10 protein-coding genes and 1 pseudogene (2 of these 11 running past the window's edge) are annotated in these 57,671 nt (G+C 75.6%); 3 read left to right on the top strand and 8 right to left on the bottom strand.

All coding sequences use genetic code 11. The features are described from left to right. Positions 1-1,235, bottom strand: the 5' end (the start) of a protein-coding gene (locus AB0L89_RS16220) for an FtsX-like permease family protein (RefSeq protein ID WP_365140734.1). It extends 1,279 nt beyond the left edge of the window; the window shows 1,235 of its 2,514 coding nt (coding positions 1-1,235); its start codon is at positions 1,233-1,235; its stop codon lies off the left edge, out of view. After that, positions 1,235-2,035, bottom strand: coding sequence for an ABC transporter ATP-binding protein (locus tag AB0L89_RS16215; RefSeq protein ID WP_365140731.1), 801 nt, complete (start codon positions 2,033-2,035; stop codon positions 1,235-1,237). The genes AB0L89_RS16220 and AB0L89_RS16215 overlap by 1 nt, the downstream gene beginning before the upstream one ends. A gap of 461 nt (positions 2,036-2,496) precedes the next feature. Here AB0L89_RS16215 and AB0L89_RS16210 point away from each other — a divergent pair, with 461 nt between their 5' ends. Next, entirely contained in the window at positions 2,497-2,745 is a 249-nt protein-coding gene (locus tag AB0L89_RS16210; protein WP_365140728.1) for a hypothetical protein, read from the top strand. Between the two features lie 68 nt (positions 2,746-2,813). Here the strand turns inward: AB0L89_RS16210 and AB0L89_RS16205 are convergent, their stop codons facing one another. The 4 genes from AB0L89_RS16205 to AB0L89_RS16190 form a co-directional block, all read right to left on the bottom strand. After that, the gene (locus tag AB0L89_RS16205; protein ID WP_365141077.1) at positions 2,814-6,782 is read right to left on the bottom strand and encodes a beta-ketoacyl synthase N-terminal-like domain-containing protein; all 3,969 of its coding nucleotides are present in this window, start codon (positions 6,780-6,782) and stop codon (positions 2,814-2,816) included. Positions 6,783-6,850: 68 nt separating this feature from the next. Continuing rightward, complete coding sequence (locus AB0L89_RS16200) at positions 6,851-22,384, bottom strand: type I polyketide synthase (RefSeq protein WP_365140725.1); 15,534 nt, start codon at positions 22,382-22,384, stop codon at positions 6,851-6,853. A gap of 67 nt (positions 22,385-22,451) precedes the next feature. Then, positions 22,452-27,194 (bottom strand): type I polyketide synthase, encoded by a 4,743-nt coding sequence (locus AB0L89_RS16195; protein ID WP_365140722.1) that lies wholly within the window; start codon positions 27,192-27,194, stop codon positions 22,452-22,454. Beyond that, positions 27,194-32,617 carry an SDR family NAD(P)-dependent oxidoreductase gene (locus tag AB0L89_RS16190; protein WP_365140719.1) on the bottom strand — a complete coding sequence of 1,808 codons (5,424 nt, stop codon included), beginning with the start codon at positions 32,615-32,617 and terminating at the stop codon, positions 27,194-27,196. The genes AB0L89_RS16195 and AB0L89_RS16190 overlap by 1 nt, the downstream gene beginning before the upstream one ends. Positions 32,618-33,531: 914 nt before the next feature. On the opposite strand from AB0L89_RS16190, the pseudogene AB0L89_RS16185 reads away from it, so the two are divergent. Next, a pseudogene (locus AB0L89_RS16185) lies at positions 33,532-34,020 on the top strand (ATP-binding protein); the annotation flags it as partial. 198 nt (positions 34,021-34,218) lie between these two features. After that, on the top strand, positions 34,219-36,321 hold the full coding sequence (locus AB0L89_RS16180; protein ID WP_365141074.1) for a LuxR C-terminal-related transcriptional regulator: 2,103 nt from the start codon (positions 34,219-34,221) through the stop codon (positions 36,319-36,321). A 114-nt stretch (positions 36,322-36,435) separates the two neighbouring features. Here the strand turns inward: AB0L89_RS16180 and AB0L89_RS16175 are convergent, their stop codons facing one another. Continuing rightward, positions 36,436-46,956, bottom strand: coding sequence for an SDR family NAD(P)-dependent oxidoreductase (locus tag AB0L89_RS16175; RefSeq protein ID WP_365140716.1), 10,521 nt, complete (start codon positions 46,954-46,956; stop codon positions 36,436-36,438). 53 nt (positions 46,957-47,009) lie between these two features. Further along, positions 47,010-57,671, bottom strand: the 3' portion of a protein-coding gene (locus AB0L89_RS16170; protein ID WP_365140714.1) for a type I polyketide synthase. Its footprint extends 102 nt past the window's final position; the window shows 10,662 of its 10,764 coding nt (coding positions 103-10,764); the start codon falls outside the window, past its right edge — the gene reads right to left on this strand; its stop codon occupies positions 47,010-47,012.

Here is a 57,671-nt window from a genome sequence, read left to right as displayed (position 1 = left end):
CCGTTGGCGATGAAGAACAGGGCGAGCAGCAGCCTCGGGACGCTGAACCAGGTGGTGCCCACGGTGGATTCGGCGAGGGCGGCGACCGGCTCGGTGCGGGCGGCGCGGCGGCCCGCGAACCGGGTGGCGAGGGCCGCGGCGACGACGGTGGTGACGGCTCCGACGGCCATGGGCAGCCAGCCCGCGCGGTAGACGATCGCGTCGGACACCACGCCGCTGTCGCTGAGGACGCCGAACAGCAGCTTGCCGACGGCGTATCCGGGCGCGAGGGCGAGGGCCACCGAGGCGACCGACAGGACGGCGGTCTCGCACAGGATCATGCGGCGCAGCTGCCGGGAGGTGGCGCCGACCGCGCGCAGCAGCGCCATCTCCCGGGCCCGCTGCTGGAGCGAGAGGCCGAGCGTGGAGGCGACGCCGAACATCACGATGAGGACGACGGAGCTGCCGAAGATGGCCGCGAGGATGACGATGGTGCGCTGGCTGGAGAGGGTGCCGGGCAGTTCGGCCAGGCCGCGCCGCTCGCCGCTGAGGACGTCGACGCGGTCGCCGACCGCGGACCTCACCGCGGCGGCGAGGGCGGCCTCGTCCGTGCCGGGGGCGGCGATGACGCCGATGTTGTCGATCCGGCCGCCGGCGCCGGCCAGCGTGCGGGCCTCCTCGTCGGTGAAGAACACGGCCGCGTCGGGGTTGTGGTCGCCGCGCTGGGCGGCGACGCCGCTGACGCGGAACTTCTGGGTCGTGCCCCGTACCGCGACCTCGACCTCGGCGCCCGGCTTCGCGCCGAGGCGGTCGGCGAGCCGCTGGTCGAGGACGATCTCGCCGCCGGCGGCGGGGGACTCACCGGCGGCGAGGGTGTAGGGGGTGAGCTGGGCCCCGGACCAGCCGTGGCCGTAGGACTCCGACTCACCGGTGACGGGCTTGCCGTCCTTGAGGACCGCGGCGGGGAAGGAGACGTCGCCGACGGCCTTGCGTACGCCGTCGACGGCGGCGACCTTCGTCACCAGGCCCTGGTCGATGTGGTGACGTTCCGTCAGGGCGGTGCCGTCATAGGACTGCTGCCCGGTGACGACGACCGCGGCGCGGTCGAAGCGCTGCGGGTCGGCCTCCATGCGGGCGCCGGTCTCCATGAGGCCGCCGCAGCCGATGACGATCGCGGCGCCGAGGAACATGGCGAGGAACGTGGCGATGAAGCTGGTCCTGCGGAACTTCAGGGTGCGAAAGGCGAGGGACCACATCAGTACTGTCCCCCGGCCGCGGTCGGGGCGGGCTGCTGGGACTCGTCCTCCCAGGCGCCGAGCCGCGTCATGCGGGCGGCGACGGCGTCGGCGGTCGGCCGGTGCAGCTCGCCGACGAACGTGCCGTCGGCGAGGAAGACGACGCGGTCGGCGTAGGAGGCGGCGACCGGGTCGTGCGTGACCATCACCAGGGTCTGGCCCGCGTGGGTGACCGACTCGCGCAGCAGGGCGAGGACGGCCGCGGCGGTGCGGGTGTCCAGGGCGCCGGTGGGCTCGTCGGCGAAGACGACGGCGGGGCGGGTGACCAGGGCGCGGGCGATGGCGACGCGCTGCTGCTGGCCGCCGGAGAGCTGGCTCGGCAGGTGGTCGAGGCGTTCGGCGAGGCCCACGCGCCGCACCACGTTCTGGACGAGGGCCTTGTCGGGTCGGGCGCCGGCCAGCTGCAGCGGCAGCAGGATGTTCTGCCGCACGGTCAGCGAGGGCAGCAGGTTGAACGACTGGAAGATGAAGCCGATGCGGTCGCGCCGCATCCTGGTCAGCCGGACGTCGTCCAGACCCGCGAGGTCGGTGCCGCCGACGGTGACGGTGCCGGAGGTGGGCTGGACCAGACCCGCGGCGCAGTGCAGGAAGGTGCTCTTGCCCGAACCTGACGGGCCCATCACGGCAGTGAAGGTGCCGGAGGCGAAGCTCATGGTGAAGTCCCTGAGCGCAGCCACCTCGTTGTCCCCACGGCCGTAGATCTTCGAGACGGCGTCCAGCCGTACGGCCTGTGCCTGTCGGGTGTTGTCTGTTGTGTGCACTCGGGCTCCCCGGAAATGAGTCGCGCTGCGGCGCGGTGTCGAGATCAACGTTAGAAGTGGACGGTGCGTCGGCACATTGGCCTTAGCAGGTGGATCCGAGGTAGAACTTTCTCTACCCAGCCGCCGGAGGAAGGTGCCGAGTCGCCGCCGAAGGGGCTGTCAAGGGGGAGAAAACTTCCGCCGCATACGACGGCTGGCACCACCCCAAGAAGTATTGTCAGGGCCATTTTCGAACGCCTTTCCGGCGGGTAGCGTCGGGCCATCGAGCACGACGCGGAGGGGAACGCACAATATGAGGCCTGAAGAGGTCGCCCACATGGCCGCAGCAATTGACCGGGGGCACGGCGGACGCGGGATCAGACCACTCGCGGAGCAGCGAAGTTCCTGCGCGCCACTTACAAGTCGGGCCATACGCAGGGGAGTTGAGGGCGCACGGGGCAGGTGGGAAGGGTCGCGTCACCATGGGGAATGAGCCGAACGCGGTTCCCCGGGTGCTGCCCGACGGATTCCTCGAACTCATCTCGCCGCACACCGGAAAGAGACACCGGTGCGGCCCGACGGGCACGATGATGTGGCTTGCCCTGCGGCGCGTGAATTGGGATCCGGAGCAGGCATCGCTGGAAATCGCCGGTCAATTGGAGGTCGATCCGGCCGGAATTCGCTGTGACGTCGACGCATGGCTGGCGCATTTTCGTTCCGCCACCGGATGAATGTCCCGTGGGGCGCCTGTGCCATTGTGCGGCGCCCCACGGGACATTCTCCTCACCCTGCGGTCCGCTCAGCCGGCGCCGCCGCCGACGAGCCATTCCTCCACCGCGCCCGCGGTGGTGTCGGCGGCGTCCTCCAGGATCGTGAAGTGGGTGCCCGGCACCTCGGCGAGGACGTGGTCCCCGGCCCAGGCGGCACGCCAGTCCCCCGTTCCGGCCCCCGAGGCGAACGACTCCTCGGGCCGCACGAACAGCACCGGGGCGCTGAGCACGCCGGGCATGCAGTCGCCGATGAGGTCGCTGTAGCGGCTCATCGCGGCGAGACGGGCCGTGGAGAATCCGCCCAGGGACGACTCACGGGCCAGCATGCCGTCGAACATCTGCCGCCACAGCTCGTCCTTGCCGTCGTCGCCGGGCAAGTAGGTGTCCAGCAGGGCGAGTCCGGCGGCCGGGGTGCCGGCCTTCTCCAGGACCTCGGCCGCGGCGTGGGCGAACTGGCCCCCGGAGGAGTAGCCGAGGAGGACGAAGGGCCGCCCGTCGGCCGAGGCCGCTCGGATGCCCTCGACGACCACGTCGACCGCCGCCTCCACCGTGCGGGGCAGCGGCTCGCCCGGCAGGAAGCCGGGGACGGCGGGCACGAGGACGTCGCGGCGGCCCCGGAAGCGGGCGGCGAACCGCGCGTACTGGTGGGCACCGCCCAGCGCCATCGGCGAGGGCAGACAGATCAGCCGGGGCGAGGCGTCGCCGGTGGCGAGGCGGACCGGCGCGGGCACCTCGCCCAGTTCCTCCAGGGTGGCGAAGCCCGGCAGGATGTCGGCCACGGTCTTCAGCAGTTCGATGCCCTTGGCCATCCTCCCCTCGCCCGCCGCGCGGCGCAGCAGCCCGCCGATCGACTCGGGGTCGGGACCTCCGTCCGGCGCCCCGGCCCGGCCGCCGTGCGCCAGCTCCTCGCGCACATGCGCGGCGAGGGCGAGCGGCGTGCGGTGGTCGAAGACGGCGGCGGCTCCCAGGCGCAGGCCGAGGGCGCCTTCCAGGGCGGCGCGCAGTTCGGCCGCGGACACCGAGTCCATGCCGACCTCCAGGAAGGCGGCGTCGGGCTCGACGGCCTCGGGCCCCTCGTGGCCGAGGACGGCGGCGGCCTGGGCCCGCACCACGTCGGTGAGCAGGGCTTCCTGCTCCGTGGCCGAGAGGCCGGCGAGGCGGGCGGCGAGCGGCTCCGCTGCCGCGCCGGACGGCTCGTCGACGACGGGCTCCGGCGCGGGCGCCGATGCCGTGACGGCCTGGCCCGGGGTGAGGGCGACGTCGGCGTTCAGCCAGTGACGGCGGCGCTGGAACGCGTACGTGGGCAGCTCCGTGCGGTCCGTGCCGGGGAAGAGCTCGCGCCAGTCCGGCGACAGCCCGTCGGTGTGGAGCCGGGCGAGGCCGGTCAGCAGGGTGGCGGTCTCGGCGCCCTGCCGCCGCCCGAGGGCGGTGAACGTCGCCGTGCCCCCGTCCGCGTCGACACAGTCGCGGGCCATGCCGGTCAGTACGGCATCGGGGCCGAGCTCCACGAAGCGGCCGACGCCGGCTCCGGTGAGGGTGCGGACGGCGTCGGCGAAGCGGACGGTGCCGCGCACGTGACGTACCCAGTACGCGGGATCGCGTACGAGAGCGGACTCCGCCACCGCCCCCGTGAGCGTGGACACCAGCGGAATGACCGGCTCGTGGAACGTCAGGCCCTCGGCGACGGCACGGAACTCGTCGAGCATGGGGTCCATCAACGGCGAGTGGAACGCGTGCGAGACCGACAGCCGCTTGCTCTTCTCGAACCGCGCCGCCACCTCCTCGACCGCATCCGCCTCGCCCGACACCACCACCGAACGCGGCCCGTTCACCGCGGCGAGACCGACACGATCGCCCAGGAACGGACGTACGTCCTCCTCGCTCGCCTGCAGTGCCACCATCGCCCCGCCCTGCGGCAACGCCTGCATGAGACGGCCGCGGGCGGCGACCAGCGCGCAGGCGTCCGGCAGATCGAGCACGCCCGCGACATGTGCCGCCGCGAGTTCGCCGACGGAGTGTCCCGCGAGCTGGTCGGGACGTATGCCCCACGACTCCAGGAGCCGGAACAGCGCCACCTCGAAGGCGAACAGGCCGGTCTGGGCGTACTGCGTCCGATGCACCGCGTCCGGGTCGTCCCCGGACAGCAACGCCGTCAGGTTCAGGCCGAGTTCGGCGTCGATCGCGTCAAAGGCCTCAGCGAAGACCGGGTGGTGCGCGCGCAGTTCGAGACCCATGCCGAGCCGTTGGGCGCCCTGTCCGGTGAAGAGGAACGCGGTACGGGTCCCGGTGCGGGCCCGGCCGGTGACGACGGCCGGTGAGGCGTCCCCGGCGGCGAGCGCGCGCAGGCCGTCCAGGAGTTGTGCGCGGTCGGCACCGGTGACGGCGGCGCGGTGCCCGAAGGCCGCGCGACGCACTCCCAACTCCCGTGCCACGACGGCGGGATCGAGACCGGGCCTCGCCTCGACGAAGGCGCGCAACCGCTCGGCCTGCGCGGGCAGCGCCTGCGGGGAGCGGGCGGACAGGGGCCAGAGCAGGACGGGCACGGCCTTCCGTGGCTCGATCGTCCGGTCCGCCGCCTCCTCGGGCCGCTCCGGCGCGTCCTCGGGCGACTCCGACGCGTCCGCGGGGGCCTCCTCCACGATCACGTGGGCGTTCGTGCCGCTGATGCCGAACGAGGAGATGCCCGCGCGGCGCGGGTGGTCCGCGCTCGGCCAGGGGCGGGAGTCGGTCAGGAGGCGTACGGTTCCGGACGACCAGTCGACCTTCGTGGACGGTTCGCCCGCGTGCAGGGTCGCGGGCAGCACTCCGTGGCGCATCGCCATGACCGTCTTGATGACGCCCGCGACACCGGCGGCGGCCTGCGTGTGCCCGATGTTGGACTTGACGGAGCCGAGCCAGAGCGGGGCGTCCGCCGGGCGCTCGCTGCCGTAGGTGGCGAGCAGCGCCTGGGCCTCGATGGGGTCGCCGAGGGTGGTGCCGGTGCCGTGCGCCTCGACCAGGTCCACGTCCGCGCCCGAGAGCCGCGCGGCGGTCAACGCCGCCCGGATGACGCGCTGTTGGGACGGGCCGTTGGGCGCGGTCAGCCCGTTGGAGGCGCCGTCGGAGTTGACGGCCGAGCCGCGGATCACGGCGAGCACCTCGTGGCCGTTGCGCCGCGCGTCCGAGAGGCGCTCCAGGACGAGGACGCCGAGACCTTCGGCGAACCCCGTGCCGTTCGCGTCCTCGGCGAAGGCCCGGCACCGGCCGTCCGGCGAGAGGGCGCCCTGCCTGCTGAACTCCACGTAGGTGCCGGGCGAGGCCATCACCGTCACTCCCCCGGCCAGGGCGAGCGTCGACTCGCCCTGGCGCAGCGACTGGGCCGCGAGGTGCAGGGTGACCAGCGACGAGGAGCAGGCGGTGTCGACGGTGAGGGTCGGGCCCTCCAGGCCGAGGGTGTAGGCGACGCGGCCCGAGACGATGCTCCCGGAGCCGAAGCTGCCGAAGTAGTCGTGGTACATCAGCCCCGCGAACACACCGGTGCGGCTGCCGCGCAGGGACTCCGGGTCGATGCCCGCGCTCTCCAGCGCCTCCCAGGACCCTTCGAGCAGCAGCCGCTGCTGAGGGTCCATCAGGGGCGCCTCGCGCGGGCTGATGCCGAAGAAGGCGGCGTCGAAGTCGCCCGCGTCGTGCAGGAATCCGCCCTCGCGGGTGTAGGAGCGGCCCGCCTTGCCGGGCTCCGGGTCGTAGAGGTCCGGGTCCCAGCCGCGGTCGTCGGGGAACGCGCCGACGCCGTCCCCGCCGCGCGCGACCAGCTCCCACAGTTCCTGCGGCGAGCGGACGCCGCCCGGATAGCGGCACGCCATGCCGACGATCGCGATCGGTTCGCGCGCCGTCGCGGTCAGGGCGCGGGTGCGCTCCCGCAGCCGGTCGATCTCCTTGAGCGAGGCGCGCAGCGCCTCGACCATTCGGGCGTCCTGGCCCCCGGACGCGGCACTTCGGTCCGCGGTGCTTCCTGACACGGCGCTGTCCGCCATGCTCCCCCTCCTCGTCACAGGGTTATTCGTCGCAGAGGTCGTCACGGGGCCCGTCACAGGGCGTCGTCCTCGCCGACGAGGTCGTCGAGCGCCATGCTGATCAGGCTCTCCGCGTCCATCGCGTCGATCGACGCGCGGCTCTCCGTGCCGTCGGCGGCCGGCTCGTCCGCGGCGCGCAGTCCGGCCAGTTCCAGCAGCCCGTCCAGCAGGCCCGCCTCGCGCAGCCGCGCCATCGGAATGGCCGTCAGGGCGCGCCGGACGGCGGCCTCCTCGGTGTCCGCCGCACCACGCCCGCGCGGGGTCAGCTCCGTTGCGAGATGACCGGCGAGCGCGGCCGGGTTGGGGTGGTCGAAGATGAGCGTGGCGGGCAGGCGCAGCCCGGTCAGTTCGTTGAGCCGGTTGCGGAACTCGACGGCGGTCAGCGAGTCGAAGCCCAACTCGCTGAAGGCCGGGCCCGGTTCGACGTCCTCGATGCCGAGCACCCGGCCCGCCTCGCCGCGCACCAGGTCCAGCAGCCGCTGGGTGCGCTCCGCCTCGTCGAGCGGGGACAGCTCGCGCCGCAGCGCCGTCGACGCGGCGGCCGGGGCCGTCCCGGTGGCCCGGCGCGGGGACCGGACCAGGCCGCGCAGCAGCGGCGGGACCCGGCCGGACGCGCCGAGGGCCGCGAGGTCGAGGCGGACCGGCATGAGGACCGCCTCCGGGCGCCCCACGGCGGTGTCGAACAGGCCGAGCGCGGTCTCCTCGTCGAGGGCGAGCACCCCGCCGGACGCCATCCGGCGGCCGTCGGCGTCGTCGAGCCGGTCGGCCATGCCGCCGCTGCCCGCCCAGGCGCCCCAGGACAGCGACACGGCGGGCAGGCCGAGGGACCTGCGGTGGGCGGCGAGGCCGTCGAGGAAGGCGTTGGCGGCGGCGTACGAGGACTGGCCGGGACTGCCGAGCAGGCCGGCGGCCGACGAGAACAGGACGAACGCCGACAGGTCCAGGTCCGCGGTCAGTTCGTGCAGGTTCCAGGCGGCGTCCAGCTTCGGCCGCAGCACGCCGTCGAGCCGCTCGGGCGTCAGCGAGGTGAGCATACCGTCGTCGAGGACGCCCGCGGTGTGCACCACCGCCGAGACCGGGTGCGCGGCCAGGACGTCCGCCAGTCGGCGGCGGTCGGCGGCGTCGCAGGCGACCACGGTCACCTCGGCGCCGAGCGCGGTCAGTTCGGCGCGCAGGTCCGCCGCGCCGGGCGCGTCGGGCCCGCTGCGGCTGAGCAGCACCAGACGCGGCGCGCCGTGCGCCGTGACGAGGTGGCGGGCGACGGCGCGGCCGAGGGCGCCGGTGCCGCCGGTGACGAGGACGCCGCCGCTCCAGTCGGCCGGTGCGTGGTCGGCCGAGCGGGGCGCGCGCACCAGTTTCGGCGCGCTCGACGTGCCGTCGCGGAGCACCAGTTGGTGGGCGCCGGAGGCGACGGCGGAGGGCAGCGCCCTGCGGGACGCCTCGGAGGTGTCGAGGTCGGCCAGCACGATACGGTCCGGGTGTTCGGACTGCGCGGCGCGGAGCAGGCCCCAGGCGGTGGCGCCGCCGAGGTCGGTGACGTCCTGGTGGGCGGGTCCGGCCGCGCCGCGGGTCGCCACGACGAGCGTGCTGTCGGCGAACCGCTCGTCGGCCAGCCAGGCCTGGGTCCGGTCCAGCAGGGTGTGCGTGGCCGTACGGACCCCGTCGGGGGTGTTGTCGCCGGTGTGGACGAGGACGACGGTGTCCGGGGCGGTGTCGGCGGCCGACGTGAGGTCGGCGGCGACGGTCACCTCCGCGACCTCGTCGGCCAGCGCGTCGGCCAGCGCGTCGGCGTCGGGGCCCAGCACGGTCCAGCGGCCGGCCTGCGGGGCGCCGTCGCCGGTGAGCGGCGCCCAGTCGAGGGCGTACAGGGAGTCGACGCCTCCGGACGCGGCGGCGGCGATGCGTTCGGGGCTGACCTCGCGCAGGGCGAGCGAGGCCACCCGCACCACGGGCTCGCCCGCGTCGTCGGCGGCGTCGAGGGTGATGCCCTCGGTGCCGTGCGGGGCGATGCGGACGCGCAGCGCGGTCGCGCCCGCGGCGTGCAGGGCGACGCCGCTCCAGGCGAACGGCAGCGCCATGCGCTCCTCGGCGCCCGCGCGCAGCCCCACGGCGTGCAGGGCGGCGTCGAACAGCGCCGGGTGCAGGCCGAGGCGGCCGGTGGTGTCGCCGGTGTCCACGGTGACCTCGGCGTACACCTCGTCGCCCAGGCGCCAGGCGGCCCGCAGCCCTTGGAAGCGGGGGCCGTACTGGGCGCCGAGTTCCGCGAGGCGTGCGTAGTGGCCCTCGACGTCGACGGGTTCGGCGCCGGCCGGCGGCCAGGCGGTCAGGTCGTGCCCGCCGTCCTCGGCGCCGGGGCGCAGGACGCCGGTGGCGTGCGTGGTCCACGGGTCGCCGTCGGCCGCGGCGGAGTACACGCCGTCGGCCGCGGCGGAGTACACGTGGAAGTCGCGCGCGCCCGACGCGTCGGGTTCGCCGACGGTGCACTGGAGGCGTACGGCGCCCTCCTCGGGCAGCACCAGCGGTTCGGCGATGGTCAGTTCGTCGACGGTGCCGCAGTCGAGACGGGCTCCGGCGGCCAGGGCCATCTCGACGAACGCGGTGCCCGGCAGCAGCGGCACCCCGCCGACGGCGTGATCGGCGAGCCAGGGGTGGTCGGCGAGCGAGAGGTGGCCGGTGTACAGGGTGCCGTCGGCCCCGGCGAGTTCCACGGCGGTGCCGAGCAGCGGGTGGTCGAGGGCGGCGCGGGCGCCGGTGACGTCGGCGTTCACCCAGTGGCGGGTGCGCTGGAAGGCGTACGTCGGCAGGTCGGAGCCGTCGCGGTGGGGCAGCAGCGCCGTCCAGTCGACGGCGCCGCCGTGGACGTGCAGGGCGGCGAGGCCGCCGAGCAGCGCGGCGGTCTCCTCGCGGTCCTTGCGCAGCAGCGCGACGGCGGCGGCGTCGCCGCGCAGGGTCTCGGCGGTCGCGGCGGTCAGCGCGCTGCCGGGACCGGCCTCGGCGAACCGGCGTACGCCCAGGTCCTCCAGGGCGGCGACGGCGTCGGCGAACCGGACGGCCTCGCGGGCGTGCCGTACCCAGTACTCGGCCGTGGACAGCTCCCGCGCGGCGGCCTGGGCGCCGGTGAGGGTGGAGACGAGCGGGATGCGCAGCGGTCCGTACGTCAGGGACTCGGCGATCTCGCGGAACTCCTGGAGCATCGGCTCCATCAGGGCCGAGTGGAAGGCGTGGCTGACGGCGAGTTCCTTGGTGCGCGCGAAGCGGGCCGCGAGGGCGCGGGCGGGCTCGGCGCGGCCGGAGACGACCACGGCGTCGGGGCCGTTGACGGCGGCGATGCCGACGCCGTCGGTGAGCAGCGACGCGACCTCGTCCTCGCCCGCCTTGACGGCGATCATCACGCCGCCCTCGGGCAGCGCCTGCATGAGCCGGCCGCGCGCGGCGATCAGCGTGCAGGCGTCCGCCAGGGTGAGGACGCCCGCGACGTGGGCGGCGGCGAACTCGCCGACGGAGTGGCCCGCCAGCACGTCGGGCCGTACGCCGAGGGATTCCAGGAGCCGGTACAGCGCCACCTCGACGGCGAACAGCGCGGGCTGGGTGTACTCGGTGCGCTCCAACAGCGCAGCGTCACCGAGGACTTCGGCGAGCGGGCGGTCCAGGAGCGGGTCAAGGTGGGTGCGTACGTCGTCCAGGGCCTCGGCGAAGACCGGGAACGCCTCGGCGAGCCGCGTGCCCATGCCCGGCAGCTGCGAGCCCTGCCCGGAGAAGAGGAAGGCGAGCTTCCCGTCGGTGGCGGTGCCGGTGGTGCCGTCGGGCGGCGTGGTGCCGTCGGCGACCGCCCGTACGCCCTCGATCAGCGCGTCCAGGTCTTCGCCGAGCACGGCGGCGCGGTGCGGGAGCGCGGTGCGGGCCGTGGCCAGGGCGCCGGCGACGCGGTGCGGGTCGGTGTCCCCTGCGGTGGCCAGATGGTCGAGGAGCCGGGCGGCCTGGGCGCGCAGCGCCTGCGGGGTGTGGCCGGACAGCAGCCAGGGCACGGGCGTCGACTCCGGTGCTACGGGGGCCTCTTCCGGCAGCTCCGCCGGAGCCGCCTCGATGACCACGTGCGCGTTGGTGCCGGAGATGCCGAAGGAGGAGACGCCCGCGCGGCGCGGGTGGCCGGGGTCGGGCCAGGCGCGGGACTCGGTGAGGAGGCGTACGTTGCCGCCCTCCCACGCCACGTGCCGCGACGGCGCGTCGACGCCGAGGGTGGCGGGCAGGGTCTCGTTCCGGATGGCCTGCACCATCTTGATGACGCCCGCGACACCGGCGGCGGCCTGGGTGTGGCCGAGGTTGGACTTGACCGAGCCGAGCCACAGCGGGCGCTCCTCGGTGTGGTCGGCGCCGTAGGTGGCGATGAGCGCCTGGGCCTCGATGGGGTCGCCGAGGGTGGTGCCGGTGCCGTGTGCCTCGACCACGTCGACCTCGGCCGCTGACACGGCGGCCGACTCCAGGGCGCGGCGGATGACGCGCTGCTGGGCGGGGCCGTTGGGGGCGGTGATGCCGTTGGACGCGCCGTCCTGGTTGACGGCGGTGCCGCGCAGCACGGCCAGGATGTGGTGGCCGTTGCGCCGGGCGTCCGAGAGCCGCTCCAGCAGGAGGACTCCCGCGCCCTCGCCGAAGCCGGTGCCGTCGGCGCCGTCGGCGAAGGGGCGGCAGCGGCCGTCGCGGGACAGACCGCGGTGGCGGCTGAACTCCACGAAGGTGCCCGGCGTCGCCATGACGGTGACGCCGCCGGCGAGCGCCAGGGAGCAGTCGCCCTGGCGCAGCGACTGGGCGGCCAGGTGCAGCGCGACCAGCGAGGAGGAGCAGGCGGTGTCCACGGACAGGGTGGGGCCCTCCAGGCCCAGCGTGTAGGCGACGCGTCCGGAGACCACGCTGCCGGAGCCGAAGCTGCCGAAGTAGTCGTGGTACATCACTCCGGCGAAGACCCCGGTGTCGGAGCCGCGCAGGGTGGCCGGGTCGATGGAGGCGCGCTCCAGGGCCTCCCAGGAGGTCTCCAGGAGGAGCCGCTGCTGGGGGTCGGTGACCTCGGCCTCCTCGCCGTCCATGCCGAAGAAGGCGGGGTCGAAGTCGGCGGCGTCGTGGAGGAAGGCGCCGTGGCGGGTGTAGCTGGTGCCGGGCCGGTCCAGGGTCGGGTCGTAGAGCGTCTCGACGTCCCAGCCGCGGTCGGCGGGGAAGTCGCCGATGGCGTCGCGGCCTTCGGCGACGAGCCGCCACAGGTCCTCGGGCGAGGCGATGTCGCCGGGGAAGCGGCAGCCCATGCCGATGATGGCGATGGGCTCGTCGTCGGCGGCGGCGCGGCGGGTCGTGGTGCGGGCCGTGGCCGCGGGGGCGCCGAGGCCGTCGGAGAGCTCGCCGTGCAGGAAGCGGGCGAGCGCGGCGGGCGTGGGGTGGTCGAAGACCAGGGTCGCGGGCAGCCGCAGACCGGTGGCGGCGCTGAGGCCGTTGCGGAGCTCGACGGCGGCCAGCGAGTCGAATCCCAGCTCGCGGAACGGCAGCGAACTCCCCACGTCCTGAGCCGACTTGTAGCCGAGGAGCGCGGCGACCCGGCTCTGCACCAGTTCGGTGAGGAACGGCTCCCGCTCGATCTCCAGGAGGGCGGCGAGCCGGTCGCGCAGCGCGTCGGCGCCGCCGGCCGCGGCGCCCTGCGCGGCCGCGCTGCCGCGCTGGACGGGGACAAGGGAGCGGAACAGGGGGGCGAGCGCGGGCCCTTGGGCGCGCAGCCCGGCGGGGTCCAGCCGCACCGGCAGGACCGCCGGGTCGCCGCCGCGCAGGGCCGCGTCGAAGAGGGCGAGGCCCTCCTCGGTCTCCAGCGGTGCGACACCGCCGCGCGCGATGCGGGACCTGTCGGTCTCGTCGAGGGTGCCGGTCATGCCGCTCGCCTGCGCCCACAGGCCCCATGCCAGGGAGTGCGCGGGCAGCCCGGCCGTCCGCCGGTGGGCGGCGAGGGCGTCGAGGTAGGCGTTGGCGGCGGCGTAGTTGCCCTGGCCCGGGGAGCCGAGGGTGGCGGCGGCCGAGGAGAACAGGACGAACGCCGACAGGTCCAGGTCCGCGGTCAGTTCGTGCAGATGCCAGGCGGCGTCGACCTTGGGCCGGAACACCGTGTCGATCCGCTCGGGCGTGAGCGAGGACAGCACGCCGTCGGCGAGGACGCCGGCCGCGTGGACCACTGCGGTCAGCGGCCGGTCGGCCGGGACGGCGTCCAGGACGGCGGCGAGCGCGGCACGGTCGGCGACGTCGCAGGCGACGCCGGTGACCTCGGCACCCGACGCGCGCAGTTCCGAGACGAGTTCGTCGCTGATGCCGGAGCGGCTGACGAGCAGCAGGTGCCGGGCGTGTCCCTCGGTGGCGAGGTGGCGGGCGATGACACCGCCGAGCGCGCCGCTCGCGCCGGTGAGCAGGACGGTGCCGTCGCCGAGGACGGGGGCTTCTTCAGAGGCCGCTGTGGCGTCGGCCGCCTCCGTCCGCGCCAGGCGCGGCACGCGCCACGCGCCCTCGCGGTACGCCACGTGCGGTTCACCGATCGCGACGGCCTCGGCGAGCAGGTCCTCGCCGAGGTCGCCCTCGGCCTCGACCAGGACGACGCGCCCCGGGTTCTCCGTCTGGGCCGAGCGCACCAGACCGCCCGCCGCCGCGCCCGCCGGATCGGTGCCGGTGACCACGACGAGGGTGATGTCGGCGAGCCGGTCGTCGGCCAGGTGGGTACGGAGGGCGTCGAGTACGCCGGTGACGGCGGCGCGCACCTCGGCGGCGCTCGCCCCGCCGGACGCGTGGAGCACCTCCAGGGGCGGTACGGCGGCCTCGGCCGGGGCGGGCGCGGGCGCCCAGTCGACGCGGTACAGCGCCCCGGCGCGGGCCGAACGCGCGGCGGCGGCCAGCGCCTCGGCGCGCAGGGGCCGCAGGACGAGGGAGTCGACGGCGGCGACGGGGGCGCCGGCCGGGTCGGCGAGCGTCAGGGACACGGTGCCCTCGCCGGTGGGCCGCACGCGGACGCGCAGCGCGGTCGCGCCGGTGGCGTGCAGCCGCACCCCGGACCAGGCGAACGGCAGCAGCGCCTCGTCGGCGGCCGCCTCGGTGAGGCCGACGGTGTGCAGGGCCGCGTCGGACAGGGCGGGGTGCAGGGCGAAGCCCTCGGGCGCCGCGTCCGTGGCGATCTCGGCGTACACCTCGTCGCCGTCGCGCCAGGCGGCCCGCAGCCCCTGGAACAGCGGGCCGTAGCCGAGGCCGAGGTCGGCCAGCTCGTCGTACAGGCCGTCCAGCCCCACCGGTTCGGCGCCGGGCGGCGGCCAGGCCGTGAGGGAGTCCGCGGCGGCCGGGAGCGTGCCCGTCGGGGCGAGCAGTCCGTCGGCGTGCCGGGTCCAGGGGAGGTCCTGGTCGGGTTCCTCCGGCCGCGACCACACGCTGACCGGCCTGGTCTCCGGCCCGGACGCGGCTTCGGGCGCGCCGACGACGACCTGGAGCTGTACGGCGCCGTGCTCGGGCAGGACGAGCGGTGCCTGGAGCGTGAGCTCCACGACGTCGCCGCAGCCGACCTGGTCGCCCGCGCGCAGGGCGAGTTCGAGGTGCCCGGTGCCGGGGAAGAGCAGCTGTCCGCCGACCCGGTGGTCGTTCAGCCACGGGTGGGTGCCCGCGGCGAGCCGGCCGGTGAGGGCCACTCCCCCGCCGTCGGCGCGCGCCATCGCGGCGCCCAGCAGGGCGTGTTCGGTGGGGGCGAGTCCCGCGCCGGTGACGTCGGCGCCGCCCCCGGTGCTGTCAAGCCAGTACCGCTCGTGCTGGAAGGCGTACGGGGGCAGCGGGACGCGGCGCGGGCCGCGGCCCTCGCACACGGCGTCCCAGTCGACGTGCACGCCGTGCGTGAACGCCTCGCCGAGCGCGGTGAGGAACCGCTCGCGCCCGCCGTCGTCGCGGCGCAGCGAGCCGATGGCGGCCACCCGGTCGTCGGTCTCCTGGATGCCGACGGTCAGCACGGGGTGCGGGCTGGACTCGACGAACAGGTTGTGCCCGTCGCCGACGGCGGCCCGCACGGCCTCCTCGAAGAGGACGGTGCCGCGCAGATTGGTGTACCAGTACTGGGCGCCCAGTTCGGCGGTGTCGACGAGGCCGCCGGTGACGGTGGAGTAGAACGGCACGTCGGCGGTGCGCGGCCGGATCCCGTCGAGTACGTCGAGGAGCTGCTCGCGGATGGACTCCACGTGCGCGCTGTGCGAGGCGTAGTCGACGGGCAGCAGCTTGGCGCGGACCTCCCCGGCGCGCAGCTGCGCGTGGAACTCCTTGAGGGCGTCGGCGTCACCGGAGACCACCGTGGAGGCGGCGCCGTTGACGGCGGCGACGGACAGCCGCCCGTCCCACGCGGCGAGGCGTTCGCGTACGGCGTCGGCGCCCTCGCCCACCGACATCATGCCGCCCCCGCCGGACAGGTCACGGGCGATGGCCTGCGAGCGCAGGGTGACGATGCGGGCGCCGTCGGCCAGGGAGAGCGCGCCGGCCGCGCAGGCCGCGGCGATCTCGCCCTGGGAGTGGCCGATGACGGCGGACGGGGTGACCCCGGCGGCGGTCCAGGCGTGCGCCAGGGAGACCATGACGGCCCACAGCAGCGGCTGGACGACGTCGACGCGGTCGAGGGAGCCGCGCAGCTCGGTCTGGAAGTCCCAGTCGGTGTACGGCGCGACGGCCTCGGCGCACTCGGCCATGCGGGCGGCGAACGCCGGTGAGGAGTCGAGGAGTTCGGTGGCCATGCCGGACCACTGGGAGCCCTGGCCGGGGAAGACGAAGACCGGTCGGGCGCGGCCCGCGGCGGTGCCCTCGACGAGTCCGGCGGCGGTGGTGCCCGCGGCAAGGGCGGCGAGGGCGCCGCGCAGGTCCGCGGTGTCGGCGCCGGTGAGCGCGGCGCGCTGGGCGAAGCGGGCGCGGCCGGTGGCGAGCGACCAGCCGACGTCGGACGGGTCGAGGTGGGGGTGGGCGTCGAGGTGGGCGAGAAGCGCCTCGGCCTGACCGGCAAGCGCGGCCGGTGTCTTGGCGGTGAGCAGCCAGGGGACGGCGAGTCCGCCCTCGGCGGCGGACGCCGGCGCGGGGCTCTCGGCGGACGCCGTTGCCGGGCGTCCGGCGGGGGCCTGTTCGATGATGGCGTGGGCGTTGGTGCCGCTGATCCCGAACGAGGAGACACCGGCCCGGCGCGGACGCCCCGCCTCGGGCCAGGGCCTTTCCTCGGTCAGCACGCGCACCTCGCCCGCCGACCAGTCCACCTTCGTCGACGGCTCGTCCACGTGCAGCGTGCGCGGCAGCACACCCTCACGCATCGCCATCACCATCTTGATGACACCCGCCACACCGGCGGCGGCCTGCGTATGACCGATGTTCGACTTGATCGAACCCAGCCACAGCGGCGAACCCCCCGACCGCTCCTGCCCATACGTGTTCAACAGCGCCTGCGCCTCGATCGGATCACCGAGCGTCGTACCCGTACCGTGCGCCTCCACCACATCCACATCAGCCGCCGACAACCGCGCAGCCGCCAACGCCTGCTCGATCACCCGCTCCTGCGACGGACCGTTCGGCGCCGTCAGACCATTCGACGCACCGTCCTGATTCACGGCGGTACCCCGCACCACCGCCAACACCTCATGCCCGTTGCGCCGCGCGTCCGACAACCGCTCCACGACCAGGACGCCGACGCCCTCGCCCCACACCGTGCCGCCCGCCGCGTCGGCGAAGGCCCGGGTGCGGGCGTCGGGGGCCAGCGCGCCCTGGCGGCTGAACTCGATGAACGTCTCCGGGGTCGCCATCACCGCGACGCCGCCGACCAGGGCGAGCGTGGACTCGCCCTGTCGCAGCGACTGACCGGCCAGGTGCAGCGCGACCAGCGAGGAGGAGCAGGCGGTGTCGACGGACAGCGAGGGGCCCTCCAGGCCCAGCGTGTAGGCGACGCGGCCGGAGATGATGCTGCCGGAGCCGAAGCTGCCGAAGTAGTCGTGGTACTGCACGCCCGTGAACACGCCGGTGCGGCTGCCCTTGAGCGTGCCGGGGTCGATGCCCGCGCTCTCCAGCGCCTCCCAGGAGGCCTCCAGCACGAGCCGCTGCTGCGGGTCGGTGACGAGGGCTTCCTTGGGGCTGATGCCGAAGAACGCGGCGTCGAAGTCCCCTGCCCCGCGCAGGAATCCGCCCTCGCCGACGTACGACGTGTCGGGGCGCTGCCGGGTGGGGTCGACGACGCGGTCGACGTCCCAGCCGCGGTCGTCGGGGAACGGTCCGATGGCGTCGGTGCCGTCGGCGACGAGCCGCCACAGGTCCTGCGGGGTGCGTACGCCGCCCGGGTAGCGGCAGGCCATGCCGACGATCGCGAGGGGCTCGTCGGCCGGGGCGGTCCGCACGGCGCGGCGGGTGCGCCGGGCGCCCGTGCCCGCGGCGTCGACCCGGTCCGCGAGGAACGCCGCGAGGGCGCCCGGCGAGGGATGGTCGAAGATCAGCGTGGCGGGCAGTCGCAGGCCCGTCTCGGCGGTCAGGGCGTTGCGCAGCTCGATCGCGGCGAGCGAGTCGAAGCCGAGGTCCTTGAAGGCGCGGTCGGCCTCGATCGCCTCCGGGTCGGGGTAGGCGAGGACGGCCGCGATCTGGACGCGGACGGTGCCCAGCAGCGCCTCGGCGCGCTCCTGTGCGCCGAGGGACGCCATGCGTTCGGCGAAGCCGGGCCCCGCGCCCTCGCCGGCGGCCTCGCGGCGCACGGTGCGCCCGACCAGGGCGCGGAAGATCGGGGCGAGCGCGGCGCCCTGGGCGCGCAGCGCGGGCAGGCCGAGGCGGACGGGCGCGACGACGGGGCGGCCGGTGCGGGCCGCCGCGTCGAACAGGGCGGTGCCTTCCGCGGCGGTCAGGTCGGTCATGCCGCCGCGGGACATGCGGGCGCGGTCGCCGTCGTCGAGGGTGGCGACCATGCCGCCGTCGAGCGCGGCCCAGGGCCCCCAGGCCAGGGACAGGGCGGGGGCGCCCTGGGCGTGGCGGTGGGCCGCGAGGGCGTCCAGGACGGCGTTGGCGGCGGCGTAGTTGCCCTGGCCGGGCGCGCCGACGGTGCCGGCGACGGAGGAGAAGAGGACGAACGCCTTCAGGCCCGGGTGCGCGGCCAGTTCATGGAGGTTGAGGGCGCCTTCGGCCTTGGGCCGCAGGACCGCGTCGAGGCGTTCGGGCGTCAGCGAGGAGACCACGCCGTCGTCGAGGACGCCCGCCGCGTGGACGACGGCGGTCAGCGGGTGTGCGGCGGGGATCGCGGCCAGGACGGCGGCCAGCGCGTCGCGGTCGGCGACGTCGCAGGCGTACGCGGTGGCGCTCGCGCCCAGCTCCGCGAGCTCGGCGATCAGCGCGTCGGCGGCGCCGCTCCGGCTGAGCAGGGCGAGGTGGCGTACGCCGTGGGTGCTCACCAGGTGGCGGGCGAGGACGGGGCCGAGGCCTCCGGTGGCGCCGGTCAGCAGGACGGTGCCGTCGGGGTCGAGGTCCAGCGCGGGGGCGTCGGGGGCGGCCTCGGCGCGCACCAGGCGGGCGGCGTGGGCGGCGCCGTCGCGCACGGCGACCTGCGGCTCGCCGGTGGCGAGGACGGCGAGGGCCGACGCGTCGGCGTCCGCACCGGGTTCGAGGTCGAGGAGCACGAAACGGTCGGGGTTCTCCGACTGCGCCGAGCGGACCAGGCCCCATACGGCGGCGCCCGCGAGGTCGGGCACGTCCTCGCCGGTGACGCTCGTCGCGCCGCGGGTGACGACGACCAAGGGGCGCGGGTCGTCCTCCTGGAGGGCGGCCAGCGCGGTGTGTGTGGCGGCGCGCACGGCGTCGGGGGTGGTGCCGGGCGCGCTCTCCAGGAGGCGGTGGTCGGTGTCGGGCGCGGTGTCGTCCAGCGGCAGCGGGTGCCAGCCGACGGTGTAGAGCGCGTCGGCGCTCTCGTCGCGCCCGGCCCGCAGGTTGGTCAGCGGCCGGGAGGCCAGCGAGGCGACGGTGGCGACGGGCGCGCCGGTGGCGTCGGCGAGGTCGACGGCGAACACGTCGGGGGCCACCGGCACCAGGCGCACGCGGAGCACGGCGGCGCCCACCGCGTGCAGGGTGACTCCTTCGAAGAGGAACGGCAGGCGCGCGGTGTCGTCGGCGGAGCCGTCGCCGAGCAGGGCCAGGGCGTGCAGCGCGGCGTCGAACGCGGCGGGGTGCAGACCGAAGCGGGCCGCGTCGGCGGCGGGCCGCTCGGGCAGGCGGACCTCGGCGAACAGTTCGTCGCCGCGCCGCCAGGCGGCGTGCAGGCCCTGGAAGACGGGGCCGTAGTCGAGGCCGCCCGCGGCGTGGCGCGCGTAGAGCCCCGCCGTGTCGAGCTCCTCGGCGTCCTGCGGCGGCCAGGCGGTGAGGTGGGTGCCGACGGCGGCCGGGGGCGGCGCGAGCAGACCGGAGGCGTGCAGGGTCCAGGGCTCGTCGGCGGGCAGGTTCTCGGCGCGGGCGTACACGTGGACGGTGCGGGCGCCGGAGGTGTCGGGGGCGCCGACGGCGACCTGGACGCGCACGCCCTCGCCGTCGGGCAGCACCAGGGGCACTTCCAGGGCGAGTTCCTCGATGTGGCCGCAGCCGACCTGGTCCCCGGCCCGGACGGCGAGCTCGACCATGGCGGTGCCGGGCACCACGACGGCCCCGCCGACGACGTGGTCGGCGAGCCAGGGGTGGGTGCGGGTGGAGAGGCGGCCGGTGAGCACGGCGCCGTCGGTGTCGGCGAGGACGGTGGCCGCGCCGAGCAGCGGGTGGTCGGCGGAGTCGAGGCCCGCGGCGCCGACGTCGCCGGCGGCGGTGGACTGCTCGGGCCAGAAGCGTTCGCGGCGGAACGCGGTGGTGGGCAGGTCGACCGTGCGGGCGCCGGTGAACAGCGCCGTCCAGTCGAGCGGGGCGCCCGCGACGTACAGCTGCGCGAGCGCGGTCAGGAGGGTCTCGGTCTCGGGGCGTTCGCGGCGCGTGGCGGCGGCGAGGACGGCGTCGGTGCCGTCGCCCTCGACGCACTCGCGGGCCATCGCGGTCAGCACGGCGTCCGGGCCGATCTCCAGGAAGCGGGTGACGCCCTCGGCCCGCAGGGTACGGACGCCGTCGTGGAAGCGGACGGCGTCGCGGACGTGCCGTACCCAGTACTCGGGGGTGGCGAGGTCCGTCCCGGCGAGGGCGCCGGTGACGTTCGAGACGACGGGCAGGGTCGCCCGGTGGTAGGTCAGGCCCTCGGCCACGCGTCGGAACTCGTCGAGCATCGGCTCCATGAGCGGCGAGTGGAAGGCGTGCGAGACGGTGAGGCGGCGGGTCTTGCCGAAGTGGGCGGCGAGCGCCTCGGCCTCGGCGGCGTCGCCGGAGACGACGACGGAGTGCGGGCCGTTGACGGCGGCGATGCCGATGCCCTCGGTGAGCAGGGGCAGCACCTCGTCCTCGGCGGCGCGCACGGAGATCATGGCGCCGCCCTCGGGCAGCGCCTGCATGAGCCGGCCGCGCGCGGCGACCAGCGCGGTGGCGTCGGCGAGGTCGAGGACGCCGGCGACGTGCGCGGCGGCGATCTCGCCGATGGAGTGGCCCGCGAGGTGGTCGGGGGTCAGGCCCCAGGACTCCACCAGGCGGTAGAGGGCGACCTCGAAGGCGAACAGCGCGGTCTGGGTGTGCTCGGTGCGGGCCAGCGGCGCGGGGTCCGTGCCGAACACGGTCGCGCGCAGGCCCTCGCCGAAGTGGCCGCAGACCTCGTCGAAGGCGCGGGCGAAGACAGGGAACGTCTCGTACAACTCCGCGCCCATGCCGGGGCGTTGGGAGCCCTGGCCGGTGAAGAGGAAGGCGGTCAGGCCCTTGACGGTGCGACCCCGTACGACGCCGGGCGCGCCGTCGGCGACCTGCGCGAGGCCCGCGAGCAGTGCCTCGCGGTCGGCGCCGAGGACGACGGAGCGGTACTGGTGGGCGGTCCTGGTCGCCGCGAGCGAGTGGGCCACGTCGGCCGGGTCCAGGTCGCCGACGGCGTCCGCGAGGCGCGCGGCCTGCTCGCGCAGCGCCTGTTCGGTGCGGCCCGAGACCGGCCAGGGCAGCAGCGGGGGCGCCGTGCGGGGCTCGGGGACGGCGGGGGCGGGGGCGGCGCCGTCCTCGGCGGGCTCCTCGGCGCTCTCCTCGGCCGGGGCCTGCTCGACGATGGTGTGCGCGTTGGTGCCGCTGGCACCGAAGGAGGACACGGCGGCGCGGCGCGGTCTGCCCGGCTCGGACCAGGGCCGGTTCTCCGTCAGGAGGCGTACGTTGCCCGCGGTCCAGTCGACCTTGGTGGAGGGCTCGTCGACGTGCAGGGTCCGCGGCAGGACGCCGTGGCGCAGGGCCATGACGACCTTGATGATCCCGGCGACGCCGGCGGCGGCCTGGGTGTGCCCGATGTTGGACTTGACCGAGCCGAGCCACAGCGGGGCGTCCTCGGGCCGGTCCTGGCCGTAGGTCGCGAGCAGGGCCTGCGCCTCGATGGGGTCGCCGAGGGTGGTGCCGGTGCCGTGCGCCTCGACGAGGTCGACGTCGGCGGAGGTCAGTCCGGCGCCGGTCAACGCTGCCCGGATGACCCGCTGTTGGGAGGGTCCGTTCGGCGCGGTGAGGCCGTTGGAGGCGCCGTCCTGGTTGACGGCGGAGCCGCGGACGACGGCGAGGACCTCGTGGCCGTTGCGGCGGGCGTCCGAGAGGCGCTCCAGGAGCAGCATGCCCGCGCCCTCGCCCCACCCGGTGCCGTCGGCGGCGTCGGCGAAGGACTTGCAGCGCCCGTCCAGGGCCAGACCGCGCTGGCGGCTGAACGCGACGAACGAGCCGGGCGTCGACATCACCGTCGCGCCGCCCGCGAGCGCGAGCGTGCACTCCTTGGCCCGCAGCGCCTGCACGGCCAGGTGGACCGCGACCAGCGCCGAGGAGCACGCGGTGTCGATGGTGACCGCGGGCCCCTCGATGCCCAGGGTGTAGGAGATGCGGCCGGAGATCACCGCGGCGAGCGCGCCGGTGCCGAGCGCCGCCTCGGTGTCCTGGTCCATCCGGGCCAGCAGGTCCCGGTAGTCCTGTCCGTTGGTGCCCGCGAACACCCCGACCCGGCCGCCGTGCACCGAGTCAGGGGCGATCCGGGCGCGTTCCAGGGCCTCCCACGACACTTCGAGCAGCAGCCGCTGCTGCGGGTCCATCGCGACCGCCTCGCGCGGGCTGACGCCGAAGAACTCCGGCTCGAAGTCGCCCGCTTCGTACAGGAATCCCCCGCGCTTGACGTACGTCTTGCCGGCGGCGTCCGGGTCCGGGTCGTAGAGCCCGTCGACGTCCCAGCCGCGGTCGTCGGGGAAGTCACCGATGGCGTCGGTGCCGTCGTGGACGAGCCGCCAGAGCTCCTCGGGGGTGCTCACGCCGCCGGGGAAGCGGCAGCTCATCCCGACGATCGCGATCGGTTCCCGGTCCTGGGTCTCGACCTCGCGCAGCCGCTGCCGGGTCTGGTGCAGATCGGCGGAGACCCGCTTGAGGTAGGAGAGGAGCTTTTCGTCGTTCGTCATCGCGTGTCGCCACTTCTGTGCGAAAGGGTGAGCTGCGGGTGGGCGGTCGTGCCGTGGGGGCCTGGTGTCACGCCGAGCCGAGTTCGTTGTCGATGAACGCGAACACGTCGTCGGCGGAGGCCTCTTCGAGGCGGCCCGCGACCGCCGCGCCGTCCCCGGCGAGGGTCTGGTTGAGGCCGTTCAGGACGGTCTGCAGGCGTGCGGTGATGCGGCCCTGCTCGATGTCCTCGGCGGTGAGGTCGCCGAGCCGGGCGGCCACGCGCTCCAGTTCGGCGACGACGGAGTCCACGGACGTGTCGGCGCCCGCGAGTTCGGCGCCCAGGTGCTTGGCGAGGGCGGCGGGCGTGGCGTAGTCGAAGATGAGCGTGGCCGGCAGGGGCACCCCGGCGGCGGTGCTGATGCGGTTGCGCAGGTCGACGGAGGTCAGCGAGTCGAAGCCCAGGTCGCGGAAGGCGGTGGTGGACTCGACGCCGTCGGATCCCGCGTAGCCGAGGACGGCCGCGGCCTGTCCGCACACGAGGTCCATCAGGGCGCGTTCGCGCTCGCCGCCGGTCAGCGCGGCGAGCCGCTCGGCGAACCCGTCGGGCACGGCGCTTTCGCCGTCCGCGCCGCCCGTCCGCTGCGCCTCGGGCAGCGTCGAGAGCAGCGGGCTCGGCCGGGTCGAGGTGAACGCGGGCGCGAACTTCGTCCAGTCGACGTCGGCGACGGTCACCGTGGTGTCGCCGCCGTCCAGGGCCCGGCGCAGCGCCGTCAGGGCGCGGCCGGGGTCGAGGGCGGACATGCCCATGGCCCGGCTCGCCGCGCGGACCGTGCCGTGCGCGGCCATGCCGTCGCCGCCCCAGGGGCCCCACGCGATGGCGGTGCCGGGCAGTCCGGCGGCGCGGCGGTGCGCGGCGAGGGCGTCCAGGTGGGCGTTGGCGGCGGCGTAGTTGGCCTGGCCCGCGCCGCCGACGGTGGCGGTCAGCGAGGAGAACAGCACGAACGCGCTGAGGTCCAGGTCGCGGGTGAGCTCGTGCAGATGGTCGGCGGCCGTGGCCTTCGGGGCGAGGACGCCGTCGAACTGCTCGGGGGCGAGCCCGTCCAGGACGCCGTCGTCGAGGACTCCGGCGAGGTGCAGCACGGCCGTCAGGGGGTGCTCGGCGGGCACCGTCTCCAGGAGCCCGGCGAGCGCGGCGCGGTCGGTGACGTCGCAGGCGGCGACGGTGACCCGGGCGCCGGTGTCGGCGAGCTCGCGCGCCAACTCGGCCATGCCGGGCGCCTGTTCGCCGCGCCGCGAGGTCAGCAGCAGGTGGTCGGCGCCCTCGGCGGCGAGCCAGCGGGCGACGGCGGCGCCGACCCCGCCGGTGGCGCCGGTGACCAGGACGGTGCCGGTGGGCCGCCAGGGCGCGCCCGCCTTGGCGGGCGCGTGCTCCAGGCGCCTGCCGTACGCGCCGGACTCGCGGACGACGATCTGGTCCTCGCCGCCCGCGTCCGCGAGGAGCGCGGCGAGGGACGCCAGGCTCTGCGGTCCCGGTCCTGCGGGCAGGTCGATCAGGCCGCCCCAGCGGTCGGGGTGCTCCAGGGCGGCCACCCGGCCGAGGCCCCACACCTGGGCCTGCGCGAATCCGGTGACGGCCGCGGCGGGTTCGTGGGCCATGGCGTCGCGGGTGGCGCACCACAGGGGTGCCGTGGCCCCGGCGTCGCCGAGGGCCTGGACGAGGGCGGCCGTGGCGGTCAGCGGGGCGCCGTGGCTCAGCAGGGACAGCACGCCGTCGACGTCGGTGCGGTCGGCCAGGAGCGCGGCGAGGGCGGCGCGGCCGATGTCCGCGGGCACCGGCAGGGTGTCGACGGCGAGGCCGTGGGCGCCGAGGCCGGCGAGGACGGAAGCCGTCCAGGGGTCGTCGGTGCGGGAGTCGGGCACGACCGCGAGCCACCGGCCGCCCGCCGCGGGCGCCGAGGGGCGGGCCAGCGGGTGCCAGGCGGCGCGGTAGCGCCAGCCGTCGGCGGCGGCCGTGTCCTGGCGCTGCGCGTGCCAGGCGGCGAGCGCCGGGACGACGGCCTCGACGGACGCCTGGTCGGCGACGCCGAGGGTGGCGGCGACGGCGGCGACGTCCTGCTCGTGGACCAGGTCCCAGAACGGGTCGTCGGCGTCGGACGCGGCGCCGCCCGCGGAGCGCTCGGCCTGGAGGATCGGGGCGTCCTCCCAGTGCCGGTCGCGCCGGAACGGGTAGGTGGGCAGGGTGACCTTACGGCCCCCGGCGAACAGCACCGGCCAGTCGGGGCCCGCGCCGGTGACGTGCAGTCGGCACAGGGCGTCGACGAGCGCGAGGTCCTCGGCGCGGTCGCGCCGCTGGGTGGCGACGGCGTGCGCCACGGCGTCCTGCGCCATGTTGCTCAGCACCGCGTCGGGGCCGACCTCCAGGAAGCGGGTGGCGCCCTCGGCGGCCAGGGTGGTGACGCCGTCGTGGAAGCGGACGGCGTCACGGACGTGGCGTACCCAGTAGTCGGGCGAGGTGAGGTCGTCGGCGAGGGCGCCGGTGACGTTCGAGACGACCGGCAGGGCGGGCTCGTGGAAGGTCAGGGTGGCGAGGACCTCGCGGAAGGCGTCCAGCATGGGGTCCATGCGGTGCGAGTGGAAGGCGTGCGAGACCTTGAGCCGGGTGGTCTTCTCGAACTGCGCGGCGACGGCGAGCACGGCGTCCTCGTCGCCGGATATCACCACGGAGCGGGGCCCGTTGACGGCGGCGATGTCGACGCCGTCGGTGAGCAGCGGGGTGACGTCGGCCTCGGCGGCGAGCAGCGAGACCATCGCGCCGCCGGCGGGGAGCTCCTGCATGAGGCGGCCACGGGCGGCGACCAGGGCGACGGCGTCGTCGAGCGAGAGGACGCCCGCGACGTGCGCGGCGACGATCTCGCCGATGGAGTGCCCGGCGAGCAGGTCGGGGCGGATGCCCCAGTGCTCCAGGAGCCGGTACAGCGCGGTCTCGAAGGCGAACAGCGCGGACTGCGTGTACGCGGTCTGGTTCAGCTGTTCGGCGTCGTCGGCGTCGATCACCTCGCGCAGCGGGCGCTCCAGGTGTCCGTCGAAGGCCGCGCAGATCTCGTCGAACGCGGCGGCGAACACCGGGAAGTGCGCGGAGAGCGTGCGGCCCATCCCGGCGCGCTGCGAGCCCTGGCCGGAGAACAGGACGGCCAGGCGGCCCGGTTCGGGCGCGACGACGGACCGCTCGCGCCCTTCGGCGAGGGCGCGCAGGCCGTCGAGCAGTTCGGCGCGGTCGCGGCCGGTGACGGCGGCGCGGTGCGCGAAGAGCGAGCGGGTGGTGGCCAGGGAGTGGCCCACGTCGTACGCGTCGAGGTCACCGGCGACGGCGAGCAGCCGGTCGGCCTGCAGGCGCACCGCCTCGGCGGTCTTGGCGGACAGCACCCAGGGGATGACGGGGAGTTCGGCGCGCGCCGGGTTCTCCTCGGGGGCCTCGACGGGCGGGGCCTCCTCCAGGATGGTGTGGGCGTTGGTGCCGGAGATGCCGAAGGAGGAGACGCCCGCGCGGCGCGGGCGTCCGTCGGCCTCCCACGGCCGTGCCTCGTTCAGGAGCCGTACGTCGCCCGCGCTCCAGTCGACGGCGGTGGTGGGCCGCTCGGCGTGCAGCGTCTTGGGCAGCACGCCGTGGCGCAGGGCCATGACCATCTTGATGATGGCGCCGACGCCGGCGGCGGCCTGCGGGTGGCCCATGTTGGACTTGATGGAGCCCAGCCACATCGGCCGGCCCTCCGGCCGGTCCTGGCCGTAGGCGGCGATGACGGACTGCGCCTCGATGGGGTCGCCGAGGGTGGTGCCGGTGCCGTGCGCCTCGACCACGTCGATGTGCTGTGGGGCGAGCTGGGCGTCGGCGAGGGCCTGGCGGATCACGCGGATCTGGGCGGGGCCGCTGGGCGCGGTCATGCCGTTGGAGGCGCCGTCCTGGTTGACGGCGCTGCCGCGGATGACGGCGAGGACCTCGTGGCCGTTGCGCACGGCGTCGGAGAGGCGCTCGACCAGGAGCATCCCCGCGCCCTCGGCCCAGGCGGCGCCCGCGGCCTCCTCGGAGAAGGAGTGGCAGCGGCCGTCGGGCGACAGCGCCCGGCGCTCGCTGAACTCGACGAACATCTCGGGGCTCGCCATCAGGGCCGCGCCGCCCGCGAGCGCCAGGGAGCACTCGCCCTTGCGCAGCGCCTGGATCGCGGAGTGCAGCGCCACCAGGGAGGAGGAGCACGCGGTGTCCATGGTCACCGCGGGACCTTCGAGGCCCAGGGTGTAGGCGATGCGGCCGGAGACGATGCTGCCGGAGATGGTGCCGCCGACGTAGTCGTGGTGCATCAGGCCGACGAACACGCCGGTCGGGGTGCCCTTGGCCTGCTGGGGGTCGATGCCGGCCCGCTCGAACGCCTCCCAGGTGGTCTCCAGGAGCATCCGCTGCTGCGGGTCGGTGCCCGGCGCGTCCTTGGGGCTGATGCCGAAGAACGCGGGGTCGCACTCGGCGGCGTCGTGCAGGAAGCCGCCGTGGCGGACGTAGGACTTGCCCGGGGTGCCCGGCTCGGGGTCGTAGAGGGCGTCGATGTCCCAGCCGCGGTCGACGGGGAACTCGGTGACGACGTCGACGCCTTCGTCGACGATCCTCCACAGGTCCTCGGGCGTGCGGACGCCGCCCGGGTAGCGGCAGCCCATGCCGATGATGGCGATGGGTTCCCGGCCCTGGTCCTCCAGCTCGCGCACGCGGCCCCGGCTGCGCTCCAGCTCGGTCGTGGCCCGCTTGAGGTAGTCGCGCAGCTTCTCGACGGTGGCGGACTCTTCCATTACAGGGCTCCCAGTTCGTTGTCGATCCTCGCGAAGAGTTCCTCGTCGGTGGATGCGGCGATGTCCGCCTGCGCCACCGCGGCGTGCCGCCCGTGCGTGTCCTGCCAGGCCCGCAGCAGCGCTTCGAGCCGTGCGGTGACGCGGGCGTGGCTGCCGTCCTGGTCGGGCAGCGCGGTCAGCGCGGCCTCCAGACGGTCCACTTCGGCCAGGGCGGACCGGGCCAGGTCGGCCGGTCCGGGGATGAGCGCGGTCTTGAGGTGTGCGGCCAGGGTGAGCGGCGATGGCTGGTCGAAGACGAGCGTCGCCGGGAGGTTCAGGCCGGTCGCCGCGGCCAGCAGGTTGCGCAGTTCCACGGCGGCGAGCGAGTCGAAGCCCATCTCCTGGAAGGCGCGCGAGGGCTCCACCGACTCCGGTGAGGCGTGCCCGAGCACGGCGGCGACATGGCCGCGGACCAGGTCGAGGAGGGCGCGGTCGCGGTCGGCGTCCGGCAGCGGCGCGAGGCGCTCGCGCCAGGAGGCGGTGCCGGCGCCCGGGGCGGGCGCGGCGGCACTTCTGCGGGCGGGCCGCACGAGGCCCCGCAACGGCGCGGGCACCCCGTCGGGCCTGGCGCGGACGGCGGTGGCGTCCAGGCGGGTGGCGTAGACGACGCCGTCCTGGCCGCCGAGGCTCGCGTCGAGGAGTTCGAGTCCCTGCGCGGCGGTCAGGGCGGGCAGTCCGATCCTGCGCATGCGCTCCAGGTCGGCGTCGTCCATCTGCGCGGCGAGGCCGCCGACTTCGGACCACAGGCCGTAGGCCACGGAGACCGCGGGCAGTCCGGCGGCGCGTCGGTGCGCGGCCAGGCCGTCGAGGAAGGTGTTGGCGGCGGCGTAGTTGGCCTGGCCCGCGCCGGCCAGCAGGCCCGCGGTGGAGGAGAGCAGCACGAACGCGGAGATCTCGCGGTCCCGGGTGAGGTCGTGCAGGTGCCAGGCGGCGTCGGCCTTCGGGCGCAGCACCCGCTCGACCTCCTCGGGGCCGAGCGCGGCGAGCAGGCCGTTGTGGACGGTGCCCGCGGCGTGGACCACGCCGCGCACGTCGTGCTCGTCGAGCAGGGCGGCGAGCGCGGCGCGGTCGGCCGCGTCGCAGCGGGCGAGGCTCACCTCGGCGCCGAGCGCGGTCAGTTCGTCGCGCAGATCCGTCGCGCCGGGGGCGTCCACGCCGCGTCGGCTGACCAGCAGCAGGCGGCGTACGCCGTGGCCGGTGACCAGGTGGCGGGCGATGAGGCCGCCGAGTCCGCCGGTGCCGCCGGTGATCAGGACGGTGCCGTCCGGGTCCCAGTGGACGGGGCCGCCGGGCTTGGCGCGGGCGAGCCGCGGCACGCGGATCTGCCCGTCGCGGAGGGCGACTTCGGGTTCGCCGGCGGCGAGGGCGGCGGCCAGCGCGGCGACCGGCGGGGCGTCACCGCCGTCCGTGTCGACGCCGGTGTCGGTGTCGACCAGCAGGAAGCGGCCCGGGTTCTCGGCCGTCGCGGCGCGCACCAGGCCCGCCAGCGGTGCGTGGGTGACGTCGTCGGCGCGGGTGAGCACCGCGAGCCTGCTCCGCGCGAACCGCTCGTCGGCCAGCCAGTCGCGCAGGGTGGCGAGGGTGGCGATGACGTGTTCGCGTACGAGGGCGGGCACGTCGGCGCCGTCGGGCGCGGGCGGCACGGGCAGCACCACGACGTCGGGCACCGGGCCCGCCGCGGCCAGGGCTGACAGGTCGTGTCCCGCCAGTACGGCCACGGAGGGTGCCGTCGCGGGCGCCGCGGCCGGCAGCGGGGCGAGGTCGACGCGGAACAGCGACTCCTCGGCCTCTCCGGCCAGTTGGTCGGCGGAGACGGGACGGGCGACGAGGGTGCGCACCGAGGCGACCGGGGTGCCGGTGGCGTCGGCGAGGGCCAGGGCCACCGATTCGGGTCCCGCCTTGGTCAGGTGCAGACGCAGGACGGACGTCCCGGCGGCGTGCAGGGTCACGCCGCCCCAGGTGAAGGGCAGGACCGCCGGGCCGTCGCCCAGGTCGACGAGGTTGACGTGCAGGACCGCGTCGAGGAGCGCCGGGTGGACGCCGAACGCGCCGGCGGTGGCGCGGGCGCCGTCGGGCAGGGCGGCCTCGGCGAACAGGTCGTCGCCCCGGCGCCACATGGCGCGCAGACCCTGGAAGACCTCGCCGTAGCCGTAGCCGGTGCGGGCCAGGTCCGCGTAGAGCCCGTCGAGGTCGACGGGCTCGGCGTCGCGCGGCGGCCACACCGTCAGGTCGTCGCCCGGGACGTCGTCGGCGGGTTCGGCGGCGGTCAGGACGCCGTCGGCGTTGCGGGTCCAGGGCGCGTCAGGGGTGTCCGCGCGGCGGGACCAGACGGTCAGGGCCCGCCGGCCGTCCTCGTCGGGGCCGACGGACACCTGCACGGCCATGGCGCCCTGTTCGGGCAGGACGAGCGGGGCGTGCAGGGTGAGTTCGTCGACGGTGTCGCAGCCGGTACGCTCCCCCGCCTGGAGCGCCATCTCCACGAAGGCGGTGCCGGGCAGCAGGACGGTGCCGTGGACGGCGTGGTGGGCCAGCCACGGCTGGGCGGACACCGAGAGGCGGCCGGTGAGGACGGCGCCGCCGGTGTCGGGCAGGTCCGTCAGGGTGGTCAGGAGGGGGTGTCCGGTCGGCGTCTGGCCGAGGCCTGCCGCGTCGCCGGTGCCCGCGGCGTCCGCCTCCAGCCACAGCCGGTCGCGCCGGAAGGCGTACGTGGGCAGGTCGGTGCGGCGGGCGCCGTGCGCGGCGAAGAACGCCGGCCAGTCGACGGGCGTGCCCGTGGCGTGCAGGTGGGCGACGGCGGTGACCAGGTCGCGCTCCTCGTCGCCCGCGCGGCGCAGGGCGGGCACGGTGACGGTGTCGTCGCCGACGCAGCCGCGGGCCATGGCGGTGAGCGTGGCGTCCGGGCCGACTTCGAGGAGGGTGCGTACGCCCAGTGCGTGCAGGGTGCTCACGGCGTCGGCGAAGCGGACGGTGCCGCGGACATGACGTACCCAGTAGTCCGGATCGCGCACGAGCTCGGCATCGGCCGCCTCGCCCGTGAGCGTGGACACCAGGGCAATGCTCGGCTCGTGGAAGGTCAGCCCCTTCGCGACCGCGCGGAACTCGTCCAGCATCGGGTCCATCAACGGCGAGTGGAACGCGTGCGAAACAGTGAGCCGCTTGCTCTTCTCGAAGCGGGCCGCCACCTCCTCCACCGCGTCCGCGTCACCGGAGACCACCACCGAACGCGGCCCGTTCACCGCGGCGAGACCGACACGACCGCCCAGGAACGGACGTACGTCCTCCTCGCTCGCCTGCACCGCCACCATCGCCCCGCCCTCCGGCAGAGCGGCCATCAGACGGCCACGGGCGCGTACGAGGGTGACGGCGTCCGGCAGGGACAGGACGCCCGCGACATGGGCGGCGGCGAGTTCGCCGATCGAGTGCCCGGCGACGTGGTCGGGGCGTACGCCCCACGACTCCAGGAGCCGGAACAGCGCCACCTCGGTCGCGAAGATCGCGACCTGCGCGTGGTCGGTGCGGGTGAGCCGCTCGGCGTCGCCGTCGACGAGGTCGGCGAGCGGGTGCTCGGCGTCCCGGTCGGCGAGGGCGCACACGGCGTCGAACGCCTCGGCGTAGACGGGGAAGGCGCGGTACAGGGCGCGGCCCATGCCGGGGCGCTGCGCGCCCTGGCCGGTGAAGAGGAAGGCCACTGCGCCCCCGACGGGCCTGAGCGCCTCGGCGGAGGAGAGCGCGGCCAGGAGCTCGTCGCGGTCGCGGCCGACGGCCACGGCGCGGTGCTCGAACTGGGATCGGGTGGTCACGAGCGAGAGCGCGACGTCGGCGGCCCGGGTGTCCGGCCGCGCGTCGAGCCAGTCGCGCAGGGCCCCGGTCTGTGCGGCGAGGGCCTGCGGGCCACGCGCGGTGACGACCCACGGGAGGACGGGGGTGTCGGTCCTCGCCGGGGAGGGGGCGACGGGTGTGTCCGCGTCCTGCGCCGCGTCGGCGTCCGGCTCGGGCTCGGCGGGCGCCTGTTCGAGGATGACGTGGGCGTTGGTGCCGCTGATGCCGAAGGAGGAGACCGCGGCGCGGCGGGGGCGTTCCGTGGCGGGCCAGGGGCGGCGCTCGGTGGCCAGCTCGACCGCTCCGGCACTCCAGTCGACCTCGGGGGTGGGCGCGTCGACGTGCAGGGTGGGCGGCAGTTCGCCATGTCGCATGGCCTGCACCATCTTGATGACGCCGGCGACACCGGCGGCGGCCTGCGTGTGGCCCAGGTTGGACTTGACGGAGCCGAGCAGCAGCGGCCGGTCCGCGGGGCGTTCGCGCCCGTACGTGGCGAGCAGGGCCTGGGCCTCGATGGGGTCGCCGAGCGAGGTGCCGGTGCCGTGCGCCTCGACGGCGTCGACGTCGGCGGCGGCCAGCCCGGCACCGGCCAGCGCGGCCCGGATGACGCGCTGCTGCGAGGGGCCGTTGGGGGCGGTGAGGCGGCTGCTCGCGCCGTCGGAGTTGACGGCGGAGCCGCGGATCACGGCGAGCACGGGGTGGCCGTTGCGCCGGGCGTCGGCGAGCCGCTCCACCAGGAGCATGCCGGCGCCCTCGCCCCAGCCGGTGCCGTCGGCGGACGCGGCGAACGCCTTGCAGCGGCCGTCGGGGGCCAGGCCGCGCTGCCGACTGAAGTCGACGAACGTCTCCGGCGTCGACATCACCGTCACGCCGCCCGCCAGGGCGAGTTCGCACTCCCCCGCCTGCAGGGCGCGCACCGCCCAGTGCAGCGAGACCAGCGAGGAGGAGCAGGCGGTGTCGACGGTGACGACCGGGCCCTCCAGGCCGAAGGTGTAGGCGACACGGCCGGAGGCGATGCTCGCGGCGCTGCCGTTGGCGAGGTAGCCGTCGAGGTCGTCGGGGACGGCCGCGAGGCGGGTGGCGTAGTCGTTGTACATGACGCCCGCGAACACGCCGGTGCGGCTGCCGCGCAGGGACGCCGGGACGATGCCCGCGCGCTCGAACGCCTCGAAGGACGTCTCCAGGAGCAGCCGTTGCTGCGGGTCCATCGCGAGGGCCTCGCGTGGGCCGATGCCGAAGAAGTCGGGGTCGAACTCGGCGGCGTCGTGCAGGAATCCGCCGGTGCGGGCATAGGTCTTGCCGGGCCGGTCGGGGTCCGGGTCGTACAGGGACTCCACGTCCCAGCCGCGGTCCGCGGGGAAGTCCGACACGGCGTCGGTGCCCGCGGCCACCAGCTCCCAGAGGTCGTCGGGGGTGCGGACGCCACCGGGGTAGCGGCACCCGATGCCGATGATCGCGACCGGGCCGTGTGCGCGTTGCTCGTTCTCGCGCAACCGCCGCCGCGCCTCACGCAGGTCCGCCGTCGTCCGCCTGAGGTAGTCGAGCAGTTGATCCTCGTTGTTCACCAGCGCGCCATCCGATCGAAATCGAAGAAGGCTTCTCGAATGCGGGCCGACCCAATCCGAGTCCCCTGCCCGCTTGCCCTTCCGTTCACGGAGGCTAAGGAGCCGGGGAAGGCGCAGGACACCCCTAGCACCCCCAGCACCCCCCGGTTGCCCGTTCGGTCACGACTTCTTGCCTATCCGTACCGCATGCCTTTCCCTCGCTGCCCGAATCCGCCATTCCGTGCTGCGGCGAAACGGAATCCGGCCGGAGCAGAACTGCACTGCGTTGTGCAACCGCGCCGCGCCGGCCGGAACAAGTGCGTCGCATCATCGGGAAGTTGAAGTTGACAGCGTTGACACGAGACGGATAGCGTCCGATACCGGACTACTGAACGAATGTGTCGACACAATGTGCCAATCAGCGAGGCATTGAAAATCGTCAACACCCGTTCACACGACTGCAATGCATCGACAAAACTTCCACGATCGACACGCGACTACGTGAAAAGCGAAGGAAAAAGATGCAGCGTTTCCCTCGCAATGAACGTCAGCCCAACGTGACGGAAGGAACATAGGCGTGCGAGGAACGTCCACGGTGTCACCGACCCCACCGGCCCGGATCTGCGAGCCACCACACGCTCCGGCGCACCGCTGTCAGACCGACCCGACCTGAGACAGCACCGCCCCACCGGTTCCGCCCCCACCTGTCACCGTCACCGGTGCACCATCTGTGGCCCGCCACCTCCGCGCCCCGCCGGGAGCCCAGATCAGGGGCCGGACGCCCGCCCGAACGCCCGGGCCCGCGGCCGACCGCTCACGGCCGCGAACGGACCGGGCGCCACAGCCATTCCCGCGTTGACCTGGCGGTCCCCCGCTCGGACCGCCGAACGTCGGGGCGCGATCCACGGGGAAACACGATCTCAGGGGGCTGACCCATGCGCCTGTTCGACCGCGACAGAGAACTGCGGACCCTGCACGAAGCGCTCACGGACAGCGCGAAGGGAGCCGGCGGACTCGTCATCGTCACGGGCGGCCCCGGTTCCGGCAAGACGGGCCTCGTGCACGCATTCCTCAACTCCGCGGGCGCCACCGGCGCGCGCGTGCTTTCCGCGACCGCATCGGCGACCGAGCGGGACCGCCCGATGAGCGTGATCCGGCAATTGCTCGACGGCGCCGGGACCGCCTGGCCGCTGGCACACGCACTCCCGTCCTTACTCGACGGCGAGGAAACGAATTATCAACAACACGAAAAAACTTGGAACATTGCCGTCACGCGCGCGGCCGAGGAAGTTACCGCCGCGTTACTCGCGGCGGCACCCGATGATCTCCCTCTGCTCATCTCCGTGGATGACGCTCATCTCATGGACCGGGAATCGCTGCAAGGGCTCCTGAGTCTGCTCAGAAAAATCCGCACCAGACGAATACTTGTCGTCTGTGCAACCTCAAGTAACGGCGCTTCTCGGTCAATTCCTCATCGCGAGCTGGCACGTCAGCCCCATCGCCGGGTGCGCCTTGCCCCACTGTCTGAGCAGGGGGTCGCCGACCTTCTGGCCCTCCAGGCGGGATCCGCCGTTCCGGCGGAAATCAGCCGCGCGTACTACCGGGCCACCGCCGGGAACCCCATGCTGGTACACGCCCTCCTGGACGACAGCACCCGCGCGCGGGCCGACATCGGCCGGCCCGTGGCGAGCACCTCCTACCGCCACGCGGTCCTCGCCTGCCTCTACCGCGGCGACGCCCGGCAGATCCGCGTGGCCAGGACCGTCGCGGCGCTCGGCGACCGCGCCTGCGCCACCACCGTCGGCTTCCTCACCGGCACCACGCCCGCCGCCGTGCAGGACGTGGCCGACGTGCTGGGCGCCACGGGACTGCTCGACGGCTACGCCTTCCGGCACCCGGCCGCCGCCGCGGCGATCCTCGACGACATGGACCGCACCGAGCGCCGCGCCCTGCACAGCGAGGTCGCCGGGCTGCTGTACCGCAACGGCTCGCCCGCCTCCGAGGTGGCCGGCCATTTGCTCGCCGCCGACCGGGTCGACACGGCCTGGGGCCGGGGCATCCTGCGCGCCGCCTCCGAACAGGCCCTGGCCGCCGACGACGTGGTGCTCTGCACCAGCTATCTCCGCCTCGTCCTGCGGGACTGCGACGACGAGTGGGAGCGCCACGCCCTGTCGGCCGCCCTGGCCCGCGCGGAATGGCGGGTCAACCCGGCCGCCGCGGGCACCTATCTGGCGCCGCTGCGCGAGGCCGCCCTGCGCGACGCCCTCGACCCGCGCGACGCCGCCACCGTGCTGCGGCACATGCTCTGGCAGGGCGACACCGAGCTGGCGGCCAGGACCATCAGCACGGTCATGCATTCGCGGACGCAATCCGACGCCCACATCATCGCCGAGGTCGAGTTCATCCGGCAGTGGTTCTACGGCGTCGCGATCGCCGGCCGCAGCGCCGACGTCGCCAGGCTCGTCGCACAGCCCCGCTCGGCCATCGGCGACGCCACCGGTCTGCGCGCCAAGATGGCCGTCCTGGTCGGCGGCGACGCCACCGACGCCTCCGTGGCGGCCGTGGCCCAGGCGCTGCAGAGCCACCAGCTCGACCACCTCAACCTCGAACTGGTCGCCATGGCCCTGCTCGCCATCGCGCACACCGACCGCACCGAGGACGCCGCCAAGGCCTGCGACGCGCTCCTCGACTGCGCCGTGCGCCGCGGGGCGCGCACCTGGCAGGCGCTGCTCGGCAGCATCAGGGCCGAACTCGACCTGCTCCAGGGGGACGTGACCGCGGCGGCGGAGCGCGCCGTCGAGGCGCTCGACATGCTGCACGCGCACAGCTGGGGCGTGCTCGTCGGCCATCCGCTGTCCACGGCGATCTTCGCGTACACCGCGCTGGGCCGGCACAAGGACGCCGAGGAACTCCTCACCCGCGAGGTCCCCGAGCCGATGTTCCGCACCGTCTTCGGGTTGCAGTACCTGCGCGCCCGCGGCCACCACCACCTCGCCACCGACCAGGCGTTCGCCGCGCTCGACGACTTCGAGACCTGCGGGCGGCTGATGCGGGACGGCAACCCCAACCTGCAGAAGGGCATCCCCTGGCGGACCGACCTCGCGCAGGCCAACCTCCGGATCGGCAAGCCCCGCACGGCCCGCGAGTGGGCCGAGCAGCAGCTGCGGCTGCCGGGCGGGCACAGCTCCCGGGCCCGCGCCATGGCGCTGCGCGTCCTGGCCGGGGCCAGCAAGCCGCACCAGCGCGCGCCGCTGCTGCGCGAGGCGATCGACCTCCTCAAGATCTGCGGCGACCATCTCGAACTCGCCCTGGTCTACGGCGATCTGTCCGCCGCGCACTCCGAGCTCGGCGAGTTCGACCGGGCCCGCCTGGTGGCGCGGCAGGCCGCGCAGGAGGCCGAGGCGTGCCGTGTGGAGTCGCCCGTGGACGACCGTCTGCTGGGCCACGGCCCGTCCGCGGCCCCGGCCCCCGGCGGCTCCGGCACCGCCGCGCCCCTCCTGAGCGACGCCGAGTACCGCGTCGCGGGCCTGGCCGCGCTCGGCTACACCAACCGCGAGATCAGCAGCCGCATCCACGTCACCATCAGCACGGTGGAGCAGCATCTGACGCGCGTGTACCGGAAGCTGAACGTGGCGAGCCGCACGGAGCTGCCCTCCAAGATGCTGGAGCGCCGCATCCCCGCCCTGCCGGAGCAGGAGGCCCGCAGCAGTCACTCGGCGGTCTGACCGCCCTCTCTCTCCCGCCACGGCGCCTCCCCTCCCTGTTCCTCGCCGCGCTTCCCCTCGGCCGTCCCGGACGCTGTCCGGGACGGCCGAGGCGTCGTACGGTCCACGGCTCCCTCAGTTGAAGCTGCCGAGCTCGTCGTCGAGGATGCCGAACAGCTCGTCGGCGGAGGCCGACTCCAGCGCGGCGCCCTCCTCCTCGCGCGGCCGCGGTGCCTCGTACTCCGTCGCACCGCCCCACGTGGCGCTCAGCGCCCGCAGGCGGGCGGCCACCCGGGCCCGCCGCTCGCCGTCGACCGCGGCCGACTCCAGTGCGTCGCCCAGGAGTTCCTCCAGGCGCATCACCTCGGCCTCGACGTCCACCGTGCTCCGACCGGTGTCGCCGCCCAGCTCCTCGAAGAGGTGCTCGGCCAAGGCGTCCGGCGTCGGGTAGTCGAAGGTGAGCGTGGTGGACAGGCGCAGCCCGGTGTCCGCGCTCATGCGGTTGCGCAGGTCGAGCGCGGCCAGCGAGTCCACGCCCAGGTCGCCAAGGGCCCGGCCGGGATCGATCGCGGCGGCGCCGTCGTGCCCGAGGACGTCGGCGACGTGACCGCACACCATCTCGGTCAGCAGCCGCTTGGCGTCGGCGGCGCCGAGCCCGGCGATGCGCAGCGGCAGCGGCTCGACGGCCGCCTCCGCACGGGCCGTGCGGCGCGCGGGCGCCGGGGCCAGCGCCCTGATCATCGCCGGGGCGTCCTCCGTGATCCGTACCCGCACGGGCAGCAGCAGGGCGCTGTCCCCGGCCAGGGCCCGGTCGAACAGGGCCAGGGCGCGGTCCACGGGCAGCGGCAGGATGCCGTCGCGGGCCAGCCGGCGCGTCTCGGTCGCGCCGAGTCCCGCCGCCATGCCCGATCCCGTGTCCCACAGCCCCCAGGCCAGCGAGAGGGCGGGCAGCCCCTCGGCGCGCCGCCGGACCGCCAGGGCGTCGAGGAACGCGTTGCCCGCCGCGTAGTTGGCCTGCCCCGCCGCGCCGAGCGCGCCCGCCGCGGACGAGAAGAGGACGAACGCCGCGAGGTCGTGGCCACGGGTGAGCTCGTGCAGATGCCAGGCCGCGTCGGTCTTGGGCCGCAGCACCGCGTCGAGGCGGTCCGGGGTGAGGTCGCCGAGCAGCCCGTCGTCGAGGACGCCCGCGGCGTGCACCACGGCCGTCAGCGGGTGCGCGGCCGGTATCGCGTCCAGCAGCCGGGCCAGCGCGTCGCGGTCGGTGGCGTCGCACGCCGTGACGGTCACGGTCGCGCCGAGCGCCGCCACCTCGTCCAGTTCCTCGGGCCGGTTGCCCGAGCGGCTGGTCAGCAGCAGATGGCGTACGCCGTGCCGGGTGACGAGGTGCCGGGCCAGCAGACGGCCGAGGCTGCCGGTGCCGCCGGTGATGAGCACCGTGCCCTCGGGGTCGAGGGCGCGGGCGGGCGCGTCGGTCGGCGAAGCGGTGGCCTCGGCGAGCTTCGGCACGTACGCCGTGCCCGCCCGCAGGGCCAGTTCGGGGGCGCCGCCCGCCACGGCGGCCGGCAGGGCCGCGGCCGACGCGGGGTCGTCGTCCGTGTCGACGAGGACCAGACGGCCCGGGTGTTCCACGGCGGCGGCGCGCACCAGGCCCGCGAGCGCGGCCTGGGCCGGGTCGGGCGGGCCGTCGAGGGCGGCGGCGGACCGGGTGAGGACGACGAGGGGTGCGGTGTCCGTGTTGTCGGCCAGGTGGCGCTGGAGCGCGGTGAGGGCCTCCAGGGCCGTGTCCCTGGCCAGCGCGGGCAGCGGCGCCCCGGTGTCCGGGCGGACCGTGAGCGTGCGGGGCCGCGGCGCGGTGCCGTCGGGGGCGGCGGGCAGCGCCGTCCAGCGCACCTCGTACAGGTCGCCGGTCGCGGGCGCCGCCGCGGTCAGCTGTTCCGCGGTCACCTGGCGGATGCGCAGGGCGGCCACGTCGGCGACGGGCGCGCCCGCGCCGTCGAACAGCCGCAGCGTCATCGTCTCGGTGCCGTGCGGGGTGAGCCGCAGCCGCACCGTGGTCGCCCCGGCCGCGTGGACGGTCACGCCGTCCCACGAGAACGGCAGCGTCATCACCGTCGGGTCCTGGCCGTCGAGCAGGTCGATGGCGTGCAGGGTGGCGTCGAGCAGCGCGGGGTGCAGGGCGAATCCATCGGCCTCGGCGTCCTCGGGCAGGGCGAGTTCCGCGAGGACCTCGTCGCCGAGCCGCCAGGCGCCGCGCAGGCACCGGAACAACGGACCGTAGGCGTAGCCCTGTTCGGCGAGGTGGTCGTAGGTGCCGCTGACGTCGACGGGCTCGGCGCCGGCCGGCGGCCAGGCCTCCAGGGCGGCCGGTTCGGCGGCGGCCCCGGGGGTGAGGACACCGCCCGCGTGGCGGCTCCAGCCGCTCTCGGCGCCCTCGGGACGGGCGTGCACGGTCAGCTGCCGCCGTCCCTCGCCGTCGGGTGCGCCCGCGGCCACCTGGAGGTGGACGGCGCCGTCGACGGGCAGGACCAGGGGGCGTTCGAGGTGGAGTTCCTCGATGTGCGGGCAGCCCACCCGGTCGCCCGCCTGCACGGCGAGTTCGACGAACGCGCTGCCCGGCAGGAGGACGACGCCGGCGACGGCGTGGTCGGCGAGCCAGGGGTGGGTGTCCAGGGAGAGCCGGCCGGTGAGGGCGACGCCGTCGTCGGCGGCCAGCGAGAGGACCGCGCCGAGCAGCGGGTGCCCGGCGGGCGCCTGGCCGAGGCCGCCCGCGTCACCGGCCGGGCCCGGCCGGTCCTCCAGCCACAGCCGCTGCCGCTGGAAGGCGTACGTCGGCAGGTCCGTGCGACGGGCCCCGGTCCCGGCGAACACCTTCCCCCAGTCGACGGACAGGCCCCGGATCCGCGCGGTGGCGAGGGCGGCGGCCAGCGCGGCGTCCTCCGCGCGGTCCCTGCGCAGGACGGGGACGAGCAGGGCGCGCTCGGGCTCCGCGAGGGCGTGGACGCCCATCGTCGACAGGACGGCGTCGGGGCCGAGTTCGAGGAAGGTGCGGACGCCGTCGGCCTCCAGGGTCCGTACGGCGTCGCCGAAGCGGACGGCCTCACGGGCGTGGCGTACCCAGTACTCGGGCGAGCACAGCTCGTCGTCGGTGGCGCGGACGCCGGTGACGTTCGAGACGACGGGGACGGCCGGCGGGGCGAAGGACAGCTCGCGGGCGGTCTTCTCGAACTCCGCGAGCATCGGGTCCATCAGCGGCGAGTGGAAGGCGTGGCTGACGCGCAGCCGCTTGGTCCTGCGGTCCGCGAAGGCGGCGCCGACCGCCTCGACGGCGGCCTGCGTGCCGGAGACCACGACGGCGCGCGGGCCGTTGACGGCGGCGAGGGACACGTCCGGGCCCAGGTGCGGACGGACCTCGTCCTCGGTGGCGTCGACGGCCAGCATCGCGCCGCCCGCGGGCAGTTCCTGCATGAGCCGGCCGCGCGCGGTGACGAGCCGGGCCGCGTCGGGCAGGTCGAGGACGCCCGCGACATGGGCGGCGGTCAGCTCGCCGACGGAGTGTCCGGCGAGGTGGTCGGGGCGCAGTCCGTAGGACTCCAGGAGCCGGTACAGCGCGGTCTCGACGGCGAACAGGGCGGCCTGCGTGTAGAGCGTGCGGTCGAGCAGAGCGGCGTCGGCGCTGCCCGGCTCGGCCCACATGATGTCGCGCAGCGGCCGGTCCAGGTGTGCGTCGAGCGCCTCGCAGACCTCGTCAAGGGCGCGTCGGAACGCGGGGTGGGAGGCGTGGAGGCCGCGCCCCATGCCGGGGCGCTGGGCCCCCTGTCCGGTGAAGAGGAAGGCGACCCTGCCAGCGGTCTCCTTGCCGCGTATGACGGTGTCGGCGGCGGTACCCGAGGCCAACGCGTCGAGTCCGGTGCGGAGTTCGTCCCGGTCGCGGGCGATCACGGCGGCCCGGTGGGCGAGTTCGGCACGGCCGGTGACGAGGGAGTGGGCGAGGTCGGCGAGCGGCCGGTCGGCGACGCGCTTGAGGCGCTCGGCCTGCGCGGCGAGTGCCTCGGGGGTCGCGCCGGAGAGGAGGAGGGGAAGGAGCCGGGCACCGGAACCGGGGGCCGCGGAGTGCGCGTCCGCAGCGGGCTCGGGCGCGGTTTCCGGCACGAGGTCCTCGGCGGGGGCCTGTTCGATGATCGCGTGGGCGTTGGTGCCGCTGATCCCGAACGAGGAGATGCCCGCACGCCGGGGCCGGTCCGTCCCGGGCCAGTCACGCTCCTCGGTCAGCAGCCGCACCGCACCCGCCGACCAGTCCACCTTCGTCGACGGCTCGTCCACGTGCAGCGTGCGCGGCAGCACCCCTTCGCGCATCGCCATCACCATCTTGATGACACCCGCCACACCGGCGGCGGCCTGCGTGTGCCCGATGTTCGACTTGATCGAACCCAGCCACAGCGGCGAACCCCCCGACCGCTCCTGCCCATACGTGTTCAACAGCGCCTGCGCCTCGATCGGATCACCGAGCGTCGTACCCGTACCGTGCGCCTCCACCACATCCACATCAGCCGCCGACAACCGCGCAGCCGCCAACGCCTGCTCGATCACCCGCTCCTGCGACGGACCGTTCGGCGCCGTCAGACCATTCGACGCACCGTCCTGATTCACGGCGGTACCCCGCACCACCGCCAACACCTCATGCCCATTGCGCCGCGCGTCCGACAACCGCTCCAGGACGAGCACGCCGACGCCCTCGGACAGGGCGGTGCCGTCGGCGCCGTCGGCGAAGGACTTGGCGCGGCCGTCGGCGGCCAGGTTGCGCTGCCTGCTGAAGTCCACGAACGTGTCGACGGTCGACATCACGGAGACGCCGCCCGCCAGGGCCAGCGTGCACTCCCCCTGCCGCAGCGCCTGCGCGGCCAGGTGCAGCGCCACCAGCGAGGACGAGCAGGCGGTGTCGACGGTGAGCGTCGGGCCCTCCAGGCCGAGGGTGTAGGCGACACGGCCGGAGGCGACGCTGCCGAGGCTGCCGTTGCCGAGGTAGTCGCGCACGGCCTCGGGGGCGTTGCGCAGCCGGCTGCCGTAGTCGTGGTACATCACGCCGGTGAACACGCCGGTGCGGCTGCCGCGTACGGCGTGGGGGTCGATCCCTGCGCGCTCCAGCGCCTCCCAGGACGCCTCAAGGAGCAGCCGCTGCTGGGGGTCCATGGCGAGCGCCTCGCGCGGGCCGATGCCGAAGAAGTCGCCGTCGAAGTCGGCGGCGTCGTAGAGGAATCCGCCCTCGCGGGTGTACGTGTGACCGGCCTTGCCCGGCTCCGGGTCGTAGCGGGCCGCCAGGTCCCAGCCGCGGTCGGCGGGGAAGGCGTCGATGCCGTCGCGGCCCTCGGCGAGGAGGGTCCACAGCTCCTCGGGCGAGGTGACGCCGCCGGGGTAGCGGCAGGACATGGCGACGATGGCGACCGGCTCGTCCTGGCCCGCGACCAGCGCGTCGGTGGCGGCCGCGGCGGGCGCGTCCGGGCCGACGAGTTCGCGCTTCAGGTGGCCGACCAGGGCGTTGGCGTCGGGGTAGTCGAAGACGAGGGTGGCGGGCAGCCGCAGGTCGACGGCGTTGCCGAGGCGGTTGCGCAGCTCCACGGCCGTCAGCGAGTCGAAGCCCGCCTCGCGGAAGGCGCGGCGCGGGTCGAGGACCATGTCGGCGCCGTGCCCGAGGACGGCGGCGACGTGAGTGCGGACCAGCTCCATGAGCGCCGCGTCGCGTTCGGCGGGCGCGAGGGCGGCGAGGCGGTCGGCGAAGGAGGTCGCTCCGGTGCGGGTGGCCGCCGTCCTGCGGGCAGGCGCGGGCACCAGGGCGCGCAGCAGGTGCGGTACGTCGGCGGCGCGGCGGAGCGTGCCCAGGTCCAGGCCGACGGGCAGCAGGAGCGACTCCTCGGCGCCGAGGGCCGCGTCGAGGAGCGTCAGGCCCTCGGCGGTAGGGATCGGGCGGACGCCGGCGCGGGCCATGCGCGCCACGTCGGCGTCGTCGAGGTGGGCGGTCAGGCCGGTGCGCTGCTCCCAGAAGCCCCAGGCCAGGGAGAGTGCGGGCAGCCCGAGGGCGGCGCGGTGCGCGGCGAGGCCGTCGAGGAAGGCGTTGGCGGCGGCGTAGCCGGCCTGGCCCGCGCCGTCGAGGGTGCCCGCGGCCGAGGAGAACAGCACGAACGCCGAAAGGCCGAGGTCCTTGGTGAGGTCGTGCAGGTGCCAGGCCGCGTCGGCCTTGGGGCGCAGCACGGCGTCGAGGCGGTCCGCGGTGAGGCCGGTGACCAGGCCGTCGTCCAGGACGCCCGCGAGGTGGACGACGCCGGTCAGCGGCCGGTCGTCGGGCAATCCCGCGATGAGAGCGGCGAGTTGGCCGCGGTCGGCGGCGTCGCAGCGGGCGACGGTGACGTCCGCGTCGAGGTCGGCGAAGTCGTCGTCGACGGTGCCGCCACGGCTGGCGAGGACGAGGTGGCGTACGCCGTGGGCGGTGGCGAGGTGGCGGGCGACGAGGCGGCCGAGCACGCCGGTGCCGCCCGTCAGGAGCACGGTTCCCTCGGGGTCGAAGGCGGGCGGGGTGTCGCGCGGGGCGGTGACGCGGGCCAGGCGCGGGACGTGCACGGTGGCGGCGCGCAGGGCGAACTGGGGCTCGCCGACGGCCGCGGCGACGGCCACCGCGGCGGCGGCCGTGTCGGTGTCCACGTCGGTTCCCGTGGCCGTGTCGACGAGGACGAACCGGTCGGGGTTCTCGGCCTGCGCGGCGCGCACCAGGCCCCAGACCGCGGCGCCTGCCAGGTCGCGTACGCCTTCGTCGTCCACGGCGACGGCGCCGTCGGTGAGCACCAGGAGGCGGGCGGCGGCCGTGCGGTCGTCGGCGAGCCAGGCGCGGAGCGCGTCGAGCACGCGCCCCGCGGACTCCCGTGTGCCGTCGACGGGGTCCCCGGCGTGGGCGACGGGCAGGACCACCCAGTCCGGCACGCTCTCCAGCCCGTCGGTGCCCCGCTCGTCCAGGACGGCGAAGTCGACGTCGGGGCGCTCGGGGACGGGCAGCGCGGTCCAGTCGAGGCGGTACAGGTCGTCGGCGCGGACCGGCGCCGCGAGGGCCGCCGGGTCGACGGGCCGGGAGACCAGTCCCTCGACGGCGGCGACGGGTGCACCGGTCGGGTCGGCGAGCTGGAGGGTGAGGGTGTCGCCGCCGGTCAGGCGTACGCGCAGGGCGGTGGCCCCGGCGGCGTACAGCGAGACGCCGTTCCAGACGAAGGGCAGCCGGGCCCCGTCCTGGTCGCCCGCGGTGAGTCCGTCGGCGTGCAGGGCCGCGTCGAAGAGCGCGGGGTGCAGGGCGAACGTGTCGGCGTCCGCGTCCAGTTCGACCTCGGCGAAGGTCTCGTCGCCGCGTCGCCAGGCGGCCCGCAGGCCCTGGAAGGCGGGGCCGTACGCGTAGCCGAGGGCGGCGAGGCGTTCGTAGGCGTCGTCGACGGGCAGGGCGGTGGCACGGGCGGGCGGCCAGGCGGCGAGGTCGAAGCCGGGCGGCGCGGTCTGCGGGGCGAGGAAGCCCTCGGCGTGCAGGGTCCAGGCGCCGTCGGCCGCGTCCTCGGCCTGGGAGTGGAGGGTGAGCGCGCGGTGCCCGGCTCCGTCGGCCGCCGCCACGTGCAGCTGGAGGCGGACCGCGGCGCGTCCCGGCAGCACCAGCGGCGCGCGCAGGGTGAGTTCGGCGACGTGCCCGCAGCCCAGGTCGTGCCCCGCGCCGAGCGCGAGCTCGACGAACGCGGTCCCGGGCAGCAGCACGGCGTCGCCCACCGCGTGGTCGGCGACCCACGGCGCGGTGGCGGCGCTGAGCCGGCCGGTGAACAGCGTGCCGCCGTCGGCGACCGGGACGGCCGCGCCGAGCAGCGGATGGCCGGTGGCGGAGAGCCCGGCGGCGGTGACGTCGCCGGTGGCCGGGGAGCGGCCGAGCCAGTACCGCTCGCGCTGGAAGGGGTAGGTGGGCAACTCGACCGCGCGTACGGGGAGTTCGGCGAAGACCGGGGACCAGTCGACCGGCAGGCCCGCCACGAACGCCTCACCGAGGGAGGCGAGGACGCGCTCCGGGCCGCCGTCGTCGCGGCGCAGCGAGCCGAGCCCGGTGACGTCGGCGCCCGCGGCGTCGGCGGTCTCCTCGATGCTGTGCAGGAGCACGGGGTGCGGGCTGCATTCGACGAACACGCCGTAGCCGGCGTCCAGGAGGGTGCGCGTGGTGGGCGCGAAGAGGACGCTCTGGCGCAGGTTGGTGTACCAGTAGGTGGCGTCCAGGCCCGCGGTGTCGTACGCGCCGCCGGTGACGGTGGAGTAGAACGGCACGTCGGCGGTGCGCGCCTCGATGCCCGCGAGGTCGGTGAGCAGGCGCTCGCGGATCGACTCGACGTGTGCGCCGTGCGAGGCGTAGTCGACGGGCAGGCGCTTGGCGCGGTGCCCTTCGGCCACGACGGCGTCGCGCAGGGCGTCGAGGGCGTCGGCGTCGCCGGACAGGACCACCGAGGCGGTGCCGTTGACGGCGGCGACGGAGACCCGGTTCTCGTACGGGGCGATCAGCTCGCGCACCCGGTCCTCGGGCAGCGCCACGGACATCATGCCGCCGTGGCCCGAGAGGTCCTCGGCGATGGCGCGGCTGCGCAGGGCGACCACGCGGGCGCCGTCGGCCAGGGACAGCGCGCCCGCGACGCAGGCGGCGGCGATCTCGCCCTGGGAGTGCCCGATGACGGCGGCGGGCCGCACGCCGTGGGACCGCCACACCTCGGCGAGCGACACCATGATCGCCCAGAGCACGGGCTGTACGACGTCCACGCGCTCCAGCGGCTCGCGGGCCCGCACCGTCTCCAGGAGGTCCCAGTCGGTGACGGGGGCGAGGGCGGCGGCGCAGTCGGCCATGGTGGCGGCGAACACCGGTGAGGTGTCGAGGAGTTCGGCGGCCATGCCGGCCCACTGGGAGCCCTGGCCCGGGAAGACGAAGGCGATGCGGGACTCCCCCGCCCGCGCGCCGCGCACCACGTTCGGCGCGGCGGCGCCCTCGGCGAGGGCCGTGAGGCCCGCCGTGAGGGCGGGCAGGTCGGCGCCGGTGACGACGGCCCGCTCGTCGAGGGCCGCCGTGGTGGTGGCGAGCGCGTGGGCGACGTCGGGGACGGGGTCGGTGGTGGCGGTGAGGTGGTCGAGGAGCTGGCGGGCGCGGGCGGTCAGGCCCTGCGCACCCTTGCCGGACAGGACCAGCGGCAGCGGGGCGGCGAACTCCGGCTCGGCGTCCCAGGGTTCGGGCTCGGGGGCGGCCTCCACGATGACGTGGGCGTTGGTGCCGCTGATCCCGAACGACGACACGGCGGCGCGGCGCGGCTCCTCGGTGACGGGCCAGTCGCGGGCCTCGCCGAGCAGTTCCACGGCACCGGACTCCCAGTCGACCTGGGAGGTGGGCCGGTCGGCGTGCAGGGTCTTGGGGAGCCTGCCGTGGCGCATCGCCATGACCATCTTGATGACACCGGCGACCCCGGCCGCGGCCTGCGTGTGGCCGATGTTGGACTTGATCGAGCCGAGCCAGAGCGGTTCGGTGCGGCCCTGGCCGTAGGTGTTCAGGAGCGCCTGCGCCTCGATGGGGTCGCCGAGCGGCGTGCCGGTGCCGTGCGCCTCCACCGCGTGCACCTGGGCGGCGTCCAGCCGGGCGTTGGCCAACGCGGCGCGGATGACGCGCTGTTGGGAGGGCCCGTTCGGTGCGGTGAGGCCGTTGGAGGCACCGTCCTGGTTGGTGGCGGTGCCGCGGACGAGGCCGAGGACGCGGTGTCCGTTGCGGCGGGCGTCCGAGAGGCGCTCCAGCAGGAGCATGCCGACGCCCTCGCCCCAGCCGGTGCCGTCGGCGCCCTCGGCGAAGGACTTGCAGCGCCCGTCCAGGGACAGGCCGCGCTGGCGGGAGAAGTCGACGAAGGTGTCCGGCGTCGACATCACGGTGACGCCGCCCGCAAGGGCCAGCGTGCACTCACCGGTGCGCAGCGCCTGCACGGCCAGGTGCAGGGCGACGAGCGAGGAGGAGCAGGCCGTGTCGACGGTGACGGCGGGCCCTTCGAGGCCGAGGGTGTAGGAGACGCGGCCGGAGGCGACGCTGCCCAGGTTGCCGTTGCCGAGGTAGCCCTCGACGCCCTCGGGCACCTCGGTGAGCCAGCTGCCGTAGTCGTGGTACATGACGCCCGCGTAGATGCCGGTGCGGCTGCCGCGCAGGCTGTGCGGGTCGATGCCGGCCCGCTCGAACGCCTCCCAGGACGTCTCCAGGAGGAGGCGCTGCTGGGGGTCCATGGCGATGGCCTCGCGCGGGCTGATGCCGAAGAAGCCGGGGTCGAAGCGCGGCGCGTCGTAGAGGAAGCCGCCCTCGCGCACATGGGTCTTGCCCGGCGCGTCGGGGTCGGGGTCGTACAGCGCGTCGCCGTCCCAGTCGCGGTCGTCCGGGAAGTCCCCCACGGCGTCGACGCCCTGGTCGACGAGGTGCCACAACTGCTCGGGCGTGCTGACGCCGCCCGGGTAGCGGCAGGCCATCGCGACGATGGCGACGGGTTCCTGGGCCGCCTCGGTGATCTCGGCGTTCCGCCGGCGCAGCCGTTCGTTCTCGATCAACGACTCGCGCAGCGCCTCGACGATCTGCTCGACGGATGTATCCACGGTCGGTGTCGCTCCCTGATTGCTCGGCGGCGCCGGGGTGTCGCGGCGCGGGGTCACGGGGCGGTGCTGGTGTCGAGCGCCGCGCGCACGAGGTCCGCGACGTCCATGGACTTGATGTCCACGGCGGGGTCGGCCTCGCGCGGTGTCGCCGGGCCCGTCGGGGCGGCCGGCTCGGACAGCTTCAGGAGGCTGTCGAGGAGCCCGGCCTCCCGGATGCGGGCGACGGGGATGGCGGCGAGCAGGTCGCGCACCTCGGCGTCGTCGGCCGCCCCGGCCGCGGGGGCCTCGGGGGCGGCGGGCCGGACCCGGTCGAGCAGGTGTCCGGCGAGTGCCACGGGGGTGGCGTAGTCGAAGATGAGGGTCGAGGGGAGCCGCAGTCCGACGGCCGCGCCGAGCCGGTTGCGCAGCTCCACGGCGGCGAGCGAGTCGAAGCCCAGCTCCGTGAAGGCGCGCCGGGGTTCGACGGCGGCGGCCCCGGCGTGCCCGAGCACGGCGGCGACCTCGGTGCGGACCAGGTCGAGCGCGGTGTGCTCGTGGTCGGCGGCGGGCAGGTCGGCCAGGCGCTCGGCGAGGGTACGGGCCCGGTCGGTGTGCGCGGCGCGTGCGGTGACTCCGGCGAGCGCGCGCAGCACGGCGGGCACGTCGTCGCCGCGGCGGCGCAGCGCGGCGGTGTCGAGGGCGACGGGGACGAGGGCGGGCAGGCCGGTGGCGACGGCGGCGTCGAACAGGTCGAGGCCCTCGTCGGGGTCGAGCGCGCCGATGCCGGAGCGTTCGATGCGCCGCAGGTCGGCCTCGTCGAGCCGGCCGCCCATGCCTCCGGCGCCGGCCCACAGCCCCCAGGCGAGGGAGGTGGCGGGCAGCCCGAGGGTGGCGCGGTGCTCGGCGAGCGCGTCGAGGAAGACGTTGGCGGCGGCGTAGTTGCCCTGGCCCGAGCCGTCGAGGGTGCCCGCGGCCGAGGAGAACAGCACGAAGTGGCGCAGGTCCCTCTCGCGGGTCAGCTCGTGCAGGTGCCAGGCGGCGTCCGCCTTGGGGCGCAGCACGGTCTCGACGCGCTCGGGGGTGAGCGCGCCGACCGTGGCGTCGGCGAGGACGCCCGCGGTGTGCACGACGCTGTCGACGGGGTGCCGGTCGAGGAGGGCGGCGAGGGCGTCCCGGTCGCCGGCGTCGCAGGCCACCAGGTCGGCGTGGGCGCCGAGGGCCGCCAGTTCGGCGCGCAGCGCGTCGGCGCCGGGCGCTTCGGGGCCGCGGCGGCCCGCGAGGACGAGGCGGGTGACGCCGTGCCGGGCCGCGAGGTGGCGGGCCACGAGGGCGCCGAGTCCGCCGGTGCCGCCGGTGATCAGGACGGTGCCCCAGTCGGCGCCGCCTGGCTCGCCCGTGGCCTCGGCCCTGGCAAGGCGGGGCGCGCACGCCCGGCCGTCGCGCCAGAGCACTTCGGGCTCGCCCGTGTCGAGGGCGGCGCCGAGCGCGGCACGGTCGGGCAGCGCGCCCTCCGGGCGGGCGAGGACGATCCGGCCGGGGTCCTCGGCCTGCGCGGCGCGCACGAGGCCGCGTACGGGGGCGTCGGCGAGGGTGTCGCCGGTGAGGACCAGGAGCACGGCGTCGGCGTAGCGCTCGTCGGCGAGCCAGCTCCGGACCGGTTCCAGCGCGGCGTGGAGCGCGGCGCGGACGGCGCCCGGCACCGCGTCGCCGTCGGCCTTCGGGGCCCGTACCGGCAGGACGACCACGTCGGGCACGGTGGCGCCGAGCGCGGCGAGGTCGGCGTGCGCGGGGCAGCCGAGGCCGAGGTCGTCGTCGCCGAGGACCGCCCAGGTGCGGCGGTCGGGCCGGGCGGCGGCCTCGGGCAGCGGGACGGCCTCCACGGCGTACAGCGAGCGCTGCTGCCGGGCGAGCCCGGCGGGGGTGACGGTCCGGGTCACGAACGACCCGACGGTGGCGAGGGGTTCGCCGTCGGCGTCGGCGAGGTCGATGCGGGTGCCGTCGGGTCCGGGGGTGACGCGGACGCGGGCGGCGAGTGAACCCTGGGCGTGCAGGGTGACGTCCGTCCAGGCGAAGGGCAGGGCCACGCCCTCACCGCCGTCGCCCTCGCCCGCGCCGTCGAGCAGCGTGGTGGCGTGCAGGGCCGCGTCCAGGAGCGCGGGGTGCAGGCCGTGGCGGGCGGCGTCCTGCCGTGCGTCGGCGGGCAGTTCGAGCTCGGCGTACACGGTGTCGCCGCGCCGCCAGGCGGTCCGTACGCCGCGGAAGACGGGGCCGTAGTCATAGCCCTCGGTGTGCATGCGCGGGTAGAGGCCGCTGACGTCGACGGGGGTCGCGCCCGGTGGCGGCCAGGTGCCCAGCGGCTCCGGGGCGGCATCGGCGGCAACGGTCAGGGTGCCGGTGGCGTGGCGGGTCCAGTCCTCGTCGGCGGGGGCGTCCGCGGGGCGCGAGTGGATCTCGACGCTGCCGTCGGGACGCGCGGCGACCTGGAGGTGTACGGCGGTGTCCCCGGGCAGGACGAGCGGCGCCTGGAGCGTCAGTTCGTCCAGGGCGGGCAGGCCGACCAGGGCGCCCGCGTGCAGGGCAAGGTCGACGAGCGCGGCGCCCGGCAGCAGCACCGTGCCGAGCACGGCGTGTTCGGCGAGGACCGGGTGGGTGGCGGTGGAGATCCGGCCGGTGAGCAGCACGCCGTCGCCGCCCGCGAGGTGGACCCGCGCGCTGACCAGGGGGTGGTCCACGGGGGCGAGTCCGTGGCCGGTGGCATCGCCCTTGGCGACGGGCACGTCCAGCCAGAAGTGGCGGTGCTGGAAGGCGTACGTCGGCAGCGCGACGCGGCGGCCCGCGTACCCCTCGTACAGGGCGGCCCAGTCGACGTCGGCTCCCCGGGTGTGGACGGCGGCCACGGCGGCGAGCAGTCCGGGCACCTGCGGGGTGTCCTTGCGGACGGTGGGCACGAAGGCGATGCCGTCCGGGGCGGCGGTGTCGTCGACGCAGTCCGGGCCCATGGCGCTGAGGACGGCGGCGGGGCCGAGTTCGAGGAAGGTGTCGATGCCGAGGCCGGCGAGGGCGGTGACGGCGTCGGCGAAGCGCACCGGCTCGCGCACGTGCCGTACCCAGTAGTCGGCGGTGGTCAGTTGGCCGGGTCCGGCGGGGGTGCCGGTGAGGGTGGACACGATCGGGATGCGCGGTTCGGCGGCGGGGAGCGCGGCCATGATCCGCCGGAACTCGTCCAGCATCGGTGCCATGCGGGGCGAGTGGAAGGCGTGGGAGACGCGCAGCCGCCGTGTGGTGGTGAAGCGCTCGGCGAGCGCGGTGACGGCGTCCTCGTCGCCGGAGACGACGACGGAGCGGGGGCCGTTGACGGCGGCGATGCCGACGCCGTCGGTGAGCAGCGGCGTCACCTCGTCCTCCGTCGCCTGTAGGGAGACCATCGCGCCGCCCTCGGGCAGTGCCTGCATGAGCCGGCCGCGCGCGGCGACGGCGGTGACGGCGTCCGTCAGGGACCACACGCCCGCGACGTGCGCGGCGGCGAACTCGCCGATCGAATGGCCCGCGAGCCGGTCGGGCCGCAGGCCGAGGGACTCCAGGAGCCGGTAGAGCGCGACCTGCGTGGCGAACAGGGCGGCCTGGGTGTACGCGGTCTGCTCCAGCGTCGCCGCGTCGTCGCCGAAGACGACCTCGGCGAGCGGGCGCGGGAGGTGCTCGGCGAAGAGCGCCGCGACCGCGTCGAAGTGCTCGGCGTACACCGGATACGTCTCGTACCACTCCCGTCCCATGCCGGGGCGCTGGGCGCCCTGCCCGGAGAACAGGAAGGCCAGGCCGCCCTCGGTCACGGAGCCGGTGACGAGCAGGCCGGGTGCCGTGCCGCCGTGGGCGAGCGCGTCGAGGCCCGCGGCGGCCTCGTCGGCGTCCGTGGCGACGACGACGGCGCGGTGCGGGTGCGTGCCGCGCGTCGTGGCGAGCGCGAGGCCGAGGTCGGCGGGATCGGCGCCGGCCGACTCACGCAGCCGGGCGGCCTGGGCGGGCAGCGCCTCGGGCGCGCGGGCGGAGAGCGGCAGGGCGAGCACGGGCGGGGCCGTGCCGGGGGCGGGTTCGGCCGCCTCGGGTGCGGCGAACTCCTCGATGATGACGTGGGCGTTGGTGCCGCTGATGCCGAACGAGGAGACGCCCGCGCGGCGCGGCCGGTCCGTCTCCTGCCACGGGCGGGACTCGGTGAGCAGTTCCACCGCCCCGGCCGTCCAGTCGACCTGGCCGGAGGGCGCGTCGACGTGCAGGGTGCGCGGCAGGGTGGCGTGGCGCATGGCCATGACCATCTTGATGATGCCCGCGACACCGGCGGCGGCCTGCGTGTGGCCGATGTTGGACTTGATGGAGCCGAGCCACAGGGGGCGTCCCTCGGGCCGGTCCTGGCCGTAGGTGGCGAGCAGCGCCTGGGCCTCGATGGGGTCGCCGAGGGTGGTGCCGGTGCCGTGCGCCTCGACGGCGTCGACGTCGGCGGTGGTCAGTCCGGCGCCGGCCAGCGCGGCCCGGATGACGCGCTGCTGGGAGGGGCCGTTGGGGGCGGTGAGGCCGTTGGAGGCGCCGTCGGAGTTGACGGCGGAGCCGCGGACCAGGGCGAGCACCTGGTGGCCGTTGCGCCGGGCGTCGGAGAGCCGCTCGACGACGAGCATGCCGACGCCCTCGCCCCAGCCCGTGCCGTCGGCCGCGTCGGCGAACGACTTGCAGCGGCCGTCGGCGGCAAGGCCGCGCTGGCGGGCGAAGTCCACGAACGTGTCGGGCGTGGACATCACGGTGACGCCGCCGACGAGGGCCAGCTCGCACTCGCCCTGGCGCAGCGCCTGGGCCGCCAGGTGCAGGGTGACCAGCGAGGAGGAGCAGGCGGTGTCGACGGTGACGGCGGGCCCCTCCAGGCCGAGGGCGTAGGCGACGCGGCCGGAGACGACGCTGCCGAGGCTGCCGTTGCCGAGGTAGGCGGCGACGTCCTCGGGCACCTCGGTCAGCCAGGTGCCGTAGTCGTGGTACATCACGCCGGCGAAGACTCCCGTACGGGAGCCGCGCAGCGCCGCGGGGTCGATGGCGGCGCGCTCCAGGGCCTCCCAGGAGACCTCCAGGAGCAGGCGCTGCTGGGGGTCCATGGCGACGGCCTCGCGCGGGCTGATCCCGAAGAAGCCGGCGTCGAACTGCGCCGCGTCGTACAGGAAGGCGCCCTCGCGGGTGTACGTGCGTCCGGGCGTGCCCGGCTCCGGGTCGTAGAGCGCCTCGGTGTCCCAGCCCCGGTCGGCGGGGAAGTCGGAGACGCCGTCGACGCCGTCGGCGACAAGCCGCCACAGTTCCTCGGGCGAGCCGACGCCGCCGGGGTAGCGGCAGCTCATGCCGACGATCGCGATCGGGTCGTCGTCGGCGGCGGCGTGGGGTGCGGCGGCGTGGGCGGTGTCCTGCCGCTCGGCGCCGAAGAGGGTGTCGCGGATGTGGTCGGCGAGCGCCTGGGAGGTCGGGTAGTCGAAGACGAGGGTGGCGGGCAGCTGGAGCCCGGTCGCGGTGCCGAGCCGGTTGCGCAGTTCGACGGCGGCCAGCGAGTCGAAGCCGAGCTCGGTGAAGGCGCGGGTGGGGTCGATGGCGGACGCGCCGTCGTGCCGCAGCACGGCGGCGACCTCGGTGCGCACCAACTCCACGAGCGCGCGGCCGCGTTCGGCGGGCATCAGCGCGGCGAGGGTGCCGCCCGCGCCGTCCCCCGCACCGGCCGGGGCGACGGCCGCCCGCCGGGCGACGGGCCGGACGACGGCGCCGAGCAGCGGGGGTATGCCGTCGGGGCGGCGGCGCACGGCGGCCGCGTCGATCTCGACGGGGACCACGCGGGGCGCGCCGGAGCGGACGGCCGCGTCGAACAGTGCCAGGGAGCGCGCGGCGGTCAGGCCGGGCAGGCCGTAGCCGGCGATGCGGCCGAGGGTGGCGTCGTCGAGGGCGGCGCCCATGCCCGTGTCGGTGGCCCACAGGCCCCAGGCGAGGGCGGTGGCGGGCAGCCCGAGGGCCGCGCGGTGCTCGGCGAGGGCGTCCAGATAGGCGTTGGCGGCGGCGTAGTTGCCCTGGCCCGCGCCGTCCAGGACGGCGGCGAGCGAGGAGAACAGGACGAAGTGGCGCAGGTCCCGGTCGCGGGTCAGCTCGTGCAGGTGCCAGGCGCCGTCGGCCTTGGCGTGGAAGACCTCCTCGACCATGGCGTCGGTGAGGCCGTCGACGACGCCGTCGCGCACGGTGCCCGCCGCGTGGACGACGGAGTCGACGGGGTGCTCGGCGAGGAGCCCGCGCAGCGCCTCGCGGTCGCCCACGTCGCAGGCCGCGACGGTCACTTCGGCGCCCAGACCGGTCAGTTCGGCCGCGAGGTCGGGGGCGTGGCCGCGGCGGCTCACGAGGACCAGGCCGCGTACGCCGTGCTCGCGCACGAGGTGGCGGGCGAGGAGGGCGCCCAGTCCCCCGGTGCCGCCGGTGACGAGGACGGTGCCCCAGTCGGCGGCGGAGGCGGTCGCGGCGGCGGGCAGGGCGGTCAGCCTGGGTGCGGTCAACCGGCCTCCGGTGAGCGCCACTTCGGGCTCTCCGGTGGCGAGTACGGTACGCAGTTCGGCGTCGCCCGGAAGCGTGTCGTGCGTGATCAGGACGTAGCGGCCGGGGTTCTCGGCCTGCGCGGCGCGGACCAGGCCGCGGACGGCCGCGTGGGCCGGACCGTCGGGCGAGGTGACGACGGCGAGGCGCACGCCTGCGGCCCGTTCGTCGCGCTGCCACTCGCGCAGCAGGCCGAGCACGCGCGAGGTGGCCGCGCGGGCGTCGGCGGCGGAGGCGTCGGGCGCGGCGGGCACGCGGTGGACGGCGAGGTCCGGGGCCGCGCCCTCGGGCAGGGTGTCGGGGCCGCCGTCGAGGACGGCGATCCGCAGCGGCGCCGTGGTGGCCGGGCGGGGGTGCGGCGGCCAGCTCACGGCGTACAGCACGTCGGTGTCGCCGGGAACGGGCAGGGACGTGAGGCCGCCGATGTCGGCGACCGGGGCGCCGGTGGTGTCGGCGAGGTGCAGGGCGATGGCGGTGGGGCCGGTCCGGGAGATCTTCACGCGGACGGCCGCGGCGCCGGTGGCGTGCAGGGTGACGCCGGTCCAGGCGAAGGGCAGCAGCACCTCGGCGCTCGGTGCCGCGTCGAGGTCGGCGGCGTGCAGGGCGGCGTCGAGGAGCGCGGGGTGCAGGCCGAACCCGGCGGCGTCGCCGGACGCCGGTTCGGGCAGGGCCACTTCGGCGTAGACGTCGTCCCCGTGCCGCCAGGCGGCGCGCAGCCCCTGGAAGGCGGGGCCGTAGCCGTAGCCCTGGTCGGCGAGGTCCGCGTAGACGCCGGTGACGTCGAGCGGCTCGGCGCTCCGGGGCGGCCAGACGGTGAGGTCGGGCGCGGGGACGGGGGTGGTGGCGGTGAGGGTGCCGGTGGCGTGGCGGGTCCAGGGCGCGGTGTCGTCGCCGTCGGGGCGGGAGTGGACGGTGACGGCGCGGCGGCCGGCGTCGTCGGGCTCCGCGACGGCGACCTGGATCGCCGCGCCGCCGTCCGCGGCGAGCACCAGGGGCGCGCCGAGCGTCAGCTCCTCCAGGGTGCCGGCGCCGACGTGGTCCCCCGCACGCAGGGCGAGTTCGACGAAGGCGGTGCCGGGGAAGAGGACGCGGCCGGAGATGACGTGGTCGGCGAGCCAGGGGTGGGTGCGGGTCGAGATGCGTCCGGTGAGGACGACGCCTTCGGCACCCACCGCGACGACGGCGCCCAGCAGCGGGTGTCCGGCGGGGAGTTGGCCGAGGTCCCCGGCGTCGGTGGCGGCGCCCTGCGCCAGCCAGAACCTGCGGCGCTGGAAGGGGTAGGCCGGCAGCGCCATGTGCCGGGCCCCGCGGCCACGGAAGTGGCGCTCCCAGTCGACCGGGACGCCGCGGGCGTGCGCGGCGGCCAGCGCGGAGAGCGCCTCGTGGGCCTCGGACCTGTCACGGCGCAGCACGGGCAGGAAGGCGGTGCCGGGGACGTCCGTGCAGTCGGCGGCCATGGCGGACAGCACGGCGTCGGGGCCGATCTCCAGGAACGTACGCACTCCGGCGTCGGCGAGGTGGCGCACGGCGTCGCGGAAGCGGACCTGCGCGCGCACGTGCTCGACCCAGTACTCGGGGTCGCTCATCTCGGTGGTGACCAGCTCGCCGGTGACGGTGGACACGACGGGCAGGGTGGGCTCGGCGTAGTCGAGGACGTGGGCGATGCGGCGGAACTCGGCCAGCATCGGCTCCATCAGCGGCGAGTGGAAGGCGTGGCTGACCCGCAGGCGCTTGGTGTCGTGGCCGCGCGCGGCGAGTGCGTCGGCGATGCCCTGTACGTCGCTCTCGTCGCCGGAGACGACGACGGAGGCGGGGCCGTTGACGGCGGCGATGCCGGTGCGCGCGGTGAGCAGCGGCGTGACCTCGTCCTCGGCGGCGCGGACGGAGATCATGGCGCCGCCCTCGGGCAGCCGCTGCATGAGCCGGCCGCGCGCGGTGACGAGGATCGCGGCGTCCGCCAGGGTGAGGACCCCGGCGACGTGCGCGGCGGCGATCTCGCCGATGGAGTGCCCGGCGAGGTGGTCGGGCGTCAGGCCCCGGCTCTCCAGGAGTCGGTACAGCGCCACTTCGAGGGCGAACAGGGCGGGCTGGGCGTACTCGGTGCGGTGCAGCAGCTCCGCCTCGTCCGAGCCGGGAGCGGCGAACAGGACGTCGTACAGCGGGAGTTCGAGGTGCAGGTCCAGATAGCCGCAGACGGTGTCGAGCGCGTCGGCGAACTCCGGCTCGGTGGCGACCAGTTCACGGCCCATGTTGGTGCGCTGGCTGCCCTGGCCGGTGAAGAGGAAGCCGAGGGTGCCCTCCCCGGCGGCTGCTGTGGGGGCGGCTCCGGAGGCCAGGGCGGTGAGCGCCTCGCGCAGCCCCTCGCGGTCACCGGCGACGAGCACGGCGCGGTCGGAGAGCGCGGCGCGCGTGGTGGCCAGGGAGTACGCGAGGTCCAGGGGCTCGGCCTCGTCCACCAGGGGCAGCAGGTCGGCGGCTCGGGCGCGCAGGGCGGCGGGGCCGCGCGCGGAGAGGGGGAAGGGGAGGAGAGCGGGCGCGATGTCGGCCGTGGAGCCCGCCGCCGGGAGGTCGGCCGGCGTCCCGCCGGCCGACATGTCCTCCTCCGGGAGCGGCAGTTCCAGCAGCACGTGCGCGTTCGTCCCGCTGACGCCGAACGACGACACGCCCGCGCGGCGCGGCGCGCCCGTCTCGGGCCACGGCCTGGCCTCGGTGACCAGCTCGACGGCGCCGGACGACCAGTCGACGTGCGGGCTCGGCGCGTCCACGTGCAGGGTCCTCGGCACCTGCCCGTGTTCCATGGCGAGGATCATCTTGATCACGCCGGCGACGCCCGCGGCGGCCTGCGTGTGGCCCAGGTTGGACTTGACAGAGCCGAGCAGCAGCGGCGCGTCGGCCGCGCGGCCCCGGCCGTACGTGGCGAGCAGCGCGGTCGCCTCGATGGGGTCGCCGAGCCGGGTGCCTGTGCCGTGTCCGTCGACCACGTCGACATCGGCGGCGGTCAGCCCGGCGTCGGCCAGGGCCCGCCGGATGAGGCGCTGCTGGGCGGAGCCGCTGGGCGCGGTGAGGCCGTTGCTCGCGCCGTCCTGGTTGATGGCGGAGCCGCGGACGACGGCGAGGACCCGGTGGCCGTTGCGCCGGGCGTCACTGAGCCGTTCGAGGACCAGGACGCCGACGCCCTCGGCGAAGCCGGTGCCGTCGGCGTCGGCGGAGAACGCCTTGCAGCGGCCGTCGGGGGCCAGGCCGCGCTGGCGGCTGAAGGCGGTGAACACGCCGGGCCCGCCCAGCACGGCGACGCCGCCCGCCAGCGCGAGGGACGACTCGCCCTGCCTGAGCGAACGGCAGGCCAGGTGCACGGCGACCAGGGACGCGGAGCAGGCCGTGTCGACGGTGACCGCGGGGCCCTCCGCGCCCAGGACGTAGGCGACGCGGCCGGAGATGACGCTGGAGGCGTTGCCGGTCAGGAGGTGGGCGTCGAGGCCGTCGGGCGCCTCGTGCAGGCGCGGCCCGTACTCCTGGATCTCAGCGCCGAAGAACATGCCGGCCGGGGTGCCGCGCAGCGCGGTGGGGTCGATCCCGGCGTCCTCAAGGGCCTGCCAGGAGGTCTCAAGGACAAGGCGCTGCTGTGGGTCCATGGCCAGCGCCTCGCGCGGGCTGATGCCGAAGAAGTCGGCGTCGAACTCGGTGGCCGTGTCGAGGAAGCCGCCGGAGCGGACGTAGGCGCTGCCCGCCACCTCGGGGTCCTCGTCGTACAGCGCGGCGAGGTCCCAGCCCCGGTCGTCGGGGAATCCCGTGAGCACCTCGCCGCCCTCGGACAGGAGCCGCCACAGGTCGGCGGGCGAGCCGACGCCGCCAGGGAAGCGGCAGCCGATGCCGACGACGGCGACCGGCTCGTCGGCCGGGCCCGTGGGCACCGGCGTCCCGCTCTCGTCGTCCGCCGCGCCGAGGGCGTCGGCGAGCAGCCGTGCGGCCATGGCGTCGACCGTCGGGCAGTTGTAGGCGACGGTGACGGGCAGGTCGAGGCCGGTGCGTTCGGTCAGGCGCCGGTGCAGGTCGACCGCGGCGAGCGAGTCGAGTCCGAGGTCGGTGAAGGGCAAGGAGGCGTCCACCGTGCCGGCGGTGTCCGGGCGGGCCGCCTCGATCGTCTCGAC

It is taken from the genome of Streptomyces sp. NPDC052114 (assembly GCF_040680155.1).
Classification (GTDB): Bacteria; Actinomycetota; Actinomycetes; order Streptomycetales; family Streptomycetaceae; genus Streptomyces.
This window is presented reverse-complemented; position numbering and strand designations above follow the sequence as displayed.

Coding starts and splice junctions, on each gene's coding strand:
- AB0L89_RS16210 (WP_365140728.1), top strand. CDS start 2,497: ATGGGGAATGAGCCGAACGCGGTTCCCCGGGTGCTGCCCGACGGATTC.
- AB0L89_RS16200 (WP_365140725.1), bottom strand. CDS start 22,384: ATGACGAACGACGAAAAGCTCCTCTCCTACCTCAAGCGGGTCTCCGCC.
- AB0L89_RS16180 (WP_365141074.1), top strand. CDS start 34,219: ATGCTGGTACACGCCCTCCTGGACGACAGCACCCGCGCGCGGGCCGAC.
- AB0L89_RS16195 (WP_365140722.1), bottom strand. CDS start 27,194: ATGGAAGAGTCCGCCACCGTCGAGAAGCTGCGCGACTACCTCAAGCGG.